Annotated in this window: 57 protein-coding genes and 1 tRNA gene (1 of these 58 cut by a window edge); 26 read left to right on the top strand and 32 right to left on the bottom strand. The window is 60.9% G+C overall.

Annotated elements, in window-relative coordinates:
• Both preA and KBW81_RS16350 read right to left on the bottom strand, forming a co-directional pair.
• Window positions 1–408 carry the start of an NAD-dependent dihydropyrimidine dehydrogenase subunit PreA gene (gene preA / locus KBW81_RS16355; protein WP_254247906.1) on the bottom strand. 897 nt of this gene lie to the left of the window's left edge, so 408 of the gene's 1,305 nt are visible here — the first part of the coding sequence; it begins with the start codon at window positions 406–408; the stop codon falls past the left edge of the window.
• Window positions 408–1,730, bottom strand: coding sequence for an NAD(P)-dependent oxidoreductase (locus tag KBW81_RS16350; RefSeq protein WP_254247905.1), 1,323 nt, complete (start codon window positions 1,728–1,730; stop codon window positions 408–410). The genes preA and KBW81_RS16350 overlap by 1 nt, the downstream gene beginning before the upstream one ends.
• Before the next feature lie 204 nt (window positions 1,731–1,934).
• Between KBW81_RS16350 and serB the strand changes: the two genes are divergently transcribed.
• Complete coding sequence (serB, locus tag KBW81_RS16345) at window positions 1,935–2,804, top strand: phosphoserine phosphatase SerB (RefSeq protein WP_254247904.1); 870 nt, start codon at window positions 1,935–1,937, stop codon at window positions 2,802–2,804.
• Between the two features lies 1 nt (window position 2,805).
• Window positions 2,806–3,567, top strand: coding sequence for a TSUP family transporter (locus KBW81_RS16340; protein ID WP_090188350.1), 762 nt, complete (start codon window positions 2,806–2,808; stop codon window positions 3,565–3,567).
• On the opposite strand, the gene KBW81_RS16335 is transcribed toward KBW81_RS16340, so the two are convergent.
• From KBW81_RS16335 to KBW81_RS16320, 4 genes are all read right to left on the bottom strand, one after another.
• Window positions 3,564–3,938 (bottom strand): rhodanese-like domain-containing protein, encoded by a 375-nt coding sequence (locus KBW81_RS16335; protein WP_090188352.1) that lies wholly within the window; start codon window positions 3,936–3,938, stop codon window positions 3,564–3,566. The two genes, KBW81_RS16340 and KBW81_RS16335, sit on opposite strands and share 4 nt — an antisense overlap.
• 75 nt (window positions 3,939–4,013) lie before the next feature.
• Window positions 4,014–4,322: an SH3 domain-containing protein gene (locus KBW81_RS16330; RefSeq protein ID WP_090188355.1), complete on the bottom strand. Its 309-nt coding sequence runs from the start codon at window positions 4,320–4,322 to the stop codon at window positions 4,014–4,016.
• Between the two features lie 74 nt (window positions 4,323–4,396).
• Entirely contained in the window at window positions 4,397–5,074 is a 678-nt protein-coding gene (locus KBW81_RS16325) for a hypothetical protein (RefSeq protein WP_254247903.1), read from the bottom strand.
• A gap of 223 nt (window positions 5,075–5,297) precedes the next feature.
• Window positions 5,298–5,984 carry a response regulator transcription factor gene (locus KBW81_RS16320; RefSeq protein WP_090188360.1) on the bottom strand — a complete coding sequence of 229 codons (687 nt, stop codon included), beginning with the start codon at window positions 5,982–5,984 and terminating at the stop codon, window positions 5,298–5,300.
• A 159-nt stretch (window positions 5,985–6,143) separates the two neighbouring features.
• Here KBW81_RS16320 and ribA point away from each other — a divergent pair, with 159 nt between their 5' ends.
• From ribA to KBW81_RS16300, 4 genes are read left to right on the top strand one after another with little or no spacing between them, the layout of a single operon-like run.
• Entirely contained in the window at window positions 6,144–7,214 is a 1,071-nt protein-coding gene (gene ribA / locus KBW81_RS16315; RefSeq protein ID WP_254247902.1) for a GTP cyclohydrolase II, read from the top strand.
• Window positions 7,215–7,269: 55 nt separating this feature from the next.
• Entirely contained in the window at window positions 7,270–7,764 is a 495-nt protein-coding gene (locus KBW81_RS16310; RefSeq protein WP_254247901.1) for a L,D-transpeptidase family protein, read from the top strand.
• A gap of 46 nt (window positions 7,765–7,810) precedes the next feature.
• Window positions 7,811–8,314, top strand: coding sequence for an RNA pyrophosphohydrolase (locus KBW81_RS16305; RefSeq protein WP_254247900.1), 504 nt, complete (start codon window positions 7,811–7,813; stop codon window positions 8,312–8,314).
• Window positions 8,311–8,775: a hypothetical protein gene (locus tag KBW81_RS16300; protein WP_254247899.1), complete on the top strand. Its 465-nt coding sequence runs from the start codon at window positions 8,311–8,313 to the stop codon at window positions 8,773–8,775. The genes KBW81_RS16305 and KBW81_RS16300 overlap by 4 nt, the downstream gene beginning before the upstream one ends.
• On the opposite strand, the gene KBW81_RS16295 is transcribed toward KBW81_RS16300, so the two are convergent.
• The 7 genes from KBW81_RS16295 to dapD form a co-directional block, all read right to left on the bottom strand.
• Window positions 8,755–9,996 carry a lytic murein transglycosylase gene (locus KBW81_RS16295; RefSeq protein ID WP_254247898.1) on the bottom strand — a complete coding sequence of 414 codons (1,242 nt, stop codon included), beginning with the start codon at window positions 9,994–9,996 and terminating at the stop codon, window positions 8,755–8,757. The two genes, KBW81_RS16300 and KBW81_RS16295, sit on opposite strands and share 21 nt — an antisense overlap.
• Before the next feature lie 171 nt (window positions 9,997–10,167).
• Entirely contained in the window at window positions 10,168–12,417 is a 2,250-nt protein-coding gene (gene rnr / locus KBW81_RS16290) for a ribonuclease R (protein ID WP_254247897.1), read from the bottom strand.
• Window positions 12,418–12,536: 119 nt separating this feature from the next.
• The gene (gene dapE, locus KBW81_RS16285; RefSeq protein WP_254247896.1) at window positions 12,537–13,685 is read right to left on the bottom strand and encodes a succinyl-diaminopimelate desuccinylase; all 1,149 of its coding nucleotides are present in this window, start codon (window positions 13,683–13,685) and stop codon (window positions 12,537–12,539) included.
• Window positions 13,686–13,750: 65 nt separating this feature from the next.
• Window positions 13,751–14,095 (bottom strand): hypothetical protein, encoded by a 345-nt coding sequence (locus KBW81_RS16280; protein ID WP_090188817.1) that lies wholly within the window; start codon window positions 14,093–14,095, stop codon window positions 13,751–13,753.
• A 115-nt stretch (window positions 14,096–14,210) separates the two neighbouring features.
• Window positions 14,211–14,453 (bottom strand): GlsB/YeaQ/YmgE family stress response membrane protein, encoded by a 243-nt coding sequence (locus KBW81_RS16275; protein ID WP_254247895.1) that lies wholly within the window; start codon window positions 14,451–14,453, stop codon window positions 14,211–14,213.
• A gap of 90 nt (window positions 14,454–14,543) precedes the next feature.
• Window positions 14,544–14,834, bottom strand: a complete 291-nt coding sequence (locus tag KBW81_RS16270) for a hypothetical protein (protein WP_254247894.1) — start codon at window positions 14,832–14,834, stop codon at window positions 14,544–14,546.
• Window positions 14,834–15,661: a 2,3,4,5-tetrahydropyridine-2,6-dicarboxylate N-succinyltransferase gene (gene dapD, locus KBW81_RS16265; RefSeq protein WP_090188385.1), complete on the bottom strand. Its 828-nt coding sequence runs from the start codon at window positions 15,659–15,661 to the stop codon at window positions 14,834–14,836. Before dapD ends, KBW81_RS16270 begins: the two co-directional genes overlap by 1 nt.
• A gap of 81 nt (window positions 15,662–15,742) precedes the next feature.
• Between dapD and KBW81_RS16260 the strand changes: the two genes are divergently transcribed.
• A complete protein-coding gene (locus tag KBW81_RS16260; RefSeq protein ID WP_254247893.1) occupies window positions 15,743–16,588 on the top strand; it encodes an LOG family protein in 846 nt (281 codons plus the stop codon).
• Window positions 16,589–16,686: 98 nt separating this feature from the next.
• Here KBW81_RS16260 and KBW81_RS16255 read toward each other — a convergent pair whose 3' ends face one another.
• The 3 genes from KBW81_RS16255 to KBW81_RS16245 form a co-directional block, all read right to left on the bottom strand.
• Window positions 16,687–17,613: a sulfotransferase family protein gene (locus tag KBW81_RS16255; RefSeq protein WP_254247892.1), complete on the bottom strand. Its 927-nt coding sequence runs from the start codon at window positions 17,611–17,613 to the stop codon at window positions 16,687–16,689.
• A 222-nt stretch (window positions 17,614–17,835) separates the two neighbouring features.
• Entirely contained in the window at window positions 17,836–19,017 is a 1,182-nt protein-coding gene (gene rlmN / locus KBW81_RS16250) for a dual-specificity RNA methyltransferase RlmN (RefSeq protein ID WP_090188392.1), read from the bottom strand.
• 99 nt (window positions 19,018–19,116) lie between these two features.
• A complete protein-coding gene (locus KBW81_RS16245) occupies window positions 19,117–19,650 on the bottom strand; it encodes an invasion associated locus B family protein (RefSeq protein ID WP_090188394.1) in 534 nt (177 codons plus the stop codon).
• Between the two features lie 181 nt (window positions 19,651–19,831).
• Here KBW81_RS16245 and KBW81_RS16240 point away from each other — a divergent pair, with 181 nt between their 5' ends.
• The 5 genes from KBW81_RS16240 (at window position 19,832) to KBW81_RS16220 (ending at window position 25,775) form a co-directional block, all read left to right on the top strand.
• A complete protein-coding gene (locus KBW81_RS16240) occupies window positions 19,832–20,827 on the top strand; it encodes an asparaginase (protein ID WP_254247891.1) in 996 nt (331 codons plus the stop codon).
• A gap of 9 nt (window positions 20,828–20,836) precedes the next feature.
• The gene (locus tag KBW81_RS16235; protein ID WP_254247890.1) at window positions 20,837–21,625 is read left to right on the top strand and encodes an exodeoxyribonuclease III; all 789 of its coding nucleotides are present in this window, start codon (window positions 20,837–20,839) and stop codon (window positions 21,623–21,625) included.
• Window positions 21,626–21,756: 131 nt separating this feature from the next.
• Window positions 21,757–23,286, top strand: a complete 1,530-nt coding sequence (gene gpmI / locus KBW81_RS16230; protein ID WP_254247889.1) for a 2,3-bisphosphoglycerate-independent phosphoglycerate mutase — start codon at window positions 21,757–21,759, stop codon at window positions 23,284–23,286.
• A complete protein-coding gene (locus KBW81_RS16225; RefSeq protein WP_090188405.1) occupies window positions 23,283–24,383 on the top strand; it encodes a murein hydrolase activator EnvC family protein in 1,101 nt (366 codons plus the stop codon). The genes gpmI and KBW81_RS16225 overlap by 4 nt, the downstream gene beginning before the upstream one ends.
• A 12-nt stretch (window positions 24,384–24,395) precedes the next feature.
• On the top strand, window positions 24,396–25,775 hold the full coding sequence (locus KBW81_RS16220; RefSeq protein WP_254247888.1) for a S41 family peptidase: 1,380 nt from the start codon (window positions 24,396–24,398) through the stop codon (window positions 25,773–25,775).
• 58 nt (window positions 25,776–25,833) lie between these two features.
• Here the strand turns inward: KBW81_RS16220 and KBW81_RS16215 are convergent, their stop codons facing one another.
• The 3 genes from KBW81_RS16215 to KBW81_RS16205 form a co-directional block, all read right to left on the bottom strand.
• Entirely contained in the window at window positions 25,834–26,724 is an 891-nt protein-coding gene (locus KBW81_RS16215; RefSeq protein WP_254247887.1) for a homocysteine S-methyltransferase family protein, read from the bottom strand.
• 68 nt (window positions 26,725–26,792) lie between these two features.
• Window positions 26,793–27,413, bottom strand: coding sequence for a LysE family translocator (locus KBW81_RS16210; RefSeq protein ID WP_254247886.1), 621 nt, complete (start codon window positions 27,411–27,413; stop codon window positions 26,793–26,795).
• Window positions 27,410–27,871: a GAF domain-containing protein gene (locus tag KBW81_RS16205; RefSeq protein WP_090188416.1), complete on the bottom strand. Its 462-nt coding sequence runs from the start codon at window positions 27,869–27,871 to the stop codon at window positions 27,410–27,412. Before KBW81_RS16205 ends, KBW81_RS16210 begins: the two co-directional genes overlap by 4 nt.
• A gap of 234 nt (window positions 27,872–28,105) precedes the next feature.
• Between KBW81_RS16205 and KBW81_RS16200 the strand changes: the two genes are divergently transcribed.
• A complete protein-coding gene (locus KBW81_RS16200; RefSeq protein WP_090188419.1) occupies window positions 28,106–29,683 on the top strand; it encodes a gamma-glutamyltransferase family protein in 1,578 nt (525 codons plus the stop codon).
• Between the two features lie 47 nt (window positions 29,684–29,730).
• Here KBW81_RS16200 and hspQ read toward each other — a convergent pair whose 3' ends face one another.
• Window positions 29,731–30,057, bottom strand: a complete 327-nt coding sequence (gene hspQ / locus KBW81_RS16195; protein ID WP_090188422.1) for a heat shock protein HspQ — start codon at window positions 30,055–30,057, stop codon at window positions 29,731–29,733.
• Between the two features lie 208 nt (window positions 30,058–30,265).
• Between hspQ and KBW81_RS16190 the strand changes: the two genes are divergently transcribed.
• Entirely contained in the window at window positions 30,266–30,850 is a 585-nt protein-coding gene (locus KBW81_RS16190; RefSeq protein ID WP_090188425.1) for a transglycosylase SLT domain-containing protein, read from the top strand.
• A 53-nt stretch (window positions 30,851–30,903) separates the two neighbouring features.
• Here KBW81_RS16190 and dps read toward each other — a convergent pair whose 3' ends face one another.
• The gene (gene dps, locus KBW81_RS16185) at window positions 30,904–31,383 is read right to left on the bottom strand and encodes a DNA starvation/stationary phase protection protein Dps (RefSeq protein ID WP_254247885.1); all 480 of its coding nucleotides are present in this window, start codon (window positions 31,381–31,383) and stop codon (window positions 30,904–30,906) included.
• A gap of 193 nt (window positions 31,384–31,576) precedes the next feature.
• Here dps and KBW81_RS16180 point away from each other — a divergent pair, with 193 nt between their 5' ends.
• Window positions 31,577–32,179 (top strand): LolA family protein, encoded by a 603-nt coding sequence (locus KBW81_RS16180; RefSeq protein ID WP_090188430.1) that lies wholly within the window; start codon window positions 31,577–31,579, stop codon window positions 32,177–32,179.
• A gap of 15 nt (window positions 32,180–32,194) precedes the next feature.
• Here KBW81_RS16180 and KBW81_RS16175 read toward each other — a convergent pair whose 3' ends face one another.
• Window positions 32,195–33,415 (bottom strand): urate hydroxylase PuuD, encoded by a 1,221-nt coding sequence (locus tag KBW81_RS16175; RefSeq protein WP_254247884.1) that lies wholly within the window; start codon window positions 33,413–33,415, stop codon window positions 32,195–32,197.
• A gap of 67 nt (window positions 33,416–33,482) precedes the next feature.
• Between KBW81_RS16175 and puuE the strand changes: the two genes are divergently transcribed.
• Entirely contained in the window at window positions 33,483–34,886 is a 1,404-nt protein-coding gene (puuE, locus tag KBW81_RS16170) for an allantoinase PuuE (RefSeq protein ID WP_254247883.1), read from the top strand.
• A gap of 50 nt (window positions 34,887–34,936) precedes the next feature.
• Complete coding sequence (locus KBW81_RS16165) at window positions 34,937–35,365, top strand: ureidoglycolate lyase (RefSeq protein WP_254249081.1); 429 nt, start codon at window positions 34,937–34,939, stop codon at window positions 35,363–35,365.
• A 58-nt stretch (window positions 35,366–35,423) separates the two neighbouring features.
• Here KBW81_RS16165 and KBW81_RS16160 read toward each other — a convergent pair whose 3' ends face one another.
• The 4 genes from KBW81_RS16160 to KBW81_RS16145 all read right to left on the bottom strand — a co-directional run bounded on the left by KBW81_RS16160 (window position 35,424) and on the right by KBW81_RS16145 (window position 42,080).
• Window positions 35,424–36,245, bottom strand: coding sequence for a bifunctional allantoicase/(S)-ureidoglycine aminohydrolase (locus KBW81_RS16160; RefSeq protein ID WP_254247882.1), 822 nt, complete (start codon window positions 36,243–36,245; stop codon window positions 35,424–35,426).
• Between the two features lie 148 nt (window positions 36,246–36,393).
• Entirely contained in the window at window positions 36,394–39,429 is a 3,036-nt protein-coding gene (locus KBW81_RS16155) for a DNA translocase FtsK (RefSeq protein ID WP_254247881.1), read from the bottom strand.
• A gap of 11 nt (window positions 39,430–39,440) precedes the next feature.
• A complete protein-coding gene (locus KBW81_RS16150) occupies window positions 39,441–40,619 on the bottom strand; it encodes an aminotransferase class I/II-fold pyridoxal phosphate-dependent enzyme (protein WP_254247880.1) in 1,179 nt (392 codons plus the stop codon).
• A 132-nt stretch (window positions 40,620–40,751) separates the two neighbouring features.
• Complete coding sequence (locus KBW81_RS16145) at window positions 40,752–42,080, bottom strand: amidase (protein WP_254247879.1); 1,329 nt, start codon at window positions 42,078–42,080, stop codon at window positions 40,752–40,754.
• Between the two features lie 46 nt (window positions 42,081–42,126).
• Here KBW81_RS16145 and KBW81_RS16140 point away from each other — a divergent pair, with 46 nt between their 5' ends.
• Complete coding sequence (locus KBW81_RS16140) at window positions 42,127–43,374, top strand: UbiH/UbiF/VisC/COQ6 family ubiquinone biosynthesis hydroxylase (RefSeq protein ID WP_254247878.1); 1,248 nt, start codon at window positions 42,127–42,129, stop codon at window positions 43,372–43,374.
• On the opposite strand, the gene KBW81_RS16135 is transcribed toward KBW81_RS16140, so the two are convergent.
• The 3 genes from KBW81_RS16135 to KBW81_RS16125 are packed head-to-tail and all read right to left on the bottom strand — an operon-like array spanning window position 43,371 to window position 45,121.
• Window positions 43,371–43,547 carry a Trm112 family protein gene (locus tag KBW81_RS16135; protein WP_090188452.1) on the bottom strand — a complete coding sequence of 59 codons (177 nt, stop codon included), beginning with the start codon at window positions 43,545–43,547 and terminating at the stop codon, window positions 43,371–43,373. The two genes, KBW81_RS16140 and KBW81_RS16135, sit on opposite strands and share 4 nt — an antisense overlap.
• The gene (locus KBW81_RS16130; RefSeq protein WP_175499242.1) at window positions 43,544–44,179 is read right to left on the bottom strand and encodes an LON peptidase substrate-binding domain-containing protein; all 636 of its coding nucleotides are present in this window, start codon (window positions 44,177–44,179) and stop codon (window positions 43,544–43,546) included. Before KBW81_RS16130 ends, KBW81_RS16135 begins: the two co-directional genes overlap by 4 nt.
• A 30-nt stretch (window positions 44,180–44,209) precedes the next feature.
• Window positions 44,210–45,121: a thioredoxin family protein gene (locus KBW81_RS16125; protein WP_090188458.1), complete on the bottom strand. Its 912-nt coding sequence runs from the start codon at window positions 45,119–45,121 to the stop codon at window positions 44,210–44,212.
• Window positions 45,122–45,221: 100 nt separating this feature from the next.
• On the opposite strand from KBW81_RS16125, the gene KBW81_RS16120 reads away from it, so the two are divergent.
• A complete protein-coding gene (locus KBW81_RS16120; RefSeq protein WP_254247877.1) occupies window positions 45,222–45,863 on the top strand; it encodes a GDSL-type esterase/lipase family protein in 642 nt (213 codons plus the stop codon).
• 44 nt (window positions 45,864–45,907) lie between these two features.
• Here KBW81_RS16120 and rlmH read toward each other — a convergent pair whose 3' ends face one another.
• From rlmH to KBW81_RS16105, 3 genes are all read right to left on the bottom strand, one after another.
• Window positions 45,908–46,378: a 23S rRNA (pseudouridine(1915)-N(3))-methyltransferase RlmH gene (gene rlmH, locus KBW81_RS16115; RefSeq protein ID WP_090188462.1), complete on the bottom strand. Its 471-nt coding sequence runs from the start codon at window positions 46,376–46,378 to the stop codon at window positions 45,908–45,910.
• Entirely contained in the window at window positions 46,378–46,857 is a 480-nt protein-coding gene (gene rsfS, locus KBW81_RS16110) for a ribosome silencing factor (RefSeq protein ID WP_392336520.1), read from the bottom strand. The genes rlmH and rsfS overlap by 1 nt, the downstream gene beginning before the upstream one ends.
• 170 nt (window positions 46,858–47,027) lie before the next feature.
• Complete coding sequence (locus tag KBW81_RS16105; RefSeq protein ID WP_090188467.1) at window positions 47,028–48,434, bottom strand: mechanosensitive ion channel family protein; 1,407 nt, start codon at window positions 48,432–48,434, stop codon at window positions 47,028–47,030.
• 300 nt (window positions 48,435–48,734) lie between these two features.
• On the opposite strand from KBW81_RS16105, the gene leuC reads away from it, so the two are divergent.
• From leuC to KBW81_RS16070, 7 genes are all read left to right on the top strand, one after another.
• The gene (leuC, locus tag KBW81_RS16100) at window positions 48,735–50,138 is read left to right on the top strand and encodes a 3-isopropylmalate dehydratase large subunit (RefSeq protein ID WP_090188474.1); all 1,404 of its coding nucleotides are present in this window, start codon (window positions 48,735–48,737) and stop codon (window positions 50,136–50,138) included.
• Complete coding sequence (gene leuD, locus KBW81_RS16095; protein WP_254247876.1) at window positions 50,138–50,743, top strand: 3-isopropylmalate dehydratase small subunit; 606 nt, start codon at window positions 50,138–50,140, stop codon at window positions 50,741–50,743. The genes leuC and leuD overlap by 1 nt, the downstream gene beginning before the upstream one ends.
• A gap of 373 nt (window positions 50,744–51,116) precedes the next feature.
• Entirely contained in the window at window positions 51,117–51,875 is a 759-nt protein-coding gene (locus KBW81_RS16090) for a hypothetical protein (RefSeq protein WP_254247875.1), read from the top strand.
• An 8-nt stretch (window positions 51,876–51,883) separates the two neighbouring features.
• Complete coding sequence (locus KBW81_RS16085; protein WP_254247874.1) at window positions 51,884–52,900, top strand: endonuclease/exonuclease/phosphatase family protein; 1,017 nt, start codon at window positions 51,884–51,886, stop codon at window positions 52,898–52,900.
• Window positions 52,901–52,970: 70 nt separating this feature from the next.
• Window positions 52,971–54,077, top strand: coding sequence for a 3-isopropylmalate dehydrogenase (gene leuB / locus KBW81_RS16080; RefSeq protein ID WP_090188481.1), 1,107 nt, complete (start codon window positions 52,971–52,973; stop codon window positions 54,075–54,077).
• A 126-nt stretch (window positions 54,078–54,203) separates the two neighbouring features.
• Window positions 54,204–55,262, top strand: a complete 1,059-nt coding sequence (locus KBW81_RS16075) for a DMT family transporter (RefSeq protein WP_090188484.1) — start codon at window positions 54,204–54,206, stop codon at window positions 55,260–55,262.
• 44 nt (window positions 55,263–55,306) lie between these two features.
• Window positions 55,307–55,383 (top strand) — tRNA-Pro (locus tag KBW81_RS16070).
• The last annotated feature ends 200 nt before the right edge of the window (window positions 55,384–55,583 follow it).

Below are 55,583 nucleotides of genomic sequence, written 5' to 3'. Positions count from 1 at the left end.
GTTCAGCTCGATCCCGTCTGCATTGGTCTCTTCTACGCGCGGCAGGATATCTTTCCACGCCTGCTCTTCACAGGGCACCATGATTGACGCGATCAGCGCCCGGTCAGGATAATCCGCTTTGACGCGGGCCATTTCCTCAAGGTTCACTTCCAGCGGGCGGTCCGTGATCAACTCGATGTTGTTCAGCCCCAGCAGCCGTCGGTCAGCGCCATAAATCGCGCCATAGCGCGGGCCATTTACGTTGACGACGGGCGGCCCTTCGGCGCCCAGCGTTTTCCACACCACACCGCCCCAGCCTGCCTCGAAGGCGCGGCGGACGTTGTATTCCTTATCCGTCGGCGGGGCAGAGGCGAGCCAGAACGGGTTCGGGCTTTTGATGCCCAAAAAGTCGGTTGTTAGGTCGGCCATCAGTTGCCCTCCATCAAAGTTGCATGGATATCCATCGCCGCGTCGCGGCCTTCGGCCACCGCGGTCACGGTCAAATCATCGCCGCCCAGCGCACAGTCGCCGCCAGCCCAGACGCCGCTGCGCGCGGTGCGCCCAGCGCCGCTGACCTTGATCTTGCGGCCTTCAACGACCAACCCGCCATCCGTCGTCAGTGTCTGGCCAATTGCCCGGAACACCTGATCGACAGCCAAGGAAACCACCTCGCCGGTGCCGCGCAGGCCCGTGCCATCGTCAGAGGTATACTCCAGATCAATCGCGCCCTCGCGCACCGCATGGGGTTGCACGTGAAACATCAGTTTCACGCCGTGGCTTGCGGCCAGATCCTGCTCATACCGGCTCGCGCCCATGGCGTCGCGGCCACGGCGGTAAGCGATCGTCACATTCTCTGCGCCCAGCAGCTTGGACTGCACAGCAGCATCGACAGCGGTCATACCGCCGCCAATCACCACGACATTGCGTCCAACAGGTAGCGTTGTCAGATCAGTGCTTTGGCGCAGATCAGCGATAAAGCTGACGGCATCCGCAACCCCGGCCAGATCGTCGCCGGGGACGCCCAGCGCATTCACGCCGCCAAGTCCGGTGCCCAAAAACACCGCGTCGAATTCCTCTGCCAGCGCATCAAGGCTCAGATCCGCGCCCAGCGCTTTGCCAGTTTGCAGATCAATGCCGCCGATGCCCAGCAGCCAATCGACCTCGCGCTGCGCAAAACCGTTGGTCGATTTATACGCCGCGATGCCGTATTCATTCAGACCGCCCGGTTTAATCCGCGCATCATACATCACGACGTCATGCCCCAGCATCGCAAGGCGGTGCGCACAGGACAGACCCGCAGGCCCGGCCCCAACAACTGCCACGCGCTTGCCCGTCAAGGCCGCCCGCACAAAGGGATGCTCTTGCCGCGCCATGACAGTATCCGTTGCGTGGCGCTGCAAGCGGCCAATCTCGACCGGCTTGCCCTCGGCGGCTTCGCGCACGCAGGCGCCCTCGCACAGGTCTTCGGTCGGGCAAACACGAGCGCACATACCGCCCAGAATGTTCGCGTCAAAAATGGTCTGTCCGGCCGCTGCCGATGTTCCGGTCGCGATCTGGCGAATAAACAGCGGGATATCGATGCTGGTCGGACAGGCCGTGACGCAGGGCGCGTCATAGCAGAAATAGCAACGATCCGCGGCGACAAGCACCTCGTGCGGATCAAGCGGAGCGTGCAAATCGGCAAAGCCGGCGGCGATACTCTCGGCGTCAAGCCGACCAGCGGCGAGTCCGGGGGCGGTGGGTGATGTCATGGTCTACCTCAGGGACTGTGTTACCTGCGTAGCCTTGCACATGTTCATTTTTTATCAAACGGTAAATTTTAGGCGAAATGCGAACGCCTGTTTTATAGGGGAAATCCGTCGTTTGGCCCCCTTCCAACCCTTCCCCGAGGCCTAAAAACGCGTTAGCACAGCCGCAACATCACCGCGCTTTGCGCCCGCAAAAGGTCCGCCGCCATGTTCACCGCCACCCTGATTGCAAAGCCCGGCACCCTTGATGCCACCCTGGTCGAGAACCTGCGCAACGCGTGGGGCGGGGGCGAAGCGGTCTGGCTTTCGGTCGGTGAAGCCGCCGAATTTACCTTGCCCGCCAAGCCCGACAATCAGTGGACCGTGTGGGATGATTGCCAAGCGATTGGCGTCGATCTGGTCATCCAAGCGACCGAAGGCCGCGTCAAGAAAATGCTGCTGGCCGACATGGACAGCACCATGATTCGCCAAGAATGCATTGACGAGCTGGCCGCCGAAGCCGGCGTCGGCGAACGTGTCGCCGCCATCACCGCCAAAGCCATGAATGGAGAGTTGGATTTCGAAGGCGCGTTGATTGAACGCGTCGGCCTGCTCAAGGGTCTACCCGAATCCATCATTGCCCATGTCCTCGACACCCGGATCACCCTGATGCCCGGCGGCTATGAACTGGTGCAAACGATGAAAGCGCACGACGGTCACGCCGCCCTCGTCTCTGGCGGCTTCACCGCCTTCACCGCCCGCATCGCCGCCGCCCTTGGCTTTGACGAAAACCGCGCCAACACGCTGTTGGTGGACGCTGGTAAATTGACCGGAGACGTCGCCCGCCCGATCCTTGGTCGCCAAGCCAAGGTGGACGCGCTCGCAGAAATCTCCACTAAGATCGGCATAACCGATGCCGAAGTCCTTGCCGTTGGCGACGGTGCGAACGATCTGGGCATGCTGGGCCGCGCAGGCACCGGAGTCGCACTGCACGCCAAGCCATCCGTGCAAAAGGAATGCGATGTGCGTATCAACCACGGCGATCTGACCGCGCTTTTGTTCATTCAGGGCTACGCCCGCTCCGACTTCGCGTCTTAATATGTTCGAGGTCACAGGCGACATTGTCGCACTCCTCATGCTCGCCGCCTTTGTCGCGGGCGTTGTCGATTCCATCGCGGGCGGCGGCGGGCTGATCACGCTGCCTGTACTGGTGCTGGCCGGTGCGCCCCCCGTCACGGCCATCGCCACAAACAAGGTGCAGGGCGTTTTTGGCGCAGGCATGGCCGCAATCGCCTATGCGCGCGGCGGTCACGTAGACCTGCGAAAACAGATCAAGCCCGCGCTGATCGCCTTCGTCGCCGCCATCGCGGGTGCGCTGCTGACCTCTCACCTACCAACGGATGTGATCCGTCTTGGCCTGCCCGTCCTGCTGATCGGCATCGCGCTCTTCTTCGCCCTGAAACCGGGTCTTAACGACGTGGACCGCGCCCAGCGCCTTGCGCCGGGGCTGTTCGCCCTGACCATTGTACCGCTCGTCGCCTTCTACGACGGCCTGATCGGGCCGGGCGCTGGCGCGTTCTATATGCTGGGGTTCGTCGCACTCGGCGGCTACGGCGTCTTGCGCGCCACGGCTCATACCAAGCTGCTGAACTTTGCGTCCAACCTTGGCGGCATCGCCACCTATGCGCTGGTCGCGCAGCCGTGGTGGGCCGTGGGGCTGGCGATGGGTGCAGCGCAGGTCGCGGGCGCGTGGGTTGGGTCAAAGCTGGCGATGCGCGTCGGCTCTCGCCTGATCAAGCCCGTGCTGGTCACAGCCGCGACCGCGCTTGCGGTGCGGCTGCTTTGGCAGATCTGGGCTTAATCCTCGACTGGACCGCCAGCGTTTTTCCAATCCGGCACACCGCCGACATTGGTGACATCGGTATAGCCCATGTCCTTCAAGGTCTTACCGGCCAGCGCAGCCTGACCGCCTGCACCGCAAACAAGGTAATACTTGTTATCCGGCTTCATGAAATCCTTTTGGTGGGGCGACGCCGGGTCGGCCGCAAATTCCAAAAAGCCGCGCGGCAGACGCTGCGCGCCTTTGATCGTGCCTGTTTTGGCAATATCGCTGCTGTCGCGCACGTCGATCCAGATACCATCATCGGCACCATGCAGCTTAATCGCTTCCTCGGTCGGGATGCGGGTCACAACAGCGTTCGCGTCGTCCAGATAATCCTTAGCAGTCTTCATAGCAGGTCCTTTCAAGTGACGTTCCATGACTAACCTAGTGCGCCGCGCACATAGGTTAAGCACCGTGCGAAAATATTAGACCGCCTTTAGATACGCCTTTGACACATAGCCCGACACACCGCCCGGCCCGCCCAGCGTGACCTTGCACCAACTGGTGTTGCCCGACGGCTCGCAGCTATCAACCCAGACAGAGGTGCCATTCGGCATCCCAAGCACAATGATATATCCGGTCCCCGGACCCGCCCGCATTTTCAGCATGTCATCGTCGTCTTCGACTCCGGCCACCTGATATCGTCCCAGCCCGCCCAGTGGCGCATCCACTGCACTGCTGCTGCACGCCGTCAGACTGACCGCCACAAGAAAAGAAAAAGTTAAGCCGCGCATCGCGTGATCCTGTTTTTATTCGCCTCGGAGCCATCCTAGCAACCTAATCCCCAAGGCGAAACCGGGCGTTCGGCTTAGGGGCGGCCAGGTGCCTCTGCGATTATGTCAAGGTCCGCCGAATACTCGGTAAAGCCAGCAGTCCCTTCGACCCCGCGCGATGCGACACCTTCACCACCCCCGAGCAAGCCACGAATTGGGAACACACCATCAGATGTGCGCGTCCCCAAAAACTGACCGTCCAACGTGCCCTCAACCGCATATGTACCGTCGGGCAGCGTGATATCACCTTGATAATCCGCATAGAAATCATTCGGCCGGTTCGTGCGGTTATCGTCAATGTCATTACCAATCACCGACTCGCGTCCGCCAATCTGCAACACACCATCAACAGGAATCTCGCGGTAACCGCTTGAAGTAAATCCGGTGGCACCGTGCAAGTTATCAACGCGCCCACGCATGACGCCGCTGCTGAAATTCGCCGTTGTCGTCAAATCGCCAAGGACGACGATATCGTCCGCATCGGTCTCAAACACGGGATCAATGAACAGACTTGCTACGCCCGTGAACGTCGCACTTCCGCTCGTTGGCATGGCAGAGAATTGCGTCGCCGCGACACCGTCCAACCGCGATACAAGCCGATCCCCTGCCGCGATCTGGGCATCGAGCCCTACCGGGGCTTGCGTCATCGGGATGCCTGCACCGCCGCAAGCGGTCAAAAGCATCAGACACGGCAAAGTCACGATACGAAACATCACAGCAATTCCTTATATAAAAATTTCTGAAATCATATGCGACCTAAGCGCTTTGGAATACTCTGAATCTAGCCACAATCCGTTTCCCAAAAGCGCCCCCCGCAAGCCAAAAAAAAACCCGGGCACAAGGCCCGGGCAAGTCCAACAGGGAGGGTGCCACATTACCCGGTGGCGCGGGATTTCGCTGTTACAACACCATTAAACAGGTTTGGTTCCCGGCAATCTATGCGACTAATCGGTAACCTCCTTGTTCCGTCACCAGCAAACGCGCGTTCGATGGATCGGGCTCAATCTTTTGGCGCAGACGGTAGATGTGGGTTTCTAGAGTGTGGGTCGTGACGCCCGCATTATAGCCCCAAACCTCGTGCAACAGCACATCGCGGGCAACAACGCCGTCAGCCGCACGGTATAGGAACTTGAGGATATTGGTTTCCTTTTCCGTCAGACGGACTTTCTTTTCGTCCTCGGTCACCAGCATTTTTTGCGCCGGGCGGAACGTATACGGCCCCAGTTGGAACACCGCATCCTCTGACTGTTCGTGCGTGCGCAGCTGGCTACGGATCCGCGCCAGCAGCACGGGGAATTTGAACGGCTTGGACACGTAATCATTCGCGCCCGCGTCCAGACCGTAAATCGTGTCGGCGTCGCTATCCTGCGCGGTCAGCATCAGGATCGGGCATTTAACGCCCTGCTTGCGCATCAGGCGGCATAATTCGCGCCCGTCGGTGTCGGGCAAGCCAACATCAAGGATCACAAGATCATAAAGCTGCTCTTTGACTTTCGTCATCGCCGAGGCACCATCATCGGCCTCGAACACATCGAAATCTTCGGTCAGCAACAACTGCTCGCCCAGCGCTTCGCGCAGGTCGTCATCGTCGTCGACTAACAAGATCTTTTTCAATTGGGCCATAGTACCCTCCAATTTCATACACATCAGATGTGATGGACACACGAGTTCAACAAGTTGTGCTGCAAAAGGTTCACACGGACGTGTGATTTCATTTACAATTATTACATTAAACGCCCACATGCGCTAACTCCGTCGGACAAATCGCAAAGGTTTTGACCTATGGGCTTCGCACCTGACGACACTGAAAGACTGGCGCGCGCCCGCGCTGACCTGCGAATGGGCGTGCCCGTCGTCGTGGCAGGCATGGGCGTCATGCTCGCGGCAGAGACACTGCAACCCGCCCGCCTGACCCTGCTACACGGCATGGGGGCCGCTGTCGCGATCACCGATTGGCGCGCGCAAACGCTGAAAGTCGCAGCCTACGACGGCGATGTCGCCCGCATCGCCCTGCCTGCGGATGCCGATCCCCGCTGGGTCACTGCGCTGGCCAATCCCGCCGACGACCTGCGAAGCCCGATGAAGGGCCCCTTGCGTGCCCAGCGCGGCGGTGACGCCGACCTTGCCCGCGCGGCTGTCACCCTGTGCAAATCCGCCCGCCTACTGCCGGCCGCCGTGATTGCCCCGCTGGACGATACCGCCCGTTTTGCCGCAGAGCACGGCCTGACCGTCGTCGACGCCGCCGCCGTACGGACGACCGAAATGTCGCCCCTGCACGGCATCGTCAGCGCCCGCTTGCCCATGTCGGTGTCCGAGGCGGGACGCCTACACGTCTTTCGCCCGGATGACGGCGGAGAAGAGCACTACGCCGTCGAGATCGGCCAACCTGACCGCAGCAAACCCGTCCTCGCGCGCCTGCACTCTGCCTGTTTCACCGGCGATCTGCTCGGCAGCCTGAAATGCGACTGCGGCCCGCAGCTGCGCGGCGCGTTGGCGCAAATGGGCACCGAAGGCCACGGCGTGCTGCTTTACCTGAACCAAGAAGGACGCGGCATCGGCCTTGCGAACAAAATGCGCGCTTATGCCCTGCAGGACCAAGGCTTTGACACGGTCGAAGCCAACCATCGCCTTGGCTTTCACGATGACGAACGCGATTTTCGCATCGGTGCGGCGATTCTGAAACAAATGGGCTTTGGTGCCGTCCGCCTGCTGACAAACAACCCGGCGAAGATTGCCCGTATGGAAGCCTCTGGCGTGTCCGTCGTCGAACGCGTCCCGCTGAAGGTCGGCGAGAATGCGCACAACCATGCATATCTGGCGACGAAGGCCGCAAAGTCTGGGCATTTGCTATGAACTTTGGACGCTCCGCTGGGAGTATTTGGGGCAAGATGATGCGAAAGGTCCGGGCATGAAGGCAGCTGATCTGGTTGTGACGCCAACCCACCTGCGGTTCTTGGGGCGGCAGTTTCCACGCACCATCGGGCGCGGCGGATTTACGAATCGCAAAGTCGAAGGCGACCGCGCGACCCCGCGCGGGGTGCACCGGATTGTCGGCATGCTGTATCGCCCTGACCGCATCGCGCAGCCCGCTGATTGGGCAGTGCCGATCCGACCGGGCGATCTGTGGTCGGATGATGTGCGCGACGTCGATTACAACATGATGGTGCGCGTACCGCACGCCTTTGGCCACGAGGATCTGCGCCGCGCCGATCCGATGTATGATGTGGTCATTATCACCGACTGGAACTGGCCTTATGCGGTCAAGGGGCGCGGCTCTGCGATTTTCATACACCAGTGGCGCGGTAAGGGGCGGCCCACCGCAGGCTGCGTGGCCCTGTCACGCGCCCATCTGCACTGGATTGCGCCCCGGATTAAGCATAACACGCGGCTTGTTATCGCTTAACGCTGGACCTTTGGGGCAGAACACGTCCAAACGAAAGGACCATGCGATGAAAACCCAAGGCCACTTCATGACCCTAGATCAAATCGAACAGCTTCCCTACCGCCCCTGCGTCGGCGTTATGCTGGCCAATCCGCGCGGCCACGTCTTTGTCGGCCAGCGGTTGGATCGTGACAGCGACGCTTGGCAAATGCCCCAAGGCGGCGTCGATGCCGGCGAAAACTGCCGCGACGCCGCCCTGCGTGAGCTGTGGGAAGAAACCGGTGTCAGCGAAAGGCTGGTCAGCATCGAGGCGGAAACGCGCGGTTTGATTCGCTATGACCTGCCGCATGATCTGGTTGGCAAGGCTTGGGGCGGCAAGTATCGCGGGCAAGAGCAAAAGTGGTTCCTGCTGCGCTTTCACGGCACCGACGCCGATGTGAACATCGCCACAGACCATCCAGAGTTTTCCGCGTGGAAGTGGCTGCCTAAGGACCAACTGGTCGATAACATCGTCCCCTTCAAACGCGCCGTGTATGAGCAGGTTCTGGCAGAGCTGGGGGTCAAGCTGTGAAAACGCTGCTGACCATTGCCGCGCTGCTGACGGCATCTCAGGCGCAGGCCCTGTCCTGCATGCGGCCTGACGCGGCCACCAGCTTTGATCAGGCCAGCGCCAGCGAATTTCCCTACCTTGTCCTGACCGGCACCTTGACCGCTCCACCTGCGAGCGGCACCACGGAAAGCAAGCCTGTGTCATTGCTGGGCACCCTGACCGGACAGGGCCTGACCACAGACGGCTTCACGGCCCCCTTTGACGGCAACGTCGTCCTGAAGGTCACCTGCGCGGGTCCATGGTGCGGCAGCGCGCCAGCATCAGGCCCGATCCTTGCCTTTGCCCGGATCGACGGGGAAACCCCGGTAATCGAATTGGACGCCTGCGGCAGCTGGCTCTTCCCTGCGCCGGATCAGGCGACACTGGACCGCCTGACCACCTGCATGCAGAACGGTGCCTGCTCAGCGCAGCCGGTTCAGTAACGTCAGGCTCGCATAGCCGTCCGGCGGCAACCCGCGGCTGGTCTGAAACGCACGAATTGCCCGGCGCGAAGCGGGTCCAACCTTGCCATCCACGCCGCCCGTATCATGGCCGGCCGCCGTCAGGCGCTGCTGCAGTTCGACCCGCTCTGCCCGGTTCAAATTACGCTCGCCCGCGACAAAGGGGCGCTGCAACGGCTCCATCCCTTTAATCCGATCCCCCAGATGGCCGACGCCAATGATGTAGGCCTCGGCGTTATTATAGCGGCTGATAACGTCAAAGTTGCGGAACACCAAAAACGCCGGCCCCCCTGCGCCAGTCGGCGTGATCAGGCCGGCCGTGCCATGATCCCGCACAGCCCGGCCGTCAGTTCCGACAACGCCCAAGGCCGCCCAAGCGCTCGCCCGTTGCTTCACACTCAGCGCGGTTTTGCTGTAATCGAATCCGCGCGGCAGGCGCACCTCAACACCCCACGGCTGCCCCTTGGTCCAGCCAAAGTTCGCCAGATAAGCCGCCGTGGATGCCAACGCATCACTCGGATCGTCCGACCAGATATCGCGCCGCCCGTCGCCCGTAAAATCAACGGCGTAGGCGGCATAACTGGTCGGCATAAATTGCGTATGCCCCATCGCACCTGCCCAGCTTCCGGTCATATTCTGCGGCGTCGTATCCCCGCGCTGCAAAATCTTAAGCGCCGCAATCAGCTGATCTTCAAAAAACCGCCCGCGCCGCCCCTCATACGACAACGTCGCCAAGGTCGACACCAGCGGCACACTGCCCCGCCGCTTGCCAAAGTTGCTCTCCATCCCCCAAACAGCCAGCACGACATGACGGTCCACGCCGTAGGCCGCCTCAATCCGCTCAAGCAGATCGCCATACTGCACCAACATCGCGCGCCCGGTGGCCACGCGGTCATCACTTGCAGCTGTGGCCATGTATTCCGAAAGTGGCTTTGTGAATTCCGCCTGATTGCGGTCCAGTGCGATGCTGTCAGGAATGAACCCAGCATTGGCGAAGGCCGCATCAAAGGTCGCCGCTGACACACCTTTCCCCAGCGCCCGTGGCCGGAACGCCCGCACCCAAGCATCAAAGCCCGCATCGGGCACTTGCGCATACGTCCGCCCAGGCGTCGCTGCAGGTCGCAGTTCGGGCCGCAGAGTACTGTCCGGCGCGCCCCAGGCAGCTGTGGACAGGGAAACAGCAATTACAAAAGCAAAGCGCATCAAAAATCGGTCCGGTCAGTCAGGGGTCATTGGCATCGACCGTAGCACGGCGCGCCTGCCATCCAACCCCGGATCTATGCCCTAGCGCTTTGATGCCGCATCCGCATTCACCTTGCCAAATAAACTCCCGCCGGAGGCATCTTTCACCAACCGCAACCGCCGCGACCCGGCTTAGCGCGCCTTGCGCACCCGGCTGACCTTACGCGCCGTCTTAGCGTTTTTCTTCTTTGCAGACCCCTGCTTAAACCGCGGCGGCTTGCCACGCCCGGTAGGCGAGCCTTTAGGCTGCGTGCGACCGTCCAGCTCTAGCAGCTCTACAATCAGACCACCTGTGATCGGCGCAGCCTCTACCAGCCGCACGCGGGCGCGTTGGCCCAGGCCAATCGTATGGCCTGTCTCGCTGCCGGTTAGGGTTTGGGTGTCGGCGTCGTAATGAAAATACTCACGCCCCAAATTACGGATCGGGATCATACCATCGGCACCCGTTCCGTCGAGCTTGACGAAGACACCGAACTTCGCGATTCCGCTGATCCGGCCGCCAAATTCAGCACCAACATGCTCTGACAAAAACGCCGCCAGATAACGGTCCGTCGTGTCCCGCTCGGCCATCATCGACCGGCGTTCTGTATCGGAAATCTGTTTCGCCGTTTCGTCCAGATGCTCGATATCCCAAGGCGACAAGCCATCCTTGCCCCAGCCATGCGCCGCAATTAACGCGCGGTGCACGATCAAATCGGAATACCGCCGGATCGGAGAGGTGAAGTGCGCGTAGTTCAGCAGCGCCAAACCGAAATGGCCAAAGTTTTCAGCGTTGTAATAGGCCTGCGTCATACTGCGTAGGGTCGCGATATTGATCAGTTCATCCGCATCCGTCCCCTGCGCTTGCGCCAGCAAACGGTTCAAATGCGCGGTCTTCAGAACCTGCCCCTTGGCCAGCACCAGACCCGATGCTTCGGCCACCTCGCGTAGGGCATCCAGCTTGGTCGGGCTCGGCTCTTCATGAACCCTGAACAGCAGCGGCGTTTTCTTGGCGATCAGTGTTTCCGCCGCACAGACATTGGCAAGGACCATGAATTCCTCGATCAGCCGGTGCGCATCAAGGCGTTCCTTGAAGTTCACAGCCGTGACCTTGCCGTCCTCGTCCAGTTCGATCCGGCGTTCCGGCAGATCAAGGTCAAGCGGTTGCCGCGCCACACGCGCCTTGGCCAATGCGGCATAGGCCGCATAAAGCGGTTTAATGATCGTCTCGACCAGTGGCGCGGTTTTGTCGTCAGGATTGCCATCCATCGCCGCCTGCGCCTGCTCGTAATTCAGCGATGCGATAGAGTTCATGATACCGCGGTGGAATTCATGGCTGATCTTATTGCCATGCGCGTCGACCTTCATTGCCACAGCAAGACAGGCGCGGTCGACGTTTTCGTGCAACGAACACAAATCGCCCGACAGCGTATCTGGCAGCATCGGCACAACGCGGTCTGGGAAATAAGTGGAATTGCCACGGTTCCGCGCTTCGCGGTCAAGCTCTGACCCCGGGGTGACGTAATGCGCCACATCAGCAATCGCGACCCAGATGGTGAAACTGCCATCGTCATGCGCGTCGACATAACAGGCATCATCGCGGTCGCGGGCGTCGACGGGGTCGATGGTCAGCAGGTCAATCTGGCGCAAATCGGTGCGCCCCTTGATGCTGGCCGGTTTAGCGGCGTCCGCCTCTGCCACGACGGCATCAGGGAAATGGTCGGGGATGCCGTGCTGGTGAATGGCAATCAGGCTCACCGCGCGTGGCCCGGTGGGATCGCCAAGGCGGCTGACAATCTTTGCCTTGGGCAGGCCCATGCGGCCCTTGGGTCCGGTCTGCTCTGCCTCGACCAGTTCGCCATCCTTGGCCCCGCCAGTCGCGCCGGCAGGGATGATGAATTCGTTGCTTGAGCCTTTGTCGATCGGCATCACGCGTCCGCCGTCAGAGCCTGCGCGATAGACGCCAAGAATACGCTCTGGGTTCGTACCAATCCGCCGGATCATCCGCGCCTCGTAGGCGTGTTGTTCTCCGGGTGTGGCGGTCAGGCGTGCCAAAATGCGATCACCTGCGCCCAGCGCGGGATCAGAGGATTTCAGCGTCATCACGATACGCGGCGGCGGCGCGGCGTCGTTCCAGTCAACGGGGCGGGCATAGATATCGCCGTCAGCGTCCGGCGCTTCGACCTGCAACACGGACACGGGCGGCAGTTTTTGCGCATCACGGTACGACGAGCGGCGCTTGGCCAGCAGGCCCTCTGCCTCCATCTCGCGCAGGACTTGCTTGAGCAGGACGCGGTCGGCCCCCTTGATGCCAAAGGCCCGCGCGATGTCGCGCTTGGCCGCTTGGGTGGGATTGTCCGCGATGAACGCGAGGATGTCGGTCTTGGAGGGGATCTGTGTCATGCCGGGGCATCTAGCACGGCAATAGGTGGGCGCCCATGTTTTATGTCATGTGTCCGGAGCTGCCCTTGGACCGGGGCCAGCCCCGGACCCCGGAGTATTTTTGGCCAGATGATGCGGATCTAGGCGAAGTAGCCGCGCAGGATGCGAGCGTAGATCGATTTGAGGGCGATAATATCGGCTACGGGGACCTTTTCATCGACCATATGCATGGTTTTGCCAACAAGGCCAAATTCGACGACGGGGCAATGATCCTTGACGAAGCGCGCATCCGAGGTGCCGCCGGAGGTGGAGAGTTCGGGCGTTTTGCCAGTTTCCGCTTTGACAGCTTTTCCGATCAGGTCCGACAGGGTGCCGGGCGGGGTCAGGAAGCTTTCGCCGCTGATTTTGATCTTCATCTCGATCCGGATGCCAGTGTCTGCGGCAACGGCGTCCAGTTCGGATTGCATCCAATCGGTCAGGGTCGCGCCAGTGTGGTCGTCGTTAAAGCGGATATTGACGGCAGCGCGGCAGGTGGCAGGGATCACGTTAGTCGCAGGGTTGCCTGTATCCATTGTGACAATGGCGAGCGAGCTGGGGTCAAAGTGGTCGGTGCCATCGTCCAGCGTGTGACTGGCAAGGCGGTCCATCAGGCGGGCCATAGCGGGCAGAGGGTTTTTAGCGCGGTGGGGATAGGCGGAATGGCCTTGTTGCCCATGAAAGGTGAACCAAGCGGTCATAGAGCCGCGGCGGCCGATCTTCATCGCCTCGCCCATGTGGTTGGGGCTGGTGGGCTCGCCCACAAGGCAATCGGTCATCTGTTCGCTGTTGGCGGCCATCCAGTCCAGCAGAGCAGTCGTGCCGTCGAGAGCGTCCGCCTCTTCATCGCCAGTGATCGCGAGGATCACGGCACCATCGGGCGGGGTTTCTGCGACGAAATCGCAGGCGGCAGCGACGAAGGCCGCGACGCCGGATTTCATATCGGTGGACCCACGTCCCCACAGGAAGCCGTCCTTAATTTCCGCACCGAAGGGGTCGACGGTCCAGTCACCCGGGTTGCCGATGGGCACGACGTCGGTGTGACCATTGAAGCCAAAGCTGCGGTTCGCGCCTTTCCGTCCCCAGCGGGCAAACAGGTTTGCAATACCGCCGCGGTCAACGCGGGTGCAGTCAAAGCCGTTTTCCGTCAAAAGTTGTTCCAGCAGGACCAGCGCGCCGCCCTCTGCCGGGGTGACGGAATTGCAGCGCACGAGGCGCGCTGTCAGGTCTACGGGGTCAATCGGCGTTGTCATGGCAAGCTCCTGTCGCAGTTGCGATAGGGGTAGCGCTGCGGCGAGCCGGATGCAAATGTTGGTGGTTAGTGGACTGCTGCGTCGTCGTCTTCGTCGCCGAAGAAGGGCGTCATTTGCGCGACAATGACGCTGTTTTCGTCCAAGGCGCGCTGCATCAGCTCTCGCTCTGCGTCGTCGATGTCGTGGCCTTCGGCAAGGCGTTCGTCCAGCGTGCCGTATCCAGACACGTCCAGCGGCGACAGGTCGGCCTGTTTCAGGATCGCGACGGTTTCGCGCACGGCTTCAGCCTCGTCCACGCCAGAGGCGTAGCACATGAGCGCCGCCCCGGTCGCGTCCTTGGGCAGACCGTCGTCAATGCTGCGGCCGACTTCGACGAGCAGCGTGTAAACCTGTTGAGTACGTTTATTCATGCCGCGTGGCATCGCGCCAATGGCGGCACCTGTCAAGCGGGTTTGGGTGCAAATGCAAAACGGCGCGCAGGGGTGCTGCGCGCCGTTTGCCGTATACAGAAATGTTAGGCGGTGCTTATCGCTTAATCAGCCGTGCAGCAAAGATCAGCAGACATGCGCCGACGAAGCCCGCAATCAGGTAGCTGATCCAATTTGTTGCAGGATACAGGCCAAGTAGGTTGCCGAAAATCAGGTTGAAGACGAAGGCACCGACGATGCCCAGAATAATATTCATCAAAACGCCCATGTTGGATTTCATGAATTGTTCGGCAAGCCATCCTGCGATGCCACCGACGATAATTGCTGCGAGCCAGCCCATATTGATCTTCCTTATGCGTTTTTGCCCCCTGTGGGGCATTCTGCGACAGAACGTCTCAGCTTTGGAAATGGTTCCCGATAGCGTGAATGTTCAGTGAAGATCGGATTGGGGCGGCGTGGTGTCCTGCCACCGGGACCGGGTCGCCCACATCGAGGACGTGATCAGCACCAGTTGTAGCGGGGCAAAAAACAGTACGAAGAGGGTGATGATGCGGGCCCAGATCGGCAGCGCCATCAGCGGGCTGTAGCCAAGCCAGAGGGCACCAATCAGTAAGACAAGAAGGATGACAGTGTCGCAGATGACCGGCACCCAAGCGCCAAGCCAGCTAGGCCGCACCCCGGCCGCGATAGTGCGGCGGGCCAGGGTGCGACTTAGGATCATTAGTCGCGCAGCAGCTCGTTGATGCCGGTCTTAGAGCGGGTCCGCTCGTCGACGCGCTTTACGATCACGGCGCAATACAGGTTGATGCCGTTCTTGGATGGCATGGTGCCTGCGACGACGACGGAATAGGGCGGGACTTCGCCGTAAGTGACTTCGCCTGTTTCGCGGTCAACGATCTTGGTGGACTGGCCGATGTAGACGCCCATGCCTAAGACGGAACCTTCGCGGATGATGCAGCCTTCGACGACTTCTGAGCGGGCACCGATAAAGCAGTTGTCTTCGATGATCGTGGGACCAGCCTGCATAGGCTCCAGCACGCCGCCGATGCCAACGCCGCCGGACAGGTGGACGTTCTTACCGATCTGGGCGCAGCTGCCGACGGTGGCCCAGCCATCAACCATCGTGCCTTCGCCAACGTAGGCACCAAGGTTCACGAAGGACGGCATCAGGACCACACCGGGGGCGATATAGGCAGAGCGGCGCACGATGCTGCCAGGAACAGCACGGAAGCCTGCGGCGCGCCACTGGTTTTCGCCCCAACCGTCGAACTTGGACGGGACCTTGTCCCACCATGTTGTGCCGCCGTTGCCGCCGCTGATCGGCTCCATGTCGTTCAGGCGGAAGGACAGCAGGACCGCCTTTTTCGCCCACTGGTTCACATGCCACGACCCATCGTCCTGCTTTTCTGCGACGCGCAGTTTGCCGGAGTCGAGGGCGTTCAAGGTGTCATTGATCGCGTCGCGGACCTCGCCTGTGGTCGCGGTAGTGATGGTATCACGGGCGTCCCATGCGGATTCGATGGCGGTTTCCAGGGCGGCGTTGGACATGGGCGGACCTCTTTGCTGGTTCTGACAGTTGGCACGGGCTATAGACGCGGAGGCTCTGCCGCGCAATCTTAAGGACGTTTCATGACCGAAGACCACGAAAACAAATTCCGCCGTTCGACCGAGGACATGATCGCCGCGAGGGAGGTGCCCGACACGCCTCAGACCCGCGCGCCGTCCTATGCGCTGGCCTTTGCCGACGACGCTTTTTTGGCGCGCGAAGATATGCGGCCTGTGCGCCTGCAGCTAGAGCTGATGAAGCCAGAACTGTTGATGAACGAAGCCGGCGTGAAATCCACCATCGTGCTGTTTGGCGGGGCGCGGATTCCTGATCCGGTGAACAAGGCGACAGCGCGGACGGAAACGCTGGCGGAGTTGACGAAGTATTACGACGAGGCCCGTAAGTTTGCCCGGCTCATCACCGAACGGTCGCTGGCGAATGATCCTTGCGAGAATATCATCGCCACAGGCGGTGGCCCCGGCGTGATGGAGGCTGGCAACCGCGGCGCGCAAGAAGCGGGCGGCAAGTCGATTGGCCTGAACATCGTGCTGCCGCACGAGCAAGCGCCGAATGAATACGTGACGCCGGAGCTGTGCTTTAACTTCCACTACTTCGCGGTCCGCAAAATGCACTTCCTGATGCGCGCCTCTGCGGTGTGCGTGTTCCCCGGCGGGTTCGGGACGCTGGACGAGATGTTCGAGGCGCTAACCCTAATCCAGACCGGCCGCATGGCCCGCGTGCCGTTTCTGCTGTTCGGGCGGGCGTTCTGGGAAGGCATCATCAACTGGCAGGCGCTGGCCGATGCCGGGACGATTGCGCAGGACGATCTGAAGCTGTTCCGCTTTGTCGAAACCGCCGAGGAGGCAATTGCCGCGCTGGATGACTGGGACGACAAGGGCAAAAAGCGCCGCGATATTCCGGGGCGGTGACTAAGGCTTGCGGGGCAGTCTATTTGGGCTTTCCCGCAAGATACACTTCAAGGGTTGAACGAAACGGGCCAAAGCCCCTTTCGTGCCAGCCTGACGAATCAGGCATACCAATGGTCTAGCGACGACCCAACCAGCGCTTCTAGCTGGGGCCTGTCTTGCATGTATTTTTGCGTCAGGGCTGCGCGCGTCGCGTCTGAAAGGCGCGGGACCGCTTTTCCGGGGCCTTCCAGATATTGGCGCATCCGGGTTCTGATCTGAGGTGAAATGATTTTCTTCAAGGTGGACTGGATCGGCCCGGGATGGGTCAGGTGACGACTGATGCCCGGTCTGCCAGGCACCTGCGACAAGGTCGATGTCGCATTGACCCGGTCACTTAAAACGATTGGCCTGCGGTGAAGATTGAGATGGTCGCATATCCTGCCCCAACTCTCTTCTGGATCGCATTGCAGCGCACCGTATTCTAGAAACAGCACCTGATCTTTTGGAAAAACGGCCAGAAACCGTGCGATTTGCACAGGATAGTGACCATTGGCCATATAACCGTAGGCCGCGCTCCAACGGTTTGCCAATCTGTGCGGCTCTGCGTCAAGGGCGGCTTCAAAGCTGCGGGATGGCTCCAATCCGTCGCGCACATGATGCAGGTATTGCGAAAACGCCCGTTCGACCGGATTGCGCAGGATAACGATGATCCGGGCATCAGGGCGCACGCGGGCGATCGCATATGCCGCAGGAGGATGGCTAAGGTAGAAGGGCGAGGCGTCCCCTTTTAGGCGCGAACCTGCGGCGCGATAAAGACTGCTGTAGCTTTTCGAGTCGGTCGTTATGCGCGCGACATAGGCGGGATCGTATGGCCCCTTTTCCGGTCTTGCCGAGACGTTGTTAAAGGCGAAGTATCCCGGCTCTTTCACATCAGGAAGAAAGACGTTTTCGTGCTGTCGCAGCCAGTGCCAGACAGCCGTCGTGCCAGCCTTGGCCGCACCGACGATAAAGAAATCTGGAAAGGAGGCGGGGTCTAGCGCATTCATGACAACAAAATACCCGGAACCTATCCGAAGCGCACATTCGCAGACGGATTGATTTAATCCCATTCGGATACGCGCGGCGCCATCGGGATAGGCCGCCAACACGTATTCGCCAGGATACTATTCGCATCTATTGCGGTTTGGTCGCGGCCGAGGCAGTCATATGAAGTCGTCCGTGTTTCGTTGCGCAGTGATCCCAGTCGTGGCCCCCCGCGCAACGGTCAGTTAGAGCCCTGCGTCGGCCTCGATCTGTTTGCGGCTTTTGCGGGCGCGCTCTGTCTCGGACTTCAACTGACCACAAGCGGCCATGATGTCCTCACCGCGCGGCTTGCGGACGGGCGATGCGTAGCCAGCCTTGTAGATGATGTCGGCGAAGGCGTGGATGCGGTTACCAGAGGAGCGTTTGTAGGGCGCGCCGGGCCATTCGTTGAAGGGGATCAGGTTGATCTTGGCGGGGATGCCCTCGATCAGTTTCACCAGACGGTGGGCGTCTTCGTCGCTGTCGTTTACGCCGTCAAGCATCACGTATTCAAAGGTGATCCGTTCGGAGTTCGAGACCTTGGGATAGACGCGCAGGGCGTCAAGCAGGGCTTCGATGTTCCATTTCTTGTTGATCGGGACCAGCGTGTCGCGCACCTCGTCCGTTGTCGCGTGAAAGCTGACGGCCAGTTGGCAGCCGATTTCCTGCGCGGTGCGGGCAATTTCGGGGACGACGCCGGATGTGGACAGCGTGATACGGCGGCGGGACAGAGCGATGCCTTCGCCGTCCATCGCGATCTTCATCGCGTCGCGGACGTTCTCGAAATTATACAGCGGCTCGCCCATGCCCATCAGGACGATGTTCGACAACATGCGCGGGCCATTATCACCGGTACCCTGCCCCGGCTCTGGCCATTCGCCAAGGTCATCGCGAGCAACTAGGATCTGGCCGACGATTTCGGCGGGGGTCAGGTTGCGGACCAGTTTTTGCGTGCCGGTGTGGCAGAAGGAACAGGTCAACGTGCAGCCGACTTGGGACGAGATGCACAGCGTGCCGCGATCGGATTCGGGGATATAGACGACTTCAACCTCGTGGCCGCCAGCAATGCGGACAAGGTATTTGCGCGTGCCGTCAGTGCTGACTTGGCGGGTGACGACCTCTGGCAGTTCGATGACAAAGGTATCGGCCAGCATGGCGCGGTAGTCTTTGGCAAGGTTCGTCATCAGTGCGAAATCACGCACTCCCCAGTGATAAAGCCACTGCCACAGCTGGTTCACACGCATTTTGGCCTGCTTTTCCGCCGTGCCTGCGGCGATCAACGCGTCGCGCATCTGATCGCGGGTCATCCCGATCAGGTTCTGCGGCCCGTCGGGCAGCTTGCGCGGGATCGTGTGGACGTCTTGCGTGATGGGCGCAGTGGCGGTCATGGCAGTGGACCTTTCGGGCAATAAAGCGAGGCTGATATAGGCAAAAGGCCCCGGTTTCCAAGTGAAAACCGGGGCCCTTCGATTTTTCTGTGAAAAATCTTAACCGGCGCAGCGGTTAGCGGCTTCTTCCACAGCGGCGGTAAAGCCGGAGAGCGAGAAGGTGTCGGTCGTGATGTTACCCCGGCCAGAGCGCGCCTTGAGCACGGCGTCAGAGCCGCGCTTCATCGCGGCGACGACTTTTGCGTCGTCTTCTGGTGTGGCGGGCCACGCGTATTCACCTTCGGTGAACAGCTCGAAGGTGGTGCCGCTGACGTTCAAATTGACGGTAGAGCCGGGGGCAAATGGGTAGCCGCCGGTGAACATGATCTGGCCCTTCACGTTTTCCGAAGGACGGTAGAACACCATCAGATAGATGTCGCCGCGGCGGCCATCAGTCGCATTGCCCGCGCTGTCGGTCAGCAGGCTTTGCTTTGGTGCGGAAGTGCTGATGCACTCGCGCGGATTTTCCGCCTCGAATGTGCTCCAGTCCGTGTTGGCTGCAACGAGGTTGTCTGTCGTTGCCTGTGCGCCCGCCTGCGTTGCAAGCAGCGTTGCTGCTACGAGTGTCAGGGTGCGAAATGTCGTCGTAATCATTTTAAATAGGCCTCCAAGCTGCCCTTGCCTCTGTCCGTCCCGCGGTGGGGTTTTAACAACCTTTTCGTCTGGCGGGTCTGAGTTCAACGCGATAGCCATGGTCCTAGCAAAAAATCGCCCAAACTGCAAAGCCCCCATAAACGCACAATGCCGTGGGCGGCGCGATGAAAGGAAATACCCCATGAGCGGTCCTGTTGATCTGGTCGAAGTCTGGCGCGGCGACATTTTAGAGTCGGTCCACCAAGGGCACGCGGTTGTCTGCGGCCCGGATGGCGAGGTGATCGAGGCATGGGGTGACGCAGAGGCGGTGATTTTCCCGCGCTCGTCCTGCAAGATGATCCAAGCGCTGCCGCTGATCGAAAGCGGTGCGGCAGATGCGCACGGGCTGGGAGTCGCGCAGTTGGCGCTGTCATGTGCGTCGCATCAGGGCGCGCATATTCACACCGACCGCGTGCAGGTCTGGCTGGATACGCTGGGGCTGTCGGATAGCGATTTTCGCTGCGGGCCGCAGTGGCCCGGCGATATTCCGGCGCGCAACGAGATCATTCGCGCCCATGCCGCGCCTTGCCAGATCCACAACAACTGCTCTGGCAAGCATGCTGGCTTTTTGACGTTGAACCGCCATCTGGGCGGGGCGGCGGATTATGAGCTGCTGGACCATCCGGTTCAGCAAGCGGGCAAGGCCGCGTTTGAGGATGTGACGGGAGAGACAAGCCCCGGCTACGGGATCGACGGCTGCTCTGCCCCGAACTTTGCGACATCGGTGCATGGTCTGGCCCGCGCGATGAGCTTTTTCGCGACAGCGCATGATCGCAGCGATGCGCGGTCCAAAGCGGCGGTGCGGCTGCGCGATGCGATGACGGCGTTTCCAGAGCTGGTCGCCGGAGAGACGCGCGCTTGCACCGACCTGATGCGGGCGATGGATGGGCGCGTGGCGATCAAGACGGGGGCCGAGGCGGTGTTCGTCGCGATCATCCCCGAAAAGCGGATGGGCGTTGCGCTCAAGATCACCGATGGCAGCACCCGCGCGTCAGAGGCGGCGATTGCGGCCATTCTGGTGAAACTGGGCGTGCTAGATGCAGATCATCCAGCGACCAAGGCCCGTATGGTGCCTGAAATTCGCAACTGGCGCGGCACATTGTGCGGCCACATCAAGCCCGTCGCTGCACTGCTGTAAGGATCTGACATGACATTCACGCTTGCCACTTGGAACATCAACTCTGTCCGTCTGCGCGAAGGGCTGGTGGCCAAACTGATGACGGATGAGGCGCCGGACGTGCTGTGTCTGCAGGAATGCAAAAGCCCGCTGGACAAGATCCCCGTCGCGACGTTTCAGGCGCTTGGCTACACCCATATGATTGGGCGCGGGCAAAAGGGATATAACGGGGTCGCGATCTTTTCCAAAATGCCGATCGAGGAGGTCGGCGCTGCGGATTACGCGGGGCTGGGCCATGCCCGGCATATTGCAGGACGTCTGAGCAATGGCGTAACAGTGCACAACTTTTACGTCCCCGCAGGCGGCGATAAGCCGGACCGCGAAATCAATGACAAGTTCGGCCAGAAGCTGGATTACCTGACAGATATGCGCGACGCGTTCCATGCCGCGCGGCCGGAAAAGGCGATCCTGGTGGGCGATCTGAATATCGCACCGCGGGAAGACGACGTTTGGGATCACAAGAAGCTGCTGAAGATCGTCAGCCATACGCCAATTGAGGTGGAGCATCTGGCACAGGTGCAGGACTCGGGTGCTTGGGTGGACGTGACACGGCAGGATATTCCGCAAGGGAACCTGTATAGCTGGTGGTCTTACCGTGCTGCTGACTGGGACACGGCTGATAAAGGGCGGCGGTTGGACCACATCTGGGCTACGTCCGACATCGCCAGTGCAGCGCATTCCAGCCGCGTATTGCGGCATGTGCGCGGGTGGGAGCAACCCAGCGACCACGCGCCGGTGTTCGCGACGTTTGATCTGTAGCTCTTTTCCGAATTTTCATTGAAAATGCGGATGCCTCCGGCGGGAGTATTTCAGGCAAGGTGAATGAGAACGGCAGTTTTCTGAGGCTAAAGTTTGCGTTAGGTCATCTGTGAAGTTGAAGGAGAGTTGCCATGTCGATCACCGCGTCCGTACCGAAGCCCGTTGTCCTTTGCATTCTGGACGGTTGGGGATTGCGTGACAGTGCAGAGGCAAATGCGCCTGTGCTGGCCAACACGCCGAACTTTGACAGGCTCATGGCGACCTGCCCGCATGCGACTCTTGTGACTTTTGGGCCTGATGTGGGATTGCCAAAGGGGCAGATGGGAAACTCTGAGGTTGGGCACACCAATATCGGCGCGGGCCGTGTGGTGGCGATGGATCTGGGGCAGATTGATCTGGCGATCGAGGATGGCTCTTATCCCGAGCAGCAGGGCATCCAAGCATTTGCGGCACGGCTGAAGGACACTGGCGGGCGGGCGCACCTGATGGGCGTGGTGTCGGATGGCGGTGTGCATGGGCATGTCGCGCATTTGGTGGAAACGGCGCGGTTGCTGGCGGCGCAGGGGGTTCCGGTTGTTATTCACGCGATTACGGATGGGCGCGACGTGGCACCGTCCTCTGGCCCCGCGTTTATGGCGGACTTGTTGGACAAGCTGCCAAGCGGTGCGCAGGTCGTGACAGTGACGGGCCGGTACTATGCGATGGACCGGGATAATCGGTGGGAGCGGGTGCAGACGGCCTTTGACGCGATGGCTTTGGGCAAGGGTGTGGCCGTGGCGCAGACGCCGCAGGATGCGATTGCGCAAGGGCATGCGGACGGCAAGACGGATGAGTTCATTCCTGCCACGGTGATTGGCGATTACGATGGGATGAAACCTGCGGACGGGCTGTTTTGCCTCAACTTCCGATCTGACCGGGCGAGAGAGATACTGGAGGCGATCGGCAATCCGGGCTTCGACGGCTTTGCGCGAGAAATGCCCGAGCTGGCCGTGCGGCTAGGGATGGTAGAGTATTCGGACCGCCATGTGGACTGGTTCGACGCCGTTTTCCCCAAGCGCGATATTCGCAACACGCTGGGCGAATGGGTGTCAAAGCATGGCAAGACGCAGTTCCGGTTGGCCGAGACGGAAAAGTATCCGCATGTCACGTTCTTCCTGAACGGCGGCAAGGAAGTGCCCGAGGAAGGCGAGGACCGCGAGATGCCGAAGTCGCCCAAAGTGGCGACCTATGATTTGCAGCCAGAGATGTCGTCAGTAGAGGTCACGGATGATTTCGTGGCCGCGATTGAAAAGGGCTATGATCTGATCGTCACGAACTATGCCAACCCCGATATGGTGGGGCATACCGGGGATCTGGACGCAGCGATTGCGGCCTGCGAGGCAGTGGACCGTGGCCTTGGCCGTGTGCTGGACGCGCTAGAGAAGGCAGGCGGCGCAATGGTGGTTTGCGCCGATCATGGCAATTGCGAAACCATGGTCGATCCGGTGACGGGCGGGCCGCACACGGCGCATACAACGAACCTTGTGCCGGTGATCCTGTACGGCGGTCCTGCGGGGGCAACCATTCATGACGGGCGGCTGGCGGATTTGGCACCGACGTTATTGCAGCTGATGGGTCTGCCGCAGCCAGAAGAAATGACTGGCCGGAGCCTGATTGATTGATACGCCTTGCCGCGATCCTGATGCTGCTGGCAGGGCCAGTAGCGGCGCAAAGCCCGAGCGATGCGGCCACGCAGGCCGCGGCGCGGCTGGCGGCTGCGCGGGTACAGCTGGATGCGGCAGGTGGATCGCGGGACCGCGTCGCCGCGCTGACCGAGACCGTGCGCGCCTATGAGGACGGCTTGATCGCGCTGCGTGACGGGATGCGGCGCGTGGCGATCCGGCGCGATACGCTGCAGACGCAGATGGACGCGCGGCAGGCCGAGGTGTCGCAACTGCTTGGCGTGCTGGCGTCGATTGGGAATGCACCTGCGCCGCTGTTGCTGCTGCATCCGTCGGGGCCGCTCGGCACGGCGCGGTCGGGCATGTTGGTCGCGGATGTGACCCCTGCCCTGCAGGCCAAGGTTGGCGATTTGAAGGGGCAGTTGCAGGAGCTTGCGTTGCTCCAAGCGCTTCAGGAAAGTGCTGCCGATACGCTGGGCGATGGGCTTCAGGGCGCACAAGAGGCGCGGGCGGCGCTATCAGCAGCGGTGTCGGATCGCACGGATTTGCCGCAGCGGTACACAGAGGACAGCGTTCAGACCGCGCTGCTGATGGCGAGCACGGATACGCTTGCGGCCTTTGCCGATGCGCTGGCAGATAGCGTCGATGTGGCCGCGCCAGAGTTGATCCCGCAGGGCGATCTGGCATTGCCGGTGCAGGGCACCGTTTTGCGCGCCTATAATACGGCGGATGCGGCGGGGATTGCGCGGCCTGGCGTGGTCATTGCGGCGCGGCCGCGAGCGTTAGTCACGACTCCGGTTGCCGCGACGTTGCTGTTTCGCGGGCCGCTATTGGATTACGGCAATGTCATTATTCTAGAACCCGCGCAGGACGTGTTGTTTGTCATCGGCGGGCTGGCAGAGGTATACGGCGAGGCCGGCCAAGTGCTGCCTGCCGGGACACCGCTGGGGCTTTTGGGCGGAGATTTGCCGGATGTTGACGCGATTTTGACTGCTGGAACGCCCGGAACGGCCCCAGCAGCGACACAGACCCTTTATCTTGAGGTCAGAGACGGGCAAAGTCCGGTCAACCCAGGCACCTGGTTTGCACTGGACTAGATAGGAACGCGCATGAAGAAGCTAATGATGGCCGCCGCCGGTGGCACTGTGCTGGGCCTTGTGGCCACCACGCAGTTTGCCGGGCCGCTGATCGCCCAAACCGCGACCGCGGACGCAAATGTCTATGAGCAGCTTGACCTGTTCGGCGATATCTTTGAGCGGATCCGTCAAGGCTATGTCGAAGATGTGGACGATAAGAAGCTGATCGAGGCAGCGATTAACGGGATGTTGACGTCGCTTGATCCACATTCCTCCTATCTGTCGGAAGACGACGCCAAAGACATGCAGGTGCAGACGCGCGGTGAATTCGGCGGGCTGGGTCTGGAAGTGACGCAAGAAGAAGGCTGGGTAAAGGTTGTGTCGCCGATCGACGACACGCCTGCGGCTGCCGCGGGCATGATGGCGGGCGATTTCATCACCGCTGTGGACGGCGAAAACGTGCTGGGTTTGACGCTGGACGAGGCACTGGAACTGCTGCGCGGACCGGTTGGGTCCGAGGTGATTATCACAGTCGTGCGCGAAGGATCGACAGAGCCGTTTGATGTGTCGATCATTCGCGACACGATCAAGCTGACCGCCGTGCGCGCCCGAACCGAAGGTAAGGCCGCTGTTCTGCGTGTGACGACGTTCAATGCGCAGACCTTCCCCAATCTGGAAGAGGGTTTGAAAGAACAGATCGAAGAGGCCGGCGGGATTGAAAACCTTGACGGGATCGTGCTGGATTTGCGAAACAATCCGGGCGGTTTGCTGAACCAAGCTGTGTATGTGTCCGACGCCTTTCTTGAGGGCGGCGAGATCGTGTCGACCCGTGGCCGCGCTGCGGCTGATGGCGACCGTTACAATGCGACGCCGGGCGATCTGGCGGGCGGCTTGCCGATGGTCGTGCTGATCAACGGCGGCTCTGCCTCTGCCTCTGAAATCGTGGCGGGTGCGTTGCAGGATCACCGCCGGGCGATTGTCGTGGGTACGAAGTCGTTTGGTAAGGGATCGGTCCAGACCGTTGTGCCACTGCAGGGCAATGGCGCGATGCGTCTGACCACGGCGCGGTATTACACGCCATCGGGTCGGTCGATCCAGAACCTAGGCATTTCGCCCGATATCATCGTGGAGCAGCCAATGCCTGTGCCGTCGGACGAGACGGAAGAGGATCAAGCAGCGTCCACCATGCGGTCAGAGGCTGATCTGCGCGGCACGCTGTCGAACGACAGTCTGACCGAGGACGAGATCAAACAGATCGAAGAGGACCGCGCGCGGGCTGAAGAGGCCGCAAAGCTGCGTGATGACGATTATCAGCTGGCCTATGCCATTGATATCCTGAAGGGTCTTCATGCGCTGGGCCCACAGGTCAACGTGGACGTCACTGTGACGGACGCGGCCCCTGCCGGAAACTGATCTGCGCTAAATGAATGCCAAAACGCCCCGCCAGTGATCTGGCGGGGCGTTTTGCGTTTTAGACGATGGTGTGGCCGGCATCGGTGATCGCCTGCGCCAGTGCGCGGATATGGGCGGGACCAACCTCGCAGCAGCCGCCGACGATTGTGGCCCCGGCGTCGATCCAGCGCATGGCGTGGGCGGCGTAATCGGCGGGCGACAGATCGCGGCTGGTCAGGGCATCGACGGTGGGTTTGTCTTTCAGGAAGTCGGCAGAGATCTTTTCGAACCCATTGGCGTAAGCACCGCAGGGCAACGATCCGCGTGACAGGATGGCAAGGGAGGCGTGGATCGCCTCTGGCGCGGAGCAGTTCACGAGGATGGCCGCGGCCCCCTCGCTAGCGATGGGAAGGATACCGCCGACCGGCTCGCCAGAGCGCAGGCGAGTGCCGTCGGTGTCATCTACGGTGATCGACAGCCAGACCGGCTTGCCTGTTTCCAGCGCACCGTCCATCGCGGCGCGGGCGTGGGCCAGTGACGCGACGGTTTCGCAGATAATGATATCGCAAGCAGGCGCGATCTTTTGCGCGACCTCGGCGTAAAGCGGTTTAGCGATGTCATATGCGGGGTGGATGTCGGGACGAAAGCTGGCGATCAGCGGGCCTAGGCTGCCTGCGATGCGGCCTGATCCGTGGGCGGCAACGGCGGCCTGCGCCTCTGCCACGGCGGCGGAGAGGAGGGTGTCGAACTGATCCTCGAACGCGGTGCCCTTTAGGCGATCGTGGTGGACCGCGTAGGTGTTTGTGGTGGCCACGGTGGCACCGGCGGCGAAGTAGTCGGCGTGGATTTGCTGCACCAAACCGGGGTGGTCGATCATCACTTGGGTGGACCACAGGTTCGTCGGCGCATCGCCCGCGCGGCGGACAAGTTCCTGCCCCATGCCGCCGTCAAGAAGAGTGATATCGGTCATATGCGTGTCTGCCTTTTTATGCGCCGTTTGATTGGCTGAAATCTGGTGTGGCGGCAACCCCGACGGGATCAAACCCGCGTTGGGGTGTGGGCAAAGCCCAATAGCAGGCCATAGATGATGAAACATAGGGCCAGCAGGCGGCGAAACCAGACGTTAAAGACTGCGCCAATTGCTGCGCGGCCAATGCCTGCGCCCAGCGCGGTATAGGTGCAGTAGCTGGCTGCGGTCAGGGTCAAAGCGGTGGGCACGATGACGGACATCTGCGCCATGATAGGCACGTCCGGCTGCACGAATTGCGTAAACGCGGCCAAGTAGCCTGCGACGGATTTCGGGTTGATCGTCGCGATCAAGAACGCGCGGCCATAGATGCTGCCCGGCCCGCCTGTGTCCTGTTTTGGCGGGGTTGCGGCGCGCAGCCAGCCGCGGATGCCGGTCCAGATCAAAAAGCCTGCACCAACCAGCTTCGCGACTGTAAACGCGATGGGCGAGGCGGTCAGAAGTGCGGTCACGCCCAGCGCGGACAGGGTCAGAAATAGGCACGCCTGGGTGAGGATGCCCGCGACTCCGGGCAAAGCGCGCCAGAAGCCGAGGGCCATGCCGTTGGTGATGCAGTTCACCGCGTTTGGCCCCGGCGTGGTGACGAAAACAAGCCAGAACAGGGCGAAGACTGTCCAGGCTTGATAGGTCATTGCGCGTTGGCAAATGTGCTTGCGAGGATCGCAGTTAGTGCATCAGCGTCGGCCCCAGTGAAGGCGTCGGGCAGGTTGCTGTCGATGTCAAAGACGCCAAGCAATTTGCCTGCGCTATTGACGACAGGCAGGACAATTTCGGACCGCGTCGAGCTCGCGCAGGCGATATGGCCCGGGAAGGCGTCAACGTCGGGCACAAGTTGCACCTGCCCCGTACGCGCAGCGGCGCCGCAGACACCCCTGCTAAAGGGGATCACAAGACAACCGTGGCCGCCTTGGTATGGGCCAATTTTCAACAGCTCTGGCGCGGTGACGCGGTAGAACCCGGTCCAGTCAAAGCGATCGTCGGATTGATGCACCTCGCAGGCGAGGGTCGCCATAAGGGCAACGGTGTCATCTTCGCCTTCGGTCAGGGACGCAATGGTGCGGGTTAGGTCGGTGTAATCAACATGTTTCATGCGCACTGGCGTAACGCCTTATTTGCGCCCGAAAAAGCCCCAAAAAGACCTTATACGCGCCGCCATATAGACTCTGCCGCAACGCAACGTTGGGTCGTGGCTGCAAAGCTATATCGGCACCGCGTTTTAATGCCCCCACCCAGTAGCGCGGTGCCGGACACATTCCCAAATGTGTGATTGTCTTTCCTCCCAAAATCATTGACCATTCAGTCAAAGCTAAACGGGAGAGAAGACGTGCGCGATTTTCAGATACCGGGGCGGTCACCCACCTATGCCGAGAACGGCATGTGCGCTACGTCGCACCCACTGGCGGCCAAGGTCGCGATCCAGATGCTAGAGGCCGGCGGCAACGCCGTTGACGCCGCCATCGCAGGCGCGGTGCTGCTGGGCATTTGCGAGCCGCAGATGACAGGGATCGGGGGCGATTGCTTTATCCTGATGACGCCGCCGGGATCGGATAAGATCCACGCACTGAACGGATCGGGCCGTGCGCCTGCTGCCTATTCCGCCGGTGATCTGCGCGGCAAGGGCCATAAAGTTGTGCCGCTGAATGACCCGGCTGCCGTGACTATTCCGGGCGCGATTGATGCGTTTTGCACGTTGTCCAAGGGCTGGGGCAAGCTGGGGCTAAAGGCCGTGCTGGCCCCCGCGATCCATTACGCGGAGGCTGGCGTTCCGGTCAGCCCGCGTGTGTCGTTCGATTGGGCCAATGACGAAGGCGTGCTGCAAGGTGCGGCGCGCGATCTGTACATGGTGAACGGCAAGGTGCCGGAACCCGGTCAAATGTTCCGTGCGCCAAAGCAGGCAGAGGTGCTGCGCCGGATTGCGATGGAGGGCCGCGCTGGTTTCTACGAGGGCGAAGTCGCCGAAGATATGGTCGCATCGCTGAATGCGATGGGCGGCGTGCATAGCCTTGATGATTTTGCGCAGACGCAGTCCACTTGGGGTGATCCCATTCAGGGCGGCTATGGCGGGCTGGATCTGTATGAGCATCCGCCAAACGGTCAGGGCGCGACGGCGATCCTGCTGCTGAACATCCTATCCCAGTTCGATATTGCCAGCATGGACCCTTGGGGTGCGCAGCGCGTGCATATCGAGGCCGAGGCGACGAAGCTGGCCTATGATGCGCGTAACCGGTTCCTGTCGGACCCGGATCACATGACGCGGCTGGACCACATGCTATCGATGGACACAGCCAAGAAGCTGGCTGCGCTGATTGATCCCGCCAAAGCTTTGCCCGGCGGTTTGCCGGGGGCAGAGGCGATCCACAAGGACACGATCTATATCACCGTGGTCGACAAGGATCGCATGGCGGTATCGCTGATCTATTCGATCTTCCACGGCTTCGGATCGGGGATCGCATCGGATAAGTTCGGGATTCTGTTCCAAAACCGCGGCGCGGGTTTCAGCCTAGAGGAAGGTCACGCCAACGAGGGCGGACCGGGCAAGCGGCCGATGCACACGATTATTCCGGGCATGTTGCAAAAGAACGGCAAGACGATGATGCCGTTTGGCGTGATGGGCGGGGCTTATCAGTCCACCGGGCATGCCCGATTCGTCACCAACGTCACCGATTTCGGGCTAGAGCCGCAGGCTGCCATCGACGCGCCGCGCAGCTTTGCAGAGCTGGGACACCTGAAGGTCGAGCGGGGCTATTCCGACGCAGTCCGCGCCGAGCTGTCTGATCTGGGGCATGAGGTCGTGATCCCCGAGACGGCGATCGGCGGGGCACAGGCGATTCTATTGCGGGATGACGGGGTCTTGCAGGGTGGATCTGATCCACGCAAAGACGGCTGCGCCCTCGGATACTGAAGCTAGAATACTAAAAGCGAAAAGCGGGCCTAGGCCCGCTTTTTTCGTTAGTTCATCTGGACTTGCAGAGGATAAAGGCCGTCCTCGAAGGGGCCGAAAATCTCTGGCACGTCGGGATGTTCGACAGGCTCGCCGGAATAGTCGGCGACAAGGTTCTGTTCGGACACATAGGCCACGTAGAAGCTTTGGTCGTTTTCCGCGAGCAGGTGATAATACGGCTGATCCTTGGCAGGGCGCGATTCCTCTGGAATCGCCTCGTACCAAGCGTCGGTGTTGGAAAACATAGCATCCACGTCGAATACCACACCCCGGAACGGGTGTTTGCGATGACGGACGACTTGTCCAAGATGATATTTCGCGCGCGTCTTAAACATAGATGCAACTACCCCCAGACTCGTTACTAAACGCAGCTGCCCCAAAAAGTCCACATTTGCCGTGCGGTTAATGCGGAAACAGTCTGTAGGTGACGGCAAGGACCCGCCGGCTGGAAAAAACGTGAACGCAGGCTGTGGCCTTAATCGTTCACAAAGCCGCGCGTTTCGGATAGCGTGGTAAAAAATATAAAAGAAGAGCGAGAGGCAAATGAGCAGTTTCCTTCGCGCACTGGTATTTCTGGCGTTACTGGGCTCTTGCGCTAGTCGCGAGTATTCGGCCCCGCGCGACCTAGATAACGCCTGTGCGATCCTATCAGAGCGGCCCGAATATCGGCGTGCGTTCAAGAAGGTAGAGCAGAAATACGGCGTACCTATGCCCGCCATGATGGCGATCATTTACCAAGAGTCGAAATTTATCGGCAACAATCGCCCGCCGCATCAATACGCGCTAGGGGTGATTCCCGTCGGGCGTCAGTCGTCCGCTGTCGGCTATAGCCAAGCGTTGGACGGCACTTGGGAAGAGTATCAGGATCAAGTCGGCGGTAGCCGTGCCAAGCGCGAAGACATTAACGCCGCGTCTGATTTCATGGGCTGGTATATGACCGCGACGGTGCGCGAAACCGGTGTGCCGCTGACAGATGTGCGCAATCAGTATCTTGCCTATCACGATGGGCGGTCCGGCTATATGCGCGGAACGTGGCGCAGCAAAAGCTGGCTGATCCGCATCGCCGGAGAGGTCGAGGCCCGCGCGCTGTTATATGATGCGCAGCTACGGTCCTGCCGGAAGCGATGATATAAAAAAGGCGCGCTGCGAGGGCAGCGCGCCTTTTGTTTTGCCGGACGTGCTTACTTCGGTGCGTTGGCGCCAATGAACCAAGCGTCCTTGTCGATCGCGCGGCTGACCTCGGTCATGATATCGGCGGTGTCTTCGTCACCGGCGTCGCCTGCGTCGGCAATACCTTTGCGGACGGATTCGCCAACAGTCAGGAAACGATCTTTCAGCGCTTTGATGTGGGCGTTGATGTCTTCTTCTTCGACGGGATAGGCGTCCATCTTGGCCGTTTCGGCAGCAACTTCGAGCGTACCGCGGGCAAAGCCGCCAAGAATCACAGCGCGCTCTGCCATCAGGTCAGCACTGTCACGCAGGCGATCAGCAACATCGTCCAGCAGTTCGTGCACGCCGATAAAGCCTGCGCCCTTCAGGTTCCAATGCGCCTGCTTGACGGCGAGCGTCAGGGCGATCACCTCAGCCAAGTTTTCGTTCAGGATGGCGATTGCTTTTTTGCGGGTCTGGCCGTCAAGGCCGGCGACGAATACGTCTGGCATGATAAATTCCTTATATTCTGGCGGCGGAGTCTTGCGCCGCTTCACCTGTACAATGCAAAGCCCGCATTTAAGTTCCCAAGGGGGCGGTTAGTCGCTGACCGGGGGGCGTTATCGCATGTCAAACGCGATATCGGCATGGAAGAGGGACCCCGGCGGCCCTATGTCGGTGGTCAAGCAACTATAGGTGAAAGCCATGAACAGACGTACACTCCTTCTTTCTGCTGCCGCTTTGGCTGTCGCAGGCGGTGCCGCACAGGCGCAGGAATTGTCCCTGAACGAAGTATCCGCCTACTTGAACCAGATGCAGACAGCCCAAGGCGGCTTCACGCAGATCAACGGCGATGGCACGCTGTCCACCGGGCAGATCTACATCAAGCGTCCGGGCCGCATTCGGTTTGAATACAACGCTCCCGACAATTCGCTGGTGATGGCGGGCGGCGGACAGGTGGCGGTCTTTGACCCCAAGTCCAACACGCCTGCGGATCGCTATCCGCTGAACCAAACGCCGCTGAACATCATTCTAGAGCGGAACGTGAACCTGGGTCAGGCACGGATGGTGACGGGCCATACGTCAGACGGAACCAAGACGACCATCACGGCGCAGGACCCGGCGCACCCGGAATATGGCAACATTCAGTTGGTGTTCACGGCAAACCCGGTAGAGCTGCGTCAGTGGATCGTGACCGATGACGTCGGAGAGCAGACGACCGTGATCTTGAACGATCTGGTCAAGGGCGGCAGCATCGGTGATGCGCAGTTCAACATCGAAGCCGAGATGCGGCGTCGGGGCCAATAAGGTCGGGGCCAATAATTAAGACGCGGCGCGGAACCAGCGGGCTAAGGTCTGACGGTCCGCGTCGCTAAGGTCTGTTACATTTGCAGGCGGCATCGCATGGCTGATCGCCGCCTGCACATAAATCTGCCCGGCATGTTTGGCGATATCGCTGTCTGTTTCCAGAAACACGCCCTTTGGCGCCCAGCGGATACCGTCCCAGACAGGTTCGCGGGCGTGGCACATGGAACAGCGTCCCTGCACGATTTGGGCAGCATCCTCGAACCCATCTGCTGCGGCAAAGCGCTGCTCGGTGGCGGTCAGGGCGCGGCTCTCGGCATTTTCATAGGTGTCGTGACCCGGGAAAGACGACAGCCACGCCATGATGATAAAGATGATAACCGTCGCAGCCCACGTCCACGTCGGCTGCCCTTTGCGTGCGTGCATGGAGTTAAAGTAGTGCCGGATCGTGACGCCCAGCAGAAACACCAGTGTGGCGATAATCCACGCGTATTGCGTGCCGAACGCCAACGGATAGTGGTTCGACAGCATCAGGAAAATCACGGGCAGCGTCAGATAGTTGTTATGCGTGCTGCGCAGCTTTGCGATCTTGCCATACTTGGGGTCAGGCTTGCGCCCGGCCTGTAGGTCAGCGACCACGATGCGCTGGTTTGGCATAATGATCAGAAACACGTTCGCGGTCATGATCGTGGCGGTGAACGCGCCCAAATGCAGCAGAGCAGCGCGGCCGGTAAAGACTTGGTTGTAGCCGTAGCTCATCACGACCAGCATCACGAACAGCAGTAGCATCAGCGTAGTGGGACGTTCGCCCAGCGGGGATTTGCACAGGAAATCATAGATCACCCAGCCGACAGCGAGCGAGGCAGCAGAGATCAAGATGCCCTGCCAGATCGCCAGATCAGCCTTGGCCGGATCGATCAGATACAGGTTCGCGCCAGCCCAATAGACCACCATCAGCATGGCGAAACCAGACAGCCAGGTTGCGTAGCTTTCCCATTTGAACCAAGTTAGATGCGCAGGCATGGCGTCGGGCGCGACAAGATACTTCTGGATATAGTAAAATCCGCCGCCGTGGACTTGCCATTCCTCACCATCTGCCGGGCCGGGAATGTTGCGGTTCAACCCCAGATCGAGCGCGATAAAGTAGAAACTGGACCCGATCCACGCGATTGCAGTGATGACATGAGTCCAGCGCACGGCAAAGGCGAGCCATTCCCATAAAATTGCCATATCATACATCTGTTTGCCCTCTCGCATGCCTCGGATTTGACGGTATAAACAGGTAAACCAAAGGGAAAGACCCAACATGACCCGCTATCCCCGCGACATGATCGGCTATGGTGCCCAAACGCCAGACCCGAAGTGGCCAAACGGCGCAAAAATCGCAATTCAGATCGTTTTGAATTACGAAGAAGGCGGCGAAAACAACATTTTGCACGGCGATGCAGCGTCAGAGGCATTTCTGTCAGAGATCGTGGGCGCGGCGGCTTGGCCCGGTCAGCGGCACTGGAACATGGAAACCATCTATGAATACGGCGCGCGGGCCGGGTTTTGGCGGCTGCACCGGCTGCTCAAGGATCTGCCGATCACCGTGTTTGGCGTGGCGACCGCCATGGCGCGCAGCCCCGATCAGGTGGCTGCGATGCAGGACGCCCAGTGGGAAATCGCGTCCCACGGGTTGAAATGGATCGAATACAAAGACGCACACGAAGAAACCGAGCGCGCCCATATCCAGCGCGCCATCCGCCTGCATACTGAAGTGACGGGGGAACGCCCGCGCGGGTTCTATCAGGGGCGTGCGTCTATAAACTCCGTGCGGCTCGCGGCAGAGGAAGGGTTCGATTACCTTGCCGACAGCTATGGGGACGACCTGCCCTATTGGATGGAAATTGGCGCGCGCGATCAGCTAGTTGTGCCCTATACGCTGGATTGCAACGACATGCGCTTTGCCACGCCGCAGGGTTTTAACGCTGGCGATCAGTTCTACGACTACCTGCGCGCCAGCTTTGATGCGCTGTACCGCGAAGGCGTTGAAGGTCAGGCCAAGATGATGTCGATCGGCCTGCATTGCCGTTTGGTCGGCCGCCCCGGCCGGATAGAAGCGCTGCGCCAGTTCATCGACTACGCCCGCACCCATGACGGCGTCTGGTTTGCCACGCGCGAACAGATCGCAGACCACTGGCGCACCCATCATCCCCACGTCCGGTGGGATCGCCCCAGCCAGATGGCCAAGGCGGATTTCGTGGCCAAGTTCGGCGGCATCTACGAACACTCCGCTTGGGTGGCAGAGCGGGCGCATGGCATGGAACTGGGCGCAGCGCATGACAGCGCAATCGGTGTCGGCAACGCATTGGCCCGTGCCTTTCGGTCATCGGCGACAGCGGATCGCCTAAAGGTCCTACGCGCCCACCCCGACCTTGCAGGCAAACTGGCCGCGGCTGAACGGCTGACGGCCGATAGCACGGCAGAGCAAGCCTCTGCCGGACTGGATGCGCTGACGGACGAAGAGCGGGATACATTTCAAAAAGCGAACGCCGCCTATGTCGCAAAGTTCGGCTTTCCCTTCATCATCGCCGTGCGCGACCACACCAAGGACAGCATTTTGCGCGCATTCGAGACGCGGTTGCAAAACTCGGTCGAGGAAGAGTTCGCCACCGCCTGCGCCCAAGTCGAACGGATTGCCGCACTGCGCCTGCAGGCCGTGATGTGATTATCGCGCAGCCTTTGACCGCATCAGGCTTTGCGCCTTTTGGCGACGTGATGGACGCCAGCGGCGCGCCGGACAAGCTGATCAATGCAGGCCTGTGCGGGCGGTATCATGACCGGGCGCAGATGGATTTCAGCGATGGCCGCGCAGGCATCAGCATTTTCAATGCACAGCCCCGCACCCTGCCCTACACCTGCGACCTGCTGGAACGACATCCAGACGGATCGCAGGCCTTTATCCCGATGACGCAGCATCCGTTCTTGGTCATCGTCGCTCCGGATGAGGACGGCAGCCCCGGCACGCCGCAGGCTTTCATCACGAAGCCCGGTCAGGCGATCAATCTGCACCGCGGCACTTGGCACGGCGTCCTGATTCCCCTGCACGCCCCCGGCCTATTTGCTGTGGTGGACCGCATCGGCAGCGGCGCAAACCTGCAGGAACACACCGTGGCCCACTTCACGGTCCAGCTTTCTTCTGGTTAAAAATATCTTCGGGGGGCGCGTAGCGCGGGGGCAGACAGCCCCCTCCGCCCCCCGCGACTTAGCGCAGCCCCAGCGGCATATGCCGGTTCACGTCCTTATATAGCAAATAGCGGAACGGCCCCGGACCGCCCGCATAGCAAGCCTGCGGGCAGAAGGCGCGCAACCACATATAGTCGCCAGCCTCGACCTCGACCCAGTCGGTGTTCAGGCGGTAAACAGCCTTGCCTTCAAGCACATATAGGCCGTGCTCCATCACGTGGGTTTCCATGAAGGGGATCACGCCGCCGGGCTGAAAGTTCACGATATTGACGTGCATGTCGTGGGACAGGTTGGTGGGGCTGACAAAGCGGGTTGTGGACCACGCGCCGTTGGTGCCTTCCATTTCGATTGTCGGAGCATCGCTGACTTGGGTCACGAATGCCTCTGGCGCGGGCAGGCCCGGCGCTGGAACATAGGTTTTGCGGATCCAGTGAAATGTGCAGGGCGCATCGTGGTCGTTGGCAAAGGTCCAGTCGCAGCCTGCCGGCAGATAGGCGTAGGAACCGGGGAATAGCAGGTGGGTTTGATCGCCGATGGTCAGCTCTGCATGGCCCGACACGACAAAGAGCACGGCTTGCGCACCTTCGTCTGTCTCGGGCGATTTGCTACCGCCGCCCGGGGCGACTTCGGTGATGTAGTGGCTAAAGGTCTCGGCAAAGCCGGAAAGCGGGCGGGCGATCACCCACATCCGCATCTTGTCCCAGCCGGGCAAAAAGCTGGTAGTGATATCACGCAGCGTGCCTTTGGGAATGACGGCGTAGGCGTCGGTAAAGACGGCGCGACCTGTCAAAAGGTCGGTTTGCGGCGGCAGGCCGCCAGTTGGGGTGTAGTAGTTGGTCATATCTGTGATCCCTGTAGGCCCGAATGGTGAACCTAGAGCTTTAGATACGGTTTCAGCGCGCTTGGCAAAGGGGGGAGGGGGGCTGTCTGCCCCCCGCCGCGATGCGGCCCCCCCCGAAGGTATTTTTGACCAGAAGAAGGGGACGCGGTCAGTGCTGCTCTGGCACGAGGATTTCACGTTTGCCGACGTGGTTGGCAGAGCTGACGACGCCTTGGTCTTCCATCTGTTCAACCAAACGGGCGGCTTTGTTGTAGCCGATCGCCAGTTTGCGCTGGATGTAAGAGGTCGAGCATTTGCGGTCTTTGATAACGATGGCAACGGCCGTGTCATAAAGCGCGTTTTCCAGATCAGACCCGTCAGCAAGACCGAGCACGGCGTCGATAGAGCTTTCGGTGTCCTCGTCCGGGCCTTCGATCACGCCGGACATGTATTCGGGCGGGCCGAAGCTTTTGAGGTAGTTGACGATTTCCTCGACCTCTTCATCCGAACAGAACGGGCCGTGGACGCGGGTGACCTTCGATCCACCAGCCATGTAAAGCATGTCACCCATACCAAGCAGTTGTTCGGCGCCCATCTCACCAAGGATGGTGCGCGAGTCGATCTTGGACGTCACTTGGAAAGAGATCCGTGTCGGGAAGTTGGCCTTGATCGTACCGGTGATGACGTCGACGGACGGACGCTGCGTCGCCATGATCAGGTGGATGCCAGAGGCACGGGCCATCTGGGCAAGGCGCTGGATGCAGGCTTCGATTTCCTTGCCGGCGACCATCATCAGGTCGGCCATCTCGTCCACGATGACGACGATATAGGGCAGCACGACGGGCTTGAATTCGTCTGTCTCGAAGACCGGCTCGCCTGTTTCGTCGTCAAAGCCGGTTTGCACGGTGCGGCTGAATAGCTCGTCATTGGCGAGCGCCTCTTTCACGCGGCCATTGTAGCCGTCGATGTTGCGCACGCCCATTTTGGACATCTTGCGGTAGCGTTCTTCCATTTCGCCGACGACCCATTTCAGGGCCACAACGGCCTTTTTAGGGTCTGTTACGACGGGGGACAGCAGGTGCGGGATGCCGTCGTAAACGCTGAGTTCCAGCATCTTCGGGTCGATCATGATCATCCGGCATTCTTCGGGCGTCAGCTTATACAGCAGGGACAGGATCATGGTGTTGATCGCGACGGACTTACCGGAACCCGTGGTACCGGCGATCAGCAGGTGAGGCATTTTCGCGAGGTTGGCGACAATAGGCTGGCCACCGATGTCTTTGCCCAGCGCAAGGGGCAGCTTCATGTTGCTGTCGCCGAAATCGCGAGCCGAGATGATTTCGCGCAGCACGACCTTTTCGCGGTTCTCGTTCGGGAGTTCGATGCCGATGACAGTGCGGCCCGGAACGGTAGAGACGCGGGCAGACAAGGCGGACATGGACCGGGCTATGTCGTCAGCGAGGCCGATGACGCGCGACGCCTTGAGGCCCGGCGCGGGTTCAAGTTCGTACATCGTGACGACGGGACCGGGACGGACCGAGACGATTTCGCCCTTTACACCATAGTCATCGAGCACGGATTCCAGCATGCGCGCGTTTTCCTCGAGCGCTTCGTCGGACAGGACGTGGCGCTGTACCTCTGACGGGCTGGTCAGCAGGTTCAGGGGTGGCATTTCGTAATCCGCGTATTTTTCCTCAAACGTCAGGGACGGCTGCGCCTCGGCCTTGGCTTGTTTGCTGGGCATGGTGGCGCGCTGCATGCCGTGTTGCACGACGGCTTTGCGCGGGGTGGCGGCAGGGATCACAGGACGCGCTTCGGGGTCGAACAGCGGCTCTGCGGTGAGGGACGGCGCTTCGGTTCTGGGCAGGGTACTGCGTTGATAGACGGGTGGTGCGGCCACCGGAGCGGGCGCAAGTGTGAAGTCCTGTTCGTTGATGTCGTCGTCGATCAACATTTCCGCCTCGTCGTCCTGCCAGTCGTCGTGCAGATTTGGCGCGGGGGCGGCAGCCAACGGCGGGACCACCGGCAAAACTAGCGGTTGCGGGCGGCGGCCAGCGGTCAGCGAGGGTTCGATCCGGACGCCTGTGACGGGGTGCGGCTCTGCTTGCGGGGCGGGCATGACGCGCGCCTTGATCGCGTCTGTGATGCGGCTGCGAACGCGGTCCTCTGGTGGGGATTCGAGGTCGTGATCGAAGGTTTCCGCCTCGATCAACTCAGGCTCTGGGTCCTTGCGGCGCAGCAGGTTGCCCAGTCCGGGCATTTTGCGCGGTGCGGCCATTTCAGGCGCGATTTGTGGCTGCGGCGCGGCCTCTGCGTTGTCATAAGAGCCGTCGGCGCGGATGATTGGCGGCATTTTACGGCCCCCGGCAGCAGCGGCAGTGGCGGCCATCACGGGCGCGGCAGCTGTCACGGGGCGGCTGCGCACGGCGGCAATAGCGCGGGCTTTCATATCGACGGGCGGCTCTACCGGGCGGCTGGCGCGTGCATCGGCCCGGTCGGCCATGCGGGCGGCAACAGTGCCGCGGGCCGCGGTGGCGGCTTGCGTGGCGCGGGCGGTCCCCTGCCCCACGACGCGCAGGATCATGTCATACAGCATGACAGTGCCCATCAGCACAAACTGGGTGCCAGTGCGCAGTTCGGGGCGGGTAAAGCCAAGGGCAAAGCACATGGCGGCCACGGTCAAAGCGCCCAGCAGCAGCGACAGCAGTTTTACGCCAATCACCGGGCCCAGCGGCAGGATCGTCAGAGCCATGCCCAGAACGGTATCGCCGAACAGACCGCCCATGCCAAAGTTGGCGGGCCAAGCGTCACCGCGCGGCAAGGATGCTGCATAAAGCGCAGCAACGGCGATCACGACGGGAACATAGATGACGCGGCCAATGGCGCGATCAGAGCCGCGGTGCAGCACAAAGCGCGTGCCCCATGCGATCAGGACCAGCGGCAAGGCATAGATCCCTTTGCCCACGATCATCATCAGCGGGGCGGCGGTTGCTGCACCGAAAACGCCAAGCCAGTTTTGCACGGGCGCATCGCTGGCGGAAATCCACGACGGATCGGTGGGCGAATAGCTGAAGCAGATCATCGCGGCCAGCAAGCCGACGATGATCAAACCAATGCCAAGCAATTCCTTGCTACGGCGTTCCAGAACGGCTTGGGTTTCGCTGTCCAGAAGCGGGTCGCGGTGCCGTGTCTGATAGGATGCCATTTTGCCGTTCCTCACTGGTAAAGTGTGTCGCGCAGGCGGGTCAGCCCGCGCTCCACGTCCGATTTGGGGCCACACAGGGCCACCCGAATGAATCCCGCGCCGGGGTTAAAGCCACTGACGTCGCGGGACAGGTAGGCACCGGGAAGGGTGCGCACACCTGTCTGCGACCAAAGGGTTAGAGCCGCCTCTTCGCCGTCAGGCACGGGGAGCCAAAGGAAAAAACCTGCCTCTGGACTGGTATAGCCGGGGACATTGCCAAAGATGCGATCAGCGATGTCGAACTTTTCTGCGTAAAGCGCGCGGGACGCGATGACGTGGTCTTCGTCGTCCCAAACCAGCGCGGATACGGCCTGGATTGGGCCGGGCAGCGGGGCACCGGCGTAGGCCCGCAAGGCGCGGATCGCTGCGATGTTTTTGGGGCCAGAGGCGCAAAAACCAGAGCGAAGGCCCGCAAGGTTTGACCGCTTGGACAGCGAATGAAAGATCACCACGCGTTCGGGATCTGCGCCCATCGCTTGTGCGACTTGCAGCGCGCCCACGGGGGGGATGCCCCGATAAATCTCGGAATAGCATTCATCCGCGAAGATCTTGAAATCGTGCTTTTCCGCCAGCGTGATCAGGTTGCGCCAGTAATCTTCCGTTGCCACAGCGCCCTGCGGGTTCGCGGGCGAGCAGATATAGGCGATCGCAGTGCGGTCCAGCACGTCGGCGGGAACGGCACCGAAGTCTGGCAGGTGACCGGTGTCTGCGGTGGCGGGCAGATAAACAGGCTCTGCCCCAACAGAAAGCGCGGCGACGGCGTAGACTTGGTAAAATGGGTTCGGGGTCAAGATGACGGGCGTTTGGCCGTTCTTGACTTCGGGGCACAGCGCCATGGAAGCGTTATAAAGCCCCTCTCGCGTGCCATTCAGGGCCATGACTTCATTTGTGGCGACGGTGACACCATAGCGACGGTTCAACCAGCGAGAGATCGCATCCAGCAAAGCAGGCGCGCCGTCATTATTGGGATAGCCGCCAAAGCCTGCGATCTGCGCAGCCATGGCATCAGCCAAGAACGGCGGCATGGGGTGCTGAGGATCGCCGATGGTCATGTTGATGGGATCGCCGCCCGGTTGGACAGCATCCAGCAGCCCACGGAGTCGGGGCCACGTCGCAACCGGAAGGTTCGCAAACCGCTTGGGGTATTCCATCACTGCCTCGTTACGGGATCATGAACGCCCCGCTTGGGCCTAGGTTAAACGGTGGGTGATGGGCCTGTCCAGAAGGTCAGGCCCATAAAACAGGGGCGCGGCAGTGTATTGTGTCTTTTGTGTCCTGCTTGATCAGCGCTGCAAGGCGGCCTCGGCCTGTGCGGCGACGCGCAAAAGGCGGTCGTCTTGACCGGTATGGCCGCACAGCATGATGCCGCAGGACGGGGTGCCGGTGGGCAGCGATACGGCGGGCAGGTCCATCAGATTTGCAACGCGGGTGTTGCGCAGGGCCAGCAAGTTTTCGGTTTTGTAGTAGTCATCGTCGGTCAGCAGACGGTCCACGTTTGGCGGCATGATCGCCGCAGTTGGCATGATGACGGCGTCAAAAGAGGCTGTCGCGGCGGCGTAGGCCTTGCGCAAATCGCGCAGCATCGACCACGCGGCGATGTAGTCCGCCGCGCCAATATCGCGGCCCGCGCTGATCCGGGCATAGATTTGGGGGAACATCGCGGTCGGGTTCGCCTCTATCCGGTCGCGCCACCACGCCCAGCTGTCGGCGGTATAAAGCGCGGCAGAGGCGGCAAATGCCTGCGCGAGGTCCGGCAGGGCGATGTAGGTGATGTCGGCTCCAGCGTCGCGCAGACGGTTTGCGGCGTCGGTAAAGCCTGCGAGCGGCTGTTCGCGCACATCGTCCATCGTGATGGTGTCAAGGATCGCGAGCCGGAGATGGCCGTCAGTGCCGCGCAGATCGGGGGCTTTCGTGCCCGCCATCGCGGCAGTCAGCAGGGCGGCGTCCCCTACCGAACGGCACAGCGGACCGACGGTGTCGAAGGTGCCGCAAAGCGGGACGGACCCGGCCAAGGACAAGCGGCCGTGGGTCGTTTTAAACCCGGTGATATCGTTCCAAGCCGACGGAATACGCACCGATCCGCCTGTATCAGAGCCGATTCCAGCAGCAGCAAGACCGAAGGCAACCGAAGCAGCAGCCCCTGACGACGACCCGCCCGGTACGACATCTGGGTCATTCACATTGGGCGAAGTCGCGGTCATCGGGTTCAGGCCAAGACCAGAGAACGCAATCTCTGACAGGTGCGTTTTGCCAAGGCAGACGAGGCCGGCCGCGGTGGCGTTGCGCAGCACTTCGGCGTCTGTATCCGGAATCCGGCCCGCCATTAGGCGGGTGCCCGCCTCTGTCGAGGTGCCGGCGGTGTCGAACAGATCCTTCCAGCTGACCGGCACGCCATCAAGGGGGCTGCGGCGCAGGCCGGCCTTGGCGCGATGACTTGCGGCAAGCGCTTCAGCGCGGGCGCGGTCCGCTGTCACGCGGGCATAGATGCGGTCGCGGTGTTCGTGGGTGTCGATGGCGGTCAGAAAGACTTCGGTCAGGGCGACCGGATCAATGCTGCCATCGGCAATCCCCTGTCCTAGTGCGGTTGCGGTCATCCAGCGCCAGTCGTCCATTGCGATCCCTTTCGATATTTTCGCCACGCTAGCGACCGCGCACCGCATGGACAATCCCGCGCGCGCAGCCATATGTCAGGGTATGGAACAGACAGATATCATCATCGTCGGTGGCGGGCTGAACGGCCCCGTGCTGGCATTGGCAGCCGCGCAATCCGGGCTGCGGGTTACGATTATTGACGCGATCACGCCAGATACGCACCGCGCGCGCGATTTCGACGGGCGATCCTATGCGATTGCGCTGGGGTCGATGCGCCTGCTGCGCGGTGTTGGGGTCTGGGATGCGCTGAAGGGCGACGCCCAACCGATGCTGGATATTAAGGTCACGGATGGCCGCGCCGGCGAAGGCGCAAGTCCGTGGATGATGCATTTCGACCACGCCGAGATTGAGGAAGGCCCTATGGGCTGGCTGGTCGAAGACCGCCATTTGCGCGCCGCCCTGCTGGATGCTGTCGCAGCGCAAGACCGCATCAACCACATGACAGGGCGAAAAGTTGTCGCGCAACTGGCGCTTGGCGGCAAAGTCGAGGTCACGCTGGACGATGGCGAGGTGCTATCTGCGCGCCTGCTGGTCGGCTGCGACGGACGCAGTAGCGGTGTGGCCCAGCGCGCGGGGATCAAGCGGACGGGGTGGGATTATGGCCAGACCGCCATTGTCTGCGCTGTGGCGCATGAGCTGCCGCATAACGGAATTGCGCATCAGTTTTTTATGCCCGGCGGGCCGCTCGCGATTTTGCCGCTGACCGGCAACCGCAGTTCGATCGTCTGGAGTGAACAGTCGCGCCGCGCGAAAGAGGTACTGGCGCTGGATGATGGCGCGTTTCTAGAGGCTCTAAAGCCCGCATTCGGGTCTTTTCTGGGTGACATCACGCTAGTGGGTCAGCGGTTTTCCTACCCTCTTGGCCTGACGCTGGCCGACAGCCTGATTGCGCCGCGCGTGGCGCTGGTCGGCGATGCGGCGCATGGGATTCACCCGATTGCAGGCCAAGGCCTGAACGCTGGCCTGCGCGATGTCGCGGCCTTGGCGCAGGTGCTGGAAGACGCGAAAATACGGGGCGAGGATATCGGCAGTGTCATCGCGCTAGAGCGCTACCAGGTCTGGCGCAGGTTCGACGCAACGCGGTTGGCGATTGCAACAGACACGTTCAACCGACTGTTTTCAAATGACAACCCTGTGCTGCGCGGGTTGCGAGACATGGGCATGGGCGTGATTAACGCTGTTCCCGGCCTGCGCCGCCGCTTTATCCGCGAAGCCGCAGGCCTGAACGGGGACCTGCCCCGCCTGATGCGTTAATCGTCGATCCGGCGGGCCTCGTCCACCAGCATGACGGGGATGCCGTCGCGAATTGGAAATGCCAAGTGCGCGGATTTGCTGATCAATTCCTGCGCGGCGGCGTCATAACGCAGGCTGCCCTGGGTGCGCGGGCACACCAGCGATTCCAGCATTTGGGGGTCGAAATCGGTCATTGCATCACCTCGTCATCGCCGCCCCGCAGGGCGTATTCAATCAGTGTCATCAAGGTTTCGCGCCGCGTTGACAAGCTTGGTGCCTCTAACAACGCCTGTTTATCTTCTGGCGCAAAAGGGCAGAGCATAGAGAGTGAGTTGATCAGCAGCTCGTCCTCGGCGTCGCCCAACTGGTCCCAGTCGGTTTTCAGCCCTTGGTCGTCAAAGTAACGGCACAGAGCGTTCATAAAGACGTCGCGGGCAAATTCCGGGTCGCGTTCAACGGGGCCAAGGTCGCGGTCAAAGCCGGCCCAGCTGACGCGGCAGCGGCGGTAAGGCGCGAAACCCTCGACCTCTTCGGTCACGCGGAAACGGGACATGCCGGACAGCGTGATCATATAGCGCCCGTCGTCGGTTTCATTAAACGCGGTCAAGCGGCCTGCGCAGCCAATGCTGTGCAGCTTGCCGGCCTTTCCCGGTGCGTCATAGGGCTGAATCATCCCGATCAGGCGCGATGGCGTTTTCATCGCGTCCTCGATCATCGCCAAATAGCGCGGCTCGAAGATGTGCAGCGGCAGCTTGCCACGTGGCAGCAGCAAGGCCCCCGGCAGCGGGAAAACGGGGATGGTGTCTGGAAGGTCTGATATTTTCATGATGACCTTCCAGTTAGCCCGCGCAACGCATCAGGCAAATATCATCGACGAAAGTTTGCGCCGCCCTGTCAAAACGATTGGGTCCTTGGCCGGAAGGGCATCGAACACCTTGAAAAGTTGTGTCTTAGCGGCACCATCATTCCACTCACGATCACGGCGGAACAGGTCCAAAAGATGATCTACCGCCTCTTGACTGCGGCCCTTGGCGTGCAGGGCAGTCGCAAGGTCTAGGCGCGCCTGGTGATCGTTCTCGTCAGCGGCGATGCGCTCTTCCAGCTCGGCCAGCGGGCCAGTGTTAGCAGCCTCACGCAGCAGGGTGATGCGGGCAGCAACAGCCTCTAGTGCGGGGTCGGTGCTGATGCCCGCCGGGGCGCCGTTCAAGATCGCCTCTGCCTGATCCACGTCGTCCAACGCAAGGTGGGCGCTGACGAGGCCCGCGTAGGCTGGCGCGCTATTCGGGTCCTCTTGCAGGATCGCGGCAAAGGTTTCAGCAGCGTCGGCCGCGGCCCCTTCGTCCAGCATTTCCTGCGCGGCCGCGATGGCGTCGGCAAGACCGTTGTCCGGCTCGCCTGCCAAGGCTGCGGTTTTTTCGACGAAAGCGTCGATTTCAGAGCCCGGCAGCGCGCCTTGGAAGCCATCAACAGGCTTGCCCTGCCAAAAGGCATAGACAGTCGGGATCGACTGCACCTGCAATTGGCCCGAATAGCTGGGGTTGGCGTCGACGTCGATCTTTACCAGCTTCACACGGCCATCAGCCTTGGTCACAGCAGCCTCGATCGCGGGGCCAAGCGTTTTGCAGGGGCCGCACCAGGGGGCCCAGAAGTCGACGATCACGGGGATCGTCATCGAAGCTTCGACGACCTCGGCCATGAATGTCGCGTCTGTGCCGTCGATGATATTCCCCGCTTGGGGGGTGGGGGTCTTGGCGCCGAGCAGTTCCATGATCGATCTCCTTCATCCGTTTCGTGACTTATATGTGCCCGCGGGGGCCAAAGGCCAAGGGGGGATTGCCGGCGCAGTGACGGCAGCCTAGCATTTGAGGATGACACAGACCGTTTTGACCTTTGGTGACAGCAACACCCACGGCACGCCGCCGATCTCGGTGCGCGGCATTTACGCGCGCCACGACGCGGCGACGCGTTGGCCGCAAGTTATGGCCGCGCAGACCGGCTGCACCTTGATCGAGGAAGGCCTGCCCGGCCGCACTGCCTGCGCCGGAGCCGACCCCGAAATGGGCGCGCATATGGACGGGCATCTGGGTCTGCAGGTCGCGCTTGAAAGCCACGGACCGATTGATGTGCTAACGATCATGCTGGGCACAAACGATTGCAAAGCGCACTTTGGCCTGACCGCCGAAGGCATCACCGCCGGCGTCGCGGGCCTGCTTGCCATCGCCTGCGGCGAGGCGATGCAGACACGGCATAGCGGATTTAAAGTGCTGCTGATTTGCCCGCCGCCGGTGCTGGAACAAGGCCCGATCGCGCAGGTGTTTTACGGCGGTGCTGCCAAGTCACGCGCGCTGCCGCCGCTTTACGCAGCGCTCGCCACAAACTGGGGTGTCGGTTTTCTGAACGCCGGCGAGCATATTGAGGTGAGCCAGCAAGACGGCGTGCATTATGATGCCGCAACTCACGAAGTCTTAGGCAAAGTCGTTGCCGAAAACATCGCTAGTCTCGCGCGATAGCGTCCCTATTCACCTTGCCGGATAAACTCCCGCCGGAGGCACCTTCACACGCGATGATAGGGCGACCCGGCAAGGATGGACGCAGCGCGGTACAACTGTTCTGCCAGCATCACACGCACCATCATGTGGGGCCAGACCATCTTACCAAAGGACAGCGCCGCATCGGCGCGGTCACGCAGGGACGGATCGATGCCGTCAGCGCCGCCGATCACAAAGGCGACGTCTTGGCGGCCTTGGTCACGCCATGTGCCAAGCTGGTTTGCAAAATCGGGGGAAGACATCACCTTGCCGCGCTCGTCCAGCACGCAGAGCAGCGCGCCGTCGGGCACAGCTTTGGCCAGCAGCGGGGCTTCGCCCGCCATGCCGCCACCTTTGCGGTCATCGACTTCGATGATTTCCGCCGGGCCAAGCGCAAGCGCACGGCCCGTGCGGTCAAAGCGGGTCAGATAGTCGGTGATCAACGCAGATTCGGGGCCGCCACGCAGGCGGCCCACGGCGCAGATACGCACGCGCATCAGGGGGCCTTGGTCGGGTCCATCGCCAGATCGTCCTGTGCACCCGGGGTCCACATTTTTTCCAGCTGATAGAATTCGCGGACTTCGGGCCGGAACAGGTGAACAATAACGTCGCCGGTGTCGATAAGGACCCAGTCGCCGATATCCTTGCCTTCGATCTTGCTGATGATGCCGTATTCGTTCTTCAGCTTCTCGGTCAGCTTTTCAGCCATGGCAGAGACTTGGCGGGTGGAACGGCCAGAGCCGATAACCATCCAGTCGCCCATTTCAGACTTGCCGCGCAGGTTGATTTTCACAACCTCTTCGGCTTTGTCATCATCTAGCGATTTCAGGATTGCATCAAGCAGCTGGTCGCTGTCGTAGGAAGCCGCCGCCTTCACAGCGTGGGCTCCCGTGTTGGCAGCGGATGCTGCCGAGGTGGAAAGAGACAGTGCATCGTCCTCCGATGATAGGCACCGGACGGGACGGCCCCGGTGCAAGGCCTGATCCGAACGTAGGCCGGATTGGGTGTCATTTCAATGACCGAAGGCCGCGCGCTAGTCTGTCGTCAGGCAAGTGTCAACGGCAAAGCGCGCAGATAGCCAGCGAAACGCTGTAGTAGCAGGTTTTGCGCGCACTGATCGGCGGAGGCCATTTCTTGCCGTCCGGGCTAGTCAGGCATCGGCGCCCTGCCCGCATCCGCCGCATCTTCGCGCAGCTGCGATGACGCAGGCCTTGTGCGCAGCTCTGATCCTTCGAGGACTTTCACTTCGCGTTGCGGGAACGGGATCGAGATGCCGTTGGCGGCAAAAGCGTCCCACAGCGCGAGGAAGACGTTTCCGCGGATATTTGTCAGGCCGCCCGTCGGGTCGGAAATCCAAAAGCGCAGGATATAGTCGACCGAACTGTCGCCAAAGCCGACGATGTGGCACACGGTCGGCCTGCTTTCCAACACGCGGGGGACGGACATTGCTGCCTCTATCGCGATGCGGCGCACGTCGTGGGGGTTATCGCCATAAGCGGTGCCAAAGTAGATATCGAGCCGGACAAAATCGTTGGAGTGGGACCAATTGACCACTTGGCCGGTGATCAGATCCTCGTTCGGGATGAGGTATTCTTTGCCGTCGCGGGTCGTGATGCTGACATAGCGCGCCCCCAGCGAATTGATCCAGCCGAAGGTATCGCCAAGGCTGATGACGTCGCCGGGCTTGATCGATTTATCCAGCAGCAGGATGATGCCCGACACAAGGTTCGACACTACCTTTTGCAAACCAAAGCCAAGGCCAACGCCGATAGCACCGGACAGAACAGCAAGGCCGGTCAGGTCGATACCGATGGTCTTCAAGCCAATGAAGACAGCCATGCCATAGAACAGCAACTGCATCGCTTTGACGGCCAGCACTTGCATGGATGGGCTGATATCTGCGTTGCCCGTGATCCGGCTGCGCACGGTATGCGACATAAAGCGGGCCGCGAACCACAACACGCCAAGGATCAGGATCGCTTGCACGACCAGCAGCACTGAAATCCGCATAGTACCGATGGAAAACGCAATATTATCCATCAGGTTGGTGAAGGTATCGGTCTGCCCAAGGATCGACAGCGTCACCCAGACCCAAGCGCCATAGCGCACGGCCTTGCGCAGGATCGGATTGCCGATCAGCCGCGTTGTCAGCGCCACGACCAGCCAAGCGGTCGCTAGATTGGCGATGATCGACAGCTGATAGCTGCGACTGTTCCACGTCAGATCGCGCATGACGATCACGACCAGCCAAATCATGCCAACGAACAAGATCCCCCGCAGGCGTTTATGCAGCACGACAAGCCAACGGATGCGCCACATCGGCCAGCCTTCGCGGGCCCGCATCCATGCATGCAGACGCGGGGCCAGCACCATTTTCAAAAGCTGCGCCACCAGCAGTACGGCCAAGGCAATAAGCAGCTGATAGCCGACCCAAGGACGCCACAGCGTCATCACGTAGGATTCAACCGACCCGATGATCCCCTGCCACAGGCCTAGCACATCGCCCAGCGGCGCGCTTACGCTAGTGTTCAGCAGGTCATCGTGAAGCGCCATTGATCCATCCCTTGTTGCAGACAAGATGGCACATTGGTTTCGCCCGTCACACCCAAAACGCACGATACCATGTCCAAACACCGCCATTGCGGCATTCCCAACAGACCCTTGCGGCAAATGACGCAGAGGTATATCTGAGCGCGTATGACACCAGTTTTTGACATGGATGATCGCGCACGGCTGCCTTGGCGGTTTTTTGGCGCGACCTGCACGATCCTCGCTCATCTATGATGCGCGCGGCGCTTTTGCGCCCGCATCATGCCTACCCATCCACGACACCTTTTATACGGGAGAGGACATATGTCCCCCAAGACGCTTTACGATAAAATCTGGGATGCACACGTCGCCCATGAAGCCGAAGACGGCACCTGCCTTTTGTACATCGACCGCCATCTGGTCCACGAAGTGACCAGCCCGCAGGCCTTTGAAGGTCTGCGCATGACGGGTCGCACCGTGCACGATCCGGCCAAGACCATCGCCGTACCAGACCATAACGTGCCGACCACGCTGGATCGCGCCAATGCGGCCACGATGACCGAAGACAGCCGCATTCAGGTTGAGGCGCTTGATACCAACGCCAAAGAATTCGGCATCCACTATTACCCTGTGTCTGACGTCCGTCAGGGCATCGTGCACATCGTCGGCCCAGAGCAAGGCTGGACCTTGCCCGGCATGACCGTTGTTTGCGGTGACAGCCACACGGCGACTCACGGTGCATTCGGCTCTCTGGCCCACGGTATCGGCACGTCGGAAGTGGAACACGTGCTGGCCACCCAGACGCTGATCCAGAAGAAGTCCAAGAACATGAAGGTCGAGATCACGGGCAAGCTGCGCCCGGGCGTCACGGCCAAGGACATCACCATGTCCGTCATCGGCGTCACCGGCACCGCTGGCGGCACCGGCTATGTCATCGAATATTGCGGCGAAGCGATCCGCGATCTGTCGATGGAAGGCCGCATGACCGTCTGCAACATGGCGATTGAAGGCGGCGCGCGCGCTGGCCTGATCGCGCCGGACGAAAAGACCTATGCCTATTGTAACGGTCGCCCGCACGCCCCCAAGGGCGCGCAGTGGGAAGCCGCGCTGACATGGTGGAAGACGCTTTACTCCGATGACGACGCGCATTGGGACAAGGTTGTCACGCTGAAGGGCGAAGACATCGCGCCGTCCGTCACTTGGGGCACTTCGCCCGAAGACGTGCTGCCGATCACGGCAACCGTGCCTGCCGCCAGCGACTTTAAGGGTGGCAAGGTCGATGCAGCCCAGCGATCCATCGAGTATATGGGCCTGACAGCGGGCATGCCGCTGACCGATATCAAGATCGACACCGTGTTCATCGGGTCCTGCACCAACGGCCGCATCGAAGACCTGCGCGCCGCTGCTGCGATCCTGAAGGGCAAGAAAATCGCCGTGACCCGCGCAATGGTCGTGCCGGGTTCGGGTCTGGTCCGTGCGCAGGCTGAAGAAGAAGGTCTGGCGCAGATCTTTATCGATGCTGGCTTTGAATGGCGCATGGCGGGTTGTTCCATGTGTCTGGCGATGAACCCCGACCAGTTGGCGCCGGGCGAGCGTTGCGCAGCGACGTCCAACCGCAACTTTGAAGGCCGTCAGGGCCGGGGTGGTCGCACCCACCTGATGTCACCTGCGATGGCTGCTGCCGCCGCGATCACTGGCCACCTCACTGACGTTCGGGAGATGATGTAATGGATAAGTTCGACAAACTGAGCGGCATCGCGGCCCCTCTGCCCCTGATCAACATCGACACCGATATGATCATCCCCAAGCAGTTCCTGAAGACCATCAAACGGTCTGGCTTGGGCGTGAACCTGTTCGACGAGATGCGCTATGACGACGACCGCAACGAAATCCCGACCTTCGTGCTGAACAAGCCGCAGTACCGGGATGCGGAAATCCTTGTGGCGGGCGACAACTTTGGTTGCGGATCGTCGCGGGAACATGCGCCTTGGGCGATCAAGGATTTTGGCATCCGCTGCGTGATCGCTCCCAGCTATGCCGACATCTTTTACAGCAACTGCTTTAAGAACGGCATCCTGCCAATTGCGCTGCCGCAAGAGCAGGTCGATGTGCTGATGAAGGACGCCGAGAAAGGGTCCAACGCCCGGATCGAAGTTGATCTGGAAGCGCAAACCATCACGTCGTCCGATGGCGAAGTGTTCAATTTCGAAGTCGACAGCTTTAAAAAGCATTGCCTGATGAACGGCTTGGACGACATCGGCCTGACCTTGGAAAAGGCCGCCTCGATCGAATCTTTCGAAGCGCAGGCTGCGACGGCCCGTCCCTGGGTCTAAGACCCGCCAAAGATTTTAGCACTGCCATATGGGGCCGGAGCGATCCAGCCCCATATTTTGTGCCCGCTTCTAGCCTGCCCAAAGTTAAACCAGAAAAGGTTGCAAAGCCGCACCACCCTCGCCGCAAAAATGCCATGCATATTTACCGATAATTAACAGGTAGTTGCGAAGTGATCTGAATCGGGGCAAAATAATGGCAATAAAGAGGCAGCCCGCGACACAATCACGGGGAAAGAACGGGACAAAGTTGCGGCATCGTATCGCAGCTGCCCGGGCAGAGGACGTTATGGCAGTACATTCGACCCTCCCGGCAGCGGGAATGCGGGCGCTTTGCGTGGTCGCGCTCATATCCCTTCCATCAATATTGCTGCCTATGCAAAGCCAGGATGGCCTACAGATCGTTGCCCTTGTCGCGATTTTTGCCGCTATCTTTACCTTTGTTGAATATTCCGTCGCTAGTCCCAGCTTTATCGAATTTCGCAGTGCGCCCCCGTTCAACCGGCTGCGGTTTATCGCGCTGTTTACCACTGTGCTGGTGCTGTCGCTAATCATGCGCGGGTTCGAGGCACCGTCAACCCTGACACGGCTAATGCAGTTGATGGGTGAACGCATTGGCGGATCGCTGGATTTCCCGTTTTCGCCTGTGCGCTTGATGGTATTAATGATGCCCGAAGGCACGGAAAGCCGCGTGCTTTACCTGATCTCGATCACCGCCGGGTTGGCCTATCTGGTGTCGCTGCTGTCCATCGCCACCTTTGGTGTGCTGCTGCGGTTTCATCATTGGCCCCGGCGTAGCGGTTCGTTCAATGTTTGGGTGAACCTGCCGATGTTCGACCCCACAACTGGCGGCGACGTCGTGAAGCGGCTGAACCGCGATAGCCAAATCAATCTGATCCTTGGCTTTTTGCTGCCCTTCGTATTTCCTGCGCTGGGTAAGGCGGTGTCGCTTCTTTTCACGCCGATTGTCGTGAACGACCCGCAAACTTTGATCTGGATGGTTGCCGCATGGGCCTTTCTTCCGGCGAGTCTGTTGATGCGGGGCATTGCCTTGTCGCGTGTGGCGCAGATGATCCACGTGCAGCGCAAGCGCGAATACGCCCGCGCTGCGGCAGAGGGTTTGTTGCCGGTCTGATCTTCGCTTTGCTGGCCGGACAGGTCAGCGCACAAGACATTCGCATCGCCACCTTTGCCGCGCCTTTGGGGCGCAAGGGCCCCGGCCTGTTGCTGCGCGATCTGGGCCGGGCGGACGATCAGATTGATGCGGTTGCTGCCATTGTGGCGCAAGTTGCCCCCGACATTTTGCTTTTGACCGATGTCGATTACGACCGGGACGGGCTTGCGATGCAGGCCTTGGCGGACCGGATGGGGTTTGCGCATAGCTTTGCATTGCTGCCGAACGCGGGCAGGGCGACCGGACTTGATCTGGATGGCAATGGGCGCGTGGGCGAGGCGCGCGATGCGCAGGGGTACGGCCTATTCAGCGGCGATAGCGGCATGGCTTTGCTGTCGCGCTGGCCGATTAATGCGGATGCCGTACAGGATTTGTCACCACTGCTGTGGCGCGATCTGCCTTGGGCGACGCTGCCGAACGGTCAGGTGTGGACCGATGAAATCGCAAACATTCAGCGGCTGTCCACGACGGGGCATTGGATCGTGCCAGTGCAAACGCCGGATGGTCCCGTCACCGCCATGGCCTTTTCCGCGACGCCGCCGGTGTTTGACGGGCCAGAGGATCGCAATGAGTTGCGCAATCGGGACGAGCTGCTGCTGTGGGCGCATGCGCTGGACGGTGATTTCGGCCCTTCGCCGCAGGATTATGTCATTGCGGGCAATGCCAACCTTGACCCAGTGGATGGCGACGGCCGACGGGACGCGATGGCTAGAATGCTGGCCGATCCGCGCCTGACGGACCCCCTGCCCCGCAGCAGCGGCGGTCTTGCGGCGGCTGACACGGATCATTCCGGCGATCCGGCGCTGGATACAGCCGATTGGCCCGACGGCGCGCCGGGGAACCTGCGGGTGAGCTATGTGCTGCCTGCAGCGACGTGGACTGTGACGGGATCGGGTGTGTTTTGGCCCCCACCCGATGACCCGAATGCCAAGATAGCAGAGGCCGCTGGCCCGCACCGGCTGGTCTGGGTCGACCTGCGCCGATAGGGTGCGGCTTGAAACCGCACCGCCTTGGCGTTACGCGGTGTCAACCCGTTTGCAGCCAAGGACGTATCCCATGTCGAATCCAACCCTTCTGATCCTCGCCGGCGACGGCATCGGCCCTGAAGTCATGAACGAAGTGAAGCGCATCATCACCTGGTATGGTGACAAGCGCGACATGCCGTTTGATATCTCAGAAGACCTCGTCGGCGGCTGCGCCTATGACAAGCACGGCACGCCGCTGCACGACGACACCATGGCGAAGGCGCAAGAAGTCGACGCCGTGCTGCTGGGCGCTGTTGGCGGCCCCAAGTACGACGATCTGGATTTCAGCGTAAAGCCAGAGCGTGGCCTGTTGCGCCTGCGCAAGGAAATGGACCTGTTTTCCAACCTGCGCCCGGCGCAGTGCTTTGACGCGCTGGCGGACTTTTCGTCGCTGAAGCGCGACATCGTGGCCGGCCTTGATATCATGATCGTGCGCGAACTGACCTCTGGCGTTTATTTCGGCGAACCGCGCGGTATCCACCTCGAGGGTAACGAGCGCGTCGGCATCAACACCCAGCGCTACACCGAGTCCGAGATTGCCCGCGTTGCGCGGTCTGCGTTTGAGCTGGCACGTCGCCGCAGCAATCGTGTGTGCTCTATGGAAAAGGCCAACGTGATGGAATCCGGCGTGCTGTGGCGGCAGGTCGTGACCGAGATCCACGAGAAGGAATACGCGGACGTCGAACTGTCGCACATGTACGCCGACAACGGCGCGATGCAGCTGGTGCGGAACCCCAAGCAGTTCGACGTCATCGTGACCGACAACCTGTTTGGCGACTTGCTGTCCGACGCGGCTGCAATGCTGACAGGCTCGCTGGGGATGCTGCCATCCGCTTCGCTGGGTCTGCCGATGGCGAATGGTCGCCCAAAAGCGCTGTACGAGCCGGTACACGGTTCCGCCCCCGACATCACAGGTCAGGGCAAAGCGAACCCGATTGCCTGCATCCTAAGCTTTGCCATGGCGCTGCGTTACAGCTTTGACGCTGGCGCAGAAGCGGATCGTCTGGAAGCGGCCGTAGAGCAGGTGCTGGCTGACGGTGCCCGCACCGCTGATTTGCTGGGGCCAGAGGGCGGTTCGCCCATCAGCACCACGCAAATGGGCGATGCAATTCTGGCGGCCCTGGACGCCAGCCTGTAATTTAGCGCTGAAATAAACGGCAGGGCGGCAAAGATCGCCGCCCTGCTTTAAGACCGTCTTGACCTTCTGCGGTGCAGGGTCGACCAAGGTTGCGTTCAGATATTGCAGCCGAACAAGGACTCACCCATGTCATCTAACGCCCGCGGCGCCCTGCTCGCCCTGCTTGCCTTTGGTATTTTCGCGACGCACGACGTCTTTATTAAGGTGCTGGGCGGCAGCTATTCCCCGATCCAGATCGTGTTCTTTTCCGTATTGCTGGCGTTTCCCTTAGCGACAGTATCACTGATGCGAGACGCGACACCGGGCACGCTGCTGCCAAAGCATCCGTGGTGGATGCTGGTGCGCACGCTGGCGGCTGTTGTGACCGGGTTCTGCGCGTTTTACGCCTTTACCGTGCTGCCGCTGGCGCAGGTTTACGCGATCTTATTCGCGTCCCCTTTGCTAATCACGATCTTGGCCGTGCCGCTGTTGGGCGAAACTGTGCGTCTGCGCAGGGGGCTGGCGGTTATCGTGGGACTGGTTGGCGTTTTGGTCGTCCTACGGCCCGGCAGCACCCAGCTAGAGCTGGGTCATGCGGCGGCACTGGTGTCGGCGATTGGTGGATCGCTGGGGTCGATTATCGTGCGCAAAATTGGCGCCGATGAACGGCCCGTCGTCCTGATGCTGTTCCCGATGCTGGGCAACTTTGTCGTCATGGGCATCGCGCTGGTGTTCGTTTACGAGCCAATGCCGATTGCGCATATCGGGATGCTTGCGGTGATTTCTGTCTTTGCCTTTATCGCGGGCCTGCTGGTGATCGCGGCCTATAAATCCGGCGAGGCGGTGATTGTCGCGCCAATGCAATACAGTCAGATCCTATGGGCCACGGCCTATGGCATGTTGTTCTTTGGCGAAACGCCTGACGGTGCCACAGTGCTGGGCGCGAGCATCATCATCGCCTCTGGCCTGTATATCGTTCTGCGCGAGAGCCGGTCGACCGAAAGCGGCACACCGGTACTGCGCACACGCGCTAGGTTCGAGACAGGGACGTTCCTGCGCCCCCGTCCAAGAGAGATGGACAAAACCGCAGCAGAGCCGCGGATCGTGCCGCAATCTGCGCCTTCTGCTGCCGCCCGGCCGCATCTGCGCGGCCTGCCAGGACGCGTGCCGCCAGTGGCAGAACCACGCCGAAAAGACAGCGAATAGTTACTTGGCAAACGCTTTAGCCAGCGTTATGACGCCGCCACGGTCGGGCTGTAGCGCAGCCTGGTAGCGCACCTGCTTCGGGAGCAGGGGGTCGGAGGTTCGAATCCTCTCAGCCCGACCATATATCCGCCTTGTAGATTGCAGAGATATTTTGCCTTTGGGATCAGGCTTCTGACCTAATAGCACCGCGCTCAGTGCATGCTAATATGATGCCTCACCTCACTGCGAAAAGGCCCGCGATCGGGACGAATGGCTCGATGGCTAGGTCGTCACCACGTTCCGCGAGGCACAAATCCTGATTGAACTACTGCAGTATGATTA

Source organism: Loktanella salsilacus (genome assembly GCF_024206795.1).
Classification (GTDB): domain Bacteria; phylum Pseudomonadota; class Alphaproteobacteria; order Rhodobacterales; family Rhodobacteraceae; genus Loktanella; species Loktanella salsilacus.
Note: the sequence above shows the minus strand (reverse complement) of the source record. Positions and strands in the feature narration are given on the sequence as shown.

Coding starts and splice junctions, on each gene's coding strand:
- KBW81_RS16350 (WP_254247905.1), bottom strand. CDS start 1,730: ATGACATCACCCACCGCCCCCGGACTCGCCGCTGGTCGGCTTGACGCC.
- serB (WP_254247904.1), top strand. CDS start 1,935: ATGTTCACCGCCACCCTGATTGCAAAGCCCGGCACCCTTGATGCCACC.
- KBW81_RS16340 (WP_090188350.1), top strand. CDS start 2,806: ATGTTCGAGGTCACAGGCGACATTGTCGCACTCCTCATGCTCGCCGCC.
- KBW81_RS16335 (WP_090188352.1), bottom strand. CDS start 3,938: ATGAAGACTGCTAAGGATTATCTGGACGACGCGAACGCTGTTGTGACC.
- KBW81_RS16330 (WP_090188355.1), bottom strand. CDS start 4,322: ATGCGCGGCTTAACTTTTTCTTTTCTTGTGGCGGTCAGTCTGACGGCG.
- KBW81_RS16325 (WP_254247903.1), bottom strand. CDS start 5,074: ATGTTTCGTATCGTGACTTTGCCGTGTCTGATGCTTTTGACCGCTTGC.
- KBW81_RS16320 (WP_090188360.1), bottom strand. CDS start 5,984: ATGGCCCAATTGAAAAAGATCTTGTTAGTCGACGACGATGACGACCTG.
- ribA (WP_254247902.1), top strand. CDS start 6,144: ATGGGCTTCGCACCTGACGACACTGAAAGACTGGCGCGCGCCCGCGCT.
- KBW81_RS16310 (WP_254247901.1), top strand. CDS start 7,270: ATGAAGGCAGCTGATCTGGTTGTGACGCCAACCCACCTGCGGTTCTTG.
- KBW81_RS16305 (WP_254247900.1), top strand. CDS start 7,811: ATGAAAACCCAAGGCCACTTCATGACCCTAGATCAAATCGAACAGCTT.
- KBW81_RS16295 (WP_254247898.1), bottom strand. CDS start 9,996: ATGCGCTTTGCTTTTGTAATTGCTGTTTCCCTGTCCACAGCTGCCTGG.
- rnr (WP_254247897.1), bottom strand. CDS start 12,417: ATGACACAGATCCCCTCCAAGACCGACATCCTCGCGTTCATCGCGGAC.
- dapE (WP_254247896.1), bottom strand. CDS start 13,685: ATGACAACGCCGATTGACCCCGTAGACCTGACAGCGCGCCTCGTGCGC.
- KBW81_RS16280 (WP_090188817.1), bottom strand. CDS start 14,095: ATGAATAAACGTACTCAACAGGTTTACACGCTGCTCGTCGAAGTCGGC.
- KBW81_RS16275 (WP_254247895.1), bottom strand. CDS start 14,453: ATGGGCTGGCTCGCAGCAATTATCGTCGGTGGCATCGCAGGATGGCTT.
- KBW81_RS16270 (WP_254247894.1), bottom strand. CDS start 14,834: ATGATCCTAAGTCGCACCCTGGCCCGCCGCACTATCGCGGCCGGGGTG.
- dapD (WP_090188385.1), bottom strand. CDS start 15,661: ATGTCCAACGCCGCCCTGGAAACCGCCATCGAATCCGCATGGGACGCC.
- KBW81_RS16260 (WP_254247893.1), top strand. CDS start 15,743: ATGACCGAAGACCACGAAAACAAATTCCGCCGTTCGACCGAGGACATG.
- KBW81_RS16255 (WP_254247892.1), bottom strand. CDS start 17,613: ATGAATGCGCTAGACCCCGCCTCCTTTCCAGATTTCTTTATCGTCGGT.
- rlmN (WP_090188392.1), bottom strand. CDS start 19,017: ATGACCGCCACTGCGCCCATCACGCAAGACGTCCACACGATCCCGCGC.
- KBW81_RS16245 (WP_090188394.1), bottom strand. CDS start 19,650: ATGATTACGACGACATTTCGCACCCTGACACTCGTAGCAGCAACGCTG.
- KBW81_RS16240 (WP_254247891.1), top strand. CDS start 19,832: ATGAGCGGTCCTGTTGATCTGGTCGAAGTCTGGCGCGGCGACATTTTA.
- KBW81_RS16235 (WP_254247890.1), top strand. CDS start 20,837: ATGACATTCACGCTTGCCACTTGGAACATCAACTCTGTCCGTCTGCGC.
- gpmI (WP_254247889.1), top strand. CDS start 21,757: ATGTCGATCACCGCGTCCGTACCGAAGCCCGTTGTCCTTTGCATTCTG.
- KBW81_RS16220 (WP_254247888.1), top strand. CDS start 24,396: ATGAAGAAGCTAATGATGGCCGCCGCCGGTGGCACTGTGCTGGGCCTT.
- KBW81_RS16215 (WP_254247887.1), bottom strand. CDS start 26,724: ATGACCGATATCACTCTTCTTGACGGCGGCATGGGGCAGGAACTTGTC.
- KBW81_RS16210 (WP_254247886.1), bottom strand. CDS start 27,413: ATGACCTATCAAGCCTGGACAGTCTTCGCCCTGTTCTGGCTTGTTTTC.
- KBW81_RS16205 (WP_090188416.1), bottom strand. CDS start 27,871: ATGAAACATGTTGATTACACCGACCTAACCCGCACCATTGCGTCCCTG.
- hspQ (WP_090188422.1), bottom strand. CDS start 30,057: ATGTTTAAGACGCGCGCGAAATATCATCTTGGACAAGTCGTCCGTCAT.
- KBW81_RS16190 (WP_090188425.1), top strand. CDS start 30,266: ATGAGCAGTTTCCTTCGCGCACTGGTATTTCTGGCGTTACTGGGCTCT.
- dps (WP_254247885.1), bottom strand. CDS start 31,383: ATGCCAGACGTATTCGTCGCCGGCCTTGACGGCCAGACCCGCAAAAAA.
- KBW81_RS16180 (WP_090188430.1), top strand. CDS start 31,577: ATGAACAGACGTACACTCCTTCTTTCTGCTGCCGCTTTGGCTGTCGCA.
- KBW81_RS16175 (WP_254247884.1), bottom strand. CDS start 33,415: ATGTATGATATGGCAATTTTATGGGAATGGCTCGCCTTTGCCGTGCGC.
- puuE (WP_254247883.1), top strand. CDS start 33,483: ATGACCCGCTATCCCCGCGACATGATCGGCTATGGTGCCCAAACGCCA.
- KBW81_RS16165 (WP_254249081.1), top strand. CDS start 34,937: ATGGACGCCAGCGGCGCGCCGGACAAGCTGATCAATGCAGGCCTGTGC.
- KBW81_RS16160 (WP_254247882.1), bottom strand. CDS start 36,245: ATGACCAACTACTACACCCCAACTGGCGGCCTGCCGCCGCAAACCGAC.
- KBW81_RS16155 (WP_254247881.1), bottom strand. CDS start 39,429: ATGGCATCCTATCAGACACGGCACCGCGACCCGCTTCTGGACAGCGAA.
- KBW81_RS16150 (WP_254247880.1), bottom strand. CDS start 40,619: ATGGAATACCCCAAGCGGTTTGCGAACCTTCCGGTTGCGACGTGGCCC.
- KBW81_RS16145 (WP_254247879.1), bottom strand. CDS start 42,080: ATGGACGACTGGCGCTGGATGACCGCAACCGCACTAGGACAGGGGATT.
- KBW81_RS16140 (WP_254247878.1), top strand. CDS start 42,127: ATGGACAATCCCGCGCGCGCAGCCATATGTCAGGGTATGGAACAGACA.
- KBW81_RS16135 (WP_090188452.1), bottom strand. CDS start 43,547: ATGACCGATTTCGACCCCCAAATGCTGGAATCGCTGGTGTGCCCGCGC.
- KBW81_RS16130 (WP_175499242.1), bottom strand. CDS start 44,179: ATGAAAATATCAGACCTTCCAGACACCATCCCCGTTTTCCCGCTGCCG.
- KBW81_RS16125 (WP_090188458.1), bottom strand. CDS start 45,121: ATGGAACTGCTCGGCGCCAAGACCCCCACCCCCCAAGCGGGGAATATC.
- KBW81_RS16120 (WP_254247877.1), top strand. CDS start 45,222: ATGACACAGACCGTTTTGACCTTTGGTGACAGCAACACCCACGGCACG.
- rlmH (WP_090188462.1), bottom strand. CDS start 46,378: ATGCGCGTGCGTATCTGCGCCGTGGGCCGCCTGCGTGGCGGCCCCGAA.
- KBW81_RS16105 (WP_090188467.1), bottom strand. CDS start 48,434: ATGGCGCTTCACGATGACCTGCTGAACACTAGCGTAAGCGCGCCGCTG.
- leuC (WP_090188474.1), top strand. CDS start 48,735: ATGTCCCCCAAGACGCTTTACGATAAAATCTGGGATGCACACGTCGCC.
- leuD (WP_254247876.1), top strand. CDS start 50,138: ATGGATAAGTTCGACAAACTGAGCGGCATCGCGGCCCCTCTGCCCCTG.
- KBW81_RS16090 (WP_254247875.1), top strand. CDS start 51,117: ATGCAAAGCCAGGATGGCCTACAGATCGTTGCCCTTGTCGCGATTTTT.
- leuB (WP_090188481.1), top strand. CDS start 52,971: ATGTCGAATCCAACCCTTCTGATCCTCGCCGGCGACGGCATCGGCCCT.
- KBW81_RS16075 (WP_090188484.1), top strand. CDS start 54,204: ATGTCATCTAACGCCCGCGGCGCCCTGCTCGCCCTGCTTGCCTTTGGT.